This is a genomic window from Paenibacillus glycinis (assembly GCF_009909185.1).
Taxonomy (GTDB): Bacteria; Bacillota; Bacilli; order Paenibacillales; family Paenibacillaceae; genus Paenibacillus_Z; species Paenibacillus_Z glycinis.
The window spans coordinates 172,629-230,299 of the sequence record NZ_JAAAMV010000017.1 but is presented as its reverse complement, the minus strand read 5'-3'; the positions used below and the strand labels follow the sequence as shown (position 1 = coordinate 230,299).

The window sequence follows — 57,671 nt, the reverse complement described above, 5'->3', positions numbered from 1 at the left end:
CAGCACGTAACCGCCGCAGACGACGACGGATTCGACTTGAACCCAAAGTTGATGCCAGTTGCCCGTGTCGATCAAGCCGCCTTCGCCGACGTTCAGTTTCTTGGCCAGCGCGTCGGTTGCGAAGATGCCGTTGGCGATCGTGCCCCATACGCCTGCCGCGCCGTGAACGGAAAGCGCGAAGATCGGATCGTCGACTTTGATTTTCTCGAAGAATTTAGCGCTGAAGAAGACCAGTACGCCGGCGAGCAAACCGATGACGACCGCCGCCCACGGCTCTACGAATGCGCAAGTCGCCGTGATGGCAACGAGACCGGCAAGCGCGCCGTTCAATGTCGTCGTGATATCCGCTTTGCCGTTAACCAGCCAAGAAATCAAGAGTGCCGCTACTGCGCCGCCGGCTGCGCCGAGCTGCGTGTTGAACGCGACATAACCGAAGAATCCGTCGCCTACGCCGAGCGCGCTGCCCGCGTTGAAGCCGAACCAGCCGACCCACAGAATCAGAACCGATAAAGCGCCGAATACTTGGTTGTGACCGAGAATTTCATTGGCGGAGCCGTCTTTATTGAAGCGTCCGATACGCGGTTTCAAGAGCACCGTTGCCGCGAAGGCCGCGATGGCTCCCGTCAAATGGACGACCGTCGAACCCGCGTAGTCCTGCGCGCCTTTCGTGAACAACCAACCGTCCGCGCTCCAGATCCAGTGCGAGATAACCGGATAGATAACGGCCGTGAACAAAACCGTGAAGACCAGGTAAGCGGAAAGCTTGGCGCGTTCCGCGAAGCCGCCCCATGCGATGGAAAGCGATACGGCCGCGAACGCCAGTTGGAACGTGAAGAAAATTGCCGGCGGAAGACCTACGCCGTCTCCGGCTGCTTTGTCAGGCGAGAAGAAGAAATCGCCGGAACCGATGATGTTGCTGATGCCCGTGCCGGTATTGTCGGCGCCGAACGCGAACGCATAACCGACGGCCCAGTAAATCAAGGTACAAAGACCCAGCGTGAAGACCGTTTTGCCGGCAATGTGACCGGCGTTCTTCATTCTTGTCGAACCGGATTCGAGAAGGATAAATCCGCCTTGCATGAGGATGACGAGGATTGCCGCTACGAGAACCCAAATCGAGTTGAGCCCCATGTTGAGCGTAGCCGCGGACGGGTCATCCGCGAACGCCATTGCCGGAAATAACAACGATAGAGCACCTAACGATAGAACTAATTTTTTGACCACTGCGACCACTCCCTAATGTAATGTTTCATGACATGATAGGAAAGACTTAATGTCATTATAGTCAGAAGTGCCTGATTTGACAATATAGTTTTTTCATTTTGCAGAAAAAAATCTAACGTTCGTGCCTAAATTAGAAGGGAATGTTAAGTTTTTTCACAATTAGGAGGGCGAAACGCTAATTTTCTCGCTTCATTCTTCGCGTTTCTAGCCAATGGGACAACGCCCGGTTCTAGCGATTTATAATTCGCGCACTCGAAAATTGAGCTCATCCTCACTCGTTATGTCAGGTTTTCCGTAGTGGAAGAATTGTCAAAGCATAACGTTTGACTGTACGGTTAAGGATTTGTATCATAGTTAGTAGAAGATATTGCGTACATACCCGTTTTATAATGAAAGAGGTGATTTCAATGTCCGAACATTTGTTATACCGGATCGGCGAACTCTCTAAGCTGGCCGGGGTAAGCCCGCGCACGATCGATTTTTATACCTCCATGGGCCTGATTGAACCGGAACGGCGTTCAGCCAAAAATTATCGCTTATACAGCGATGAAACCTTATCGCGTCTCAAACGTATCGTACAGTTGAAGAAGGAAAAATATTCGCTGGATGAAATCAAATCGAGCTTGTCCGGCTGGGGCAAAGTATCTTCCGAAGAGGAAGTCTCCAGCCAGCTGATCGAGCTGCAAATTCATCTGGAACAGCTGCAGCGGGAAGTGACGGCGATCGAACCTGTAATCAGCCAGTTAAAGCCAGGGCAGGCTAAACAGGTCTTCAAGCGGCTTATTCCCCAAACCGCCGCTTGCGTCGAAGCTTTGATGCTGCTGCTGAACAAAGGCGGATTCATGTAGCATCCCATTAAAACGGAGGGAACCAGTTATGTTTTTTCACCCCATGGACTTTCTGATCATCATCGCTTTCTTGTTGTCGGTATGGGCGCAGTTTCGGGTCAGAGGAACGTTTAACCGCTGGTCGGAGGTCCAGACCGCGAGCGGCATTACGGGTTATCAGGCGGCGCGGATGATGCTCGACCGGAATGGGCTGCATGATATCCCGGTAGAGCCGGTCCCAGGCACGCTCTCGGACCACTACGACCCCATTCACCGCGTCGTAAGGCTTTCGGAGCATGTCTACTACGAAAATTCGATTTCCGCCGTCTCCGTCGCTTGTCACGAGGTCGGGCATGCCATCCAGCATAAAGTGCACTATCCGATGCTTGCGCTTCGCCACCGTATCTTCCCGGTCGTGAATTTCGCCTCGGGCTTCGCGCCGTTCCTGCTCATTGCAGGCTTCTTGTTCCAGTCGACCGGGTTGATCGGCATCGGCATCCTGTTCTTCTCTTGCGCGGTCGCATTCCAGCTCGTCACCCTGCCGGTTGAATTCAATGCCAGCAACCGGGCGCGCGATCTCATGGTTGCCGAAGGCTTCATCACCAACGATGAAGAGCGCGGCGTCGCGAAAGTGCTGAATGCCGCGGCGCTCACGTACGTAGCGGCGGCGCTGATCTCGCTGCTGGAGCTGATCAAGTACATCATGATCTTCACCCAATCGCGGGATTAACGGTTTACGAAATCGTCAAAGGCGGGCAGCCGAGCTGCCCGCCTTTTTTTTGCATTCGCGCGAACATGATGCGGAATCAACAAAAAAGTCCGGCACCTTCACGGGTGCCGGACTTCAACGCGTACCATCTTGTCGATAATTAGGTCCTGAAACGGCTCAACGTTTCCCGAAGACCTGTCGATACGGTTTCCAGCTTATCGGACAAGCGAACCAGCCCTTCGCTGATGTTCGTTTGCTCGTTGCTGAGCGATGCGACTTCCTCGGAGGTCGCGGAAGATTCTTCGGCGACGGCGCTGACGTTGCTCATCGCTTCGGACAGCACGACCTGCGAGCTTTCCAGCATGCCGATGGAATTCGTCACCGTCCCGAGACGTCCAACGAAATCGCCCATCTGGCCTTGGACCGTCAGGAATATTTGATTCGCTTCCTTGACGGCTTGGATCTGCTCCTGGAAGATTGGATACGCGTCGGACAGCACGCCGACCGTCTCGTCGATCTCCCGTTGAATCGTTTCGGTAATTTGACCGACCACGTCGATGGATTGACGGGATTGATCGGCCAGCTTGCGGATCTCGTCCGCGACGACCATGAAGCCTTTGCCCGCCGTTCCTGCGCGCGCCGCCTCGATCGTGGCATTCAGGGACAAAATATTCGTTTGCTTCGTCATGTTGTTCAACACGTCCAAAATTTTACGGATGGAGCGCGTCGATTCCTTCAACCTGTCGACTTTCTCGACCATCGAACGCGTCATTTCTTCCGTCATGCCCGTCTTTTCGATGAGGCTGTTCATGTAGACCGTACCTTGGCGGCTTGCTTGCTCCACTTCGGATGCGGCTGCGCCCATTTCTTGGTTGGCAACCGTTACCTGCTGCATCTGGTGACCGATTTCCGTCGTCAGATCGCTGCCTTTCTCCGCTTCGACGGCCAAGCTGGTCGCCCCATTGGCGATTTCTTCGGTGGCAACGGCAATTTCTTTGGCGGAGATGGCGGTCTTCTTGGACGCGTCCGACAATTCCCCCGCCGTCGCCAGCACGTCTTGAGCCGATTGGTTCGTCTGGTTAACGAGCACGGTGATCTGGGTCATCATCTGGTTGAAGCTTTGCGCCAGCTGCCCGATCTCGTCTTTCTTGCTGATCGTGGATCGAACCGTCAGATTCCCGCGTTCGCCCTCGTTCATGAGATTCCGCAGGTTCACGAGCGGAATGGCCACCATGCGAATGACGAGCAGGCCGATCCCGATGGCGAGCAGCGCCGCAATCCCGGCAATGATATACGTGGCGTTACGGATTTGCTTCGCGTCCTTGATGAGTTCTTCGACAGGCACGGTACCCAAGAGTTCCCAGCCGGTGCTTTCGAATTTGTTATACATGGCCAACACTTCGTCGCCGTCGGAATCGGTCGTCGTCATCGATCCGCTTTCCGAGGCTTTGCCGTCGGCCGGCAGCGAAATTGGCGAAGCCTTGCCGAGTTGATCCTCTTTGCCGCTGAAGACGACGTTGTTGGCACCGTCTTGAATGATGATCTCGCTGCCCTCGCCAAGCTTCAAGTCCTGCAATTGATCGGCGATTTCCTTCAATCGAATTTCGACGATCAGGATAAAGTAACCTTCGTTGCTGACCGTGTTTTTCATGACCCGTCCCATCGCGAACGTCGGATCGGCCGCGCTTGTGCCGTAGCCGTTGACTTTGGAAGGCAGCCATACCAGCTTCCCTGCGCCATCGGTAATCGTCTTCATCCAGTCGGATTTCTGGGCATCCGCGGTCGTGATGTTGGTACTCCCCATCGTAACGGCCGTTGCGTCGCCGGAGATCGGAATAATGGCCGCCCCTACGATCGTTTGATTGCCCAGGATGTAGGATTGCACGGCGTCGCTGATCTTCTTCATGACATCGAACTTGTCGTAATCGTCCGTGGCAGTTTTATATTGCTGCAAGTAATCCTGCACATACTTATCCAAGAGAATCTGCATGGATAACGATTCGTAATTCTTGAACATCAAGTCCAATTTGCCGTTCGATTGCTTGATTGCGACGGAACTCGATTCCGCGACTTTGTCCTTGATGATCGTCTTCGAGGTCGAATAGGAGAAGAGCCCCACGACCAGCACGCACACCAAGATCGCGCAGAAGATAATCAAGAACAGCATGAGTCCCACGGATTTGATCGGATTCGAAAACTTCACGTTTTTGAGACCGTTTACGGAAGTCGAAACCAACGACTTCACGTTCCCGTTCAAGCTGTTTTCATTGGCTTGCTTGTTGGCTTTGTCCTTCTTCGCCTTGCTGCTCATTGCTTGACACCACCTGGCCATGTGATAGATTTCCAATTTTGGATGAGTGCAATTCGGTATGTGTCGCGTGCTTATGATTCAGAGCGTTGATCCGCCCGTCTCATCATAACCAAAAGCAAGTTTCACAATATGTTGCAATACCCAATTTATCGGTACGAGGAAATCGTTTTGTTAGCCGGATTGGAAAAAAAATTCACAAAAAAAACATCCCGTCGAAGGTCGACAAGGATGTTCATAGGTCTATGGCATCAACGAATGCGTTTGCGCATCATGTCCATCGGCTTAACCGGCGATTCCGTCCGGATCACGATGTGCTGCAGCGGATGTCTGGCGGCATCGAGCGCATTGCCGTCCGTATCGGTGATTTCGCCGACGGTTTGTTTGAAGAACGTGCCGTTCGGTCCGAAAAACTCCACCTGTTGGCCCGGCTTGAAATGGTTGCGCTGCTGAACGACGGCCGTTCCGGATGCTTCGTCGTAGGAGATGACCACGCCGGCGAAATCGTACGGCGCCGCTTTTTCCTCCGGCTCGTAAATGTGATCCTCGGCGCCCGGCGTATCATAGAAAAAGCCCGTGTTCAGCGGCCGGTTGGCGGCCTTCTGAATATCGTCGAGCCATTCCTGCTTCAACTCGTAACGCTCCGGGTCCGCCATGTACGAATCGATGGCCTGGCGGTACGCGTTGACGACGGTCGCGACGTAATGCAGGCTCTTCATCCGCCCTTCGATCTTGAAGCTGTCGACGCCGACGTCGATCAAATCCGGGATATGCTCGAGCATGCCCAGATCCTTGGAGCCCATCGTGAATTTATCGGCGTCCATGCCGACCATCGCGATATCGTCCTCGTAAATGTCGTACTTCCATCTGCAGGATTGGCAGCAGCCGCCGCGATTGGAATCCCGGTCGGTAAAGTGGTTCGACAGCACGCAGCGTCCCGAAAACGAAGAACACATGGCGCCGTGAATGAACGCCTCGATTTCGATATCGACATTGGCTTTGATCTCCGCGATTTCTTCGAGGCTCGCTTCGCGCGCCAGCACGACGCGCGGCAAGCCTTCTTCCTTCCAAAACTGGACGGCCTGCCAATTCATCGTCGATTGCTGCGTGCTTAAATGCACCTCAAGCTTCGGAGCGACCCGCTGCGCCGTTTCCACGATAATCGGATCCGCCGCGATAATGGCGGCGATACCCGCAAGCTCCAGCTCGCGCAGGTAGTCTTCCAGGCCCGCAATATCTTCGTTGTGCGCGTAGATATTCGTAGCGACGAATACCTTCGCTCCGTATTGTTTGGCGAACTCCACGCCTTCCTTCATCTCTTCGAAGCTGAAATTATCCGCGTTGGAACGAAGGCCGTATTTTTGACCGCCGATATAAACGGCATCCGCGCCGTAGTGAACGGCGAATTTCAGTTTCTCCAAATTGCCGGCCGGGGCCAGCAATTCCGGTTTGGCCAACCGGTGTCTTTTCCCCTTCAAACGAGGGGCTGTTTGCGTTGTCACCATCCTCACCTCCAAGAACTTACAAGGGTGACCTTAATACACTTGTTCTTTATAGAAAAATCCATACGACAGCTCTCGCGACGGATTCTGCAGCGAAACGATGGCATCGAGCCATTCGTCCTGGAACGCATAGCCTTGCGGGTCCATGACGTAGGCATCGATCGCCGCGCGGTAGGCGCGCACGACGGTTTCGTTGTACGTTATCGATTTTAACAGGCCTTCGATTCGAAAGCTATCGATATTCGCTTCCATCAGCTCGTGCAGATTCTCGACCATGCACAGATCGTCGGAGCTCATGATATGGGTTCCGTTGGCATCCTCATAGATCGGAAAACGCTCGTCTGGCCGTTCCGCTTCGATCAAATACAAACCGTCCTCGCGCCGGCCGTGCACCGGAACGTTCTCCACGGATCCGTCTTTGTTCTGATGCTCGAAATAATTGTGAACGAGCGGGCGCTTGGAATGATAGATATTCGTCATCCCGTGAACCTGAACCTGAACGGCCATATCCGTATTGGCTTTCACGGCAATGACCTGATCCAGGTTCAATTCCCGCGCGAGCACGACTCTGGAGGCGCCGCGGCGCCCCCAATAGTTCGCGGTCGCGAAATTCGTCGACGTCATCTCGGCATTCCAGTGCAGCTTCATCCCCGGCGCGGCAGATCGCGCCGCCATGAGCACCGCCGGGTCGCCGAACACGATCGCGTCGACGCCGGCTTGGGCCAACGCGCGTATATAGTCCGGAAGCGTATCGACCGTCCGGTTATCCATCACATTGTTGACCGCCGCATAAACCGAAGTTCCGCGCGCATGCGCCAGCTTGGCGGCTTCCGCGATTCCCGCGATGTCAAAATCGCCGGGAAGCCGCATTCCGTAGCGCGATTCGCCGATCACGAACGCATCCGCCCCCGCTTCGATCAACCGTTCCATATCGGCAAGAGAAGCTGCGTCGATGAGCAGCTCCGGCTTTGTTGCCATTTGCAAGTCCTCCTATTGCTTCGCTGTTTCATTGCTTTTCGCGATGTTCTGATTGTGCTGCTTGAGCGTTTCCGCGAACAGATGCTCGTGGCTGCCGTCCTTCTTCGTCACGTAGTAGAAATAATCCGTCTTTTTCGGGAAAAGCGCCGCTTCGATCGATTTCACGCTCGGCGAAGCGATCGGCCCCGGCGGAAGCCCCTTGACCTTGTACGTATTATACGGACTGTCCACCTGCAAATCGGATTCCATCAGGCGATCCTTTTGCTTGTCCAGCAAGTACTGAACGGTCGCGTCGATTTGCAGCGGCATGCCTTCCTTGAGGCGATTATAGATAATGCCCGCCACGATCGGCCGTTCCTCGTCCACGACGACCTCGCGCTCGACCAGCGAGGCGACCGTCATGATCCCGTTGAAGTCGACGCCGTTCGCGGCCAGCTGATCTTCCCAATTCTCGGGCAGGCCGTCCAGCTTTCGGTCGAGCTCCTGAAGCATCCGATCGATAATGGCGTCCGGCTTGCTGCCTTTGACCATCTCATAGGTATCGGGGAACAGATAGCCTTCCAACCGATGACGGAGCTTGGCGCCTTTCGGGATATTCTTGGACGCGTCCGTATCCGGCCACACCTGGTCCTTATCGGCCAGCGCAAGAAAAGCAGCTTTATCGACATAACCGGCTTTGCTCAGCGTGTCGGCGATCTGCTCGACCGTGAAGCCTTCCGGAATCGTGAAGCGGATCGTTTCTTGCTTCACCGTCTCGCCCGCGTTCAGCTTCGCGATAATCGATTGCTTGTCCATTCCGGGTCTAAGCTCGTATACGCCGGCTTGGAATCGCGGTCCTTCGTGCTTGTAGCGCAGGTAGTATTTGAATAGAAACGCGTTTCGAATAATGCCTTGCTCTTCGAGCGCTTCCGCGAAATTGAACGGCGAGGTCCCCGCCTTCAGCTCGACTTGCACGACATCCCCGGGGGATGTGGCGCGCAGGCCGTTCCATACGTACAAATACGAGCCGCCCGCAATAATAATGATTAAGCTTAAAATCGTAGTAATGACCCAGAACGTTATGCGTCCTCTTCCCGGACCCGCGGGACGCAAGTCGTCGTTAGCCGAAAATCCGCTTTCCGGCAGGTGCTCTGATGGACTCAAGCGACGATCCCCCGTTTCTACTGTATGCGCGGAAAAAGGGCGGCAGCGCCGCCCCATCCGTACCTCTCTATTCCCTTGCGGGCATCAATGCCGTCAAGGCAGTTCGTCGCCTTCGAACAGCAGATCATCGTAGGCTTCCGAGACGGCTTCCCATTCCTCGTCGTCTTCGATCGACTCCAGCTCGGGGTCGGAGCCGTCCGTCAAAGCGATGCGGAAGAAGGCGATTTCATCCTCCTGCTGCATGCCTTGCGATTGAAGACCCGCATAAGCGCGGTCTCCCAACTGGAACTCGGCGACGATCCGGAACGGTTCCGTCTCGCCTTCTTCGCCGATCAGATCGACTTCCGAGCCGTAAATAGGATTCAAGATGGAAATCCGTTTGACTTCAGACAATTTACAGATCTCCCTTCAGCCAATGCTGACGTTAGTCATTTTCGTCGATTTCCGCAAGAAGCGTGTTAAAGGTTTCTTCGACCATATTCCACTCTTCCTCGTCTTCGATCGTATACAGCTTCAAGTCGTCGCCGTCTTCCTCGTAGCGGAACGCGTAGACTTCGTCCGCGTCTTCGTCCTGCTCGTCCTCGGAATCGACGTTCAGCGGAACGACCATCATATATTTCTGATCGGAGCCGTCAACCTCAAACTTCATGACTACCTCGAATTCTTCTTCGTTGCCTTCTTCATCTGGAATGTAGATGATTTCCGGCTCTTCGTACTGCATGTTGTCCTTTGTCATCGTTACCCTCACCTTTTCGTTTTAGAATCGAGATAATTTTGCAAAATGAGCGTTGCCGCCATTTTGTCCACCACTAACTTTCGCTTCTTACGGCTGACATCCGCTTCGATGAGCGTGCGCTCCGCGGCAACGGTCGTCAGCCGTTCGTCCCAAAGGTGTACGGGTACATTTAGCTTTTGCTGCAAATGTTGTGCGAATGCGATGCAAATTTCGCCACGCGGCCCGATGGTGCCATTCATGTTTTTCGGTAAACCGACTACGATCTCAGATACTTCATGTTCCTGCACGAGCTTCGCGATCGCTTCGTCTTCGCCGTTATCGCGGCGTTTCTCGACGACCCCGATTCCCTGCGCGGTCCATCCGAATGCATCGCTGACGGCAACGCCGATTCTGCGGTCGCCGTAATCCAAACCCATAAGACGCATGCGGGAGGAGCCTCATTTCCGTCTTCAAGAATTATTTGCTGTGCTGACTTAAGTAAGAACGTACCAGCTCTTCGATCAATTCGTCACGTTCTTTCCTGCGGATCAAGCTTCGGGCATTATTATGCCGCGGAATGTATGCAGGATCTCCGGACAACAAATAACCGACAATTTGATTGATGGGATTGTAATCCTTCTCAAGCAGCGCGTCGTAGACGGAAAGCATAATCTCTCTCGAGGAAGCTTCCCCTTCCGCCTTCACGTCGAATTTCATTGTCTTGTCCATTGAATTCATCGCCAGCACCTCGCTTTCCAAAGCCGCTTGACAGCCGTTTTATACCTGTATCATATCACATTTGACTGCGCAAGAACCAGTTCTTCGGCAATTTGAAGCGCCGCCGCCAATTTGGAAGGATCCTTGCCGCCCGCCTGCGCCATGTCCGGACGGCCGCCGCCGCCGCCGCCGCAAGCCGCCGCCGCTTCTTTTACGATCTTGCCGGCATTGAAGCCCTGCTTCACGAGATCCGGGGAAACGGCCGCGATGAGGTTGACTTTGTCCTCCGCGACGGCGCCCAGCACGATAACGGAGCTCGTTAATTTCGTTTTCAGCTCGTCGACGATGCCGCGCAGCGCGTCCATCGACGGCGCGTTCACTTCAGCCGCGAGCAGCGTGATGCCGCCCACGATTTTCGCCTGCGTTTCCAACGATCCCGCTTCGATATGGCTCAATTTGCTTTGCAGCGACTCGTTGTCGCGCGTCAAATCCTTCACCTGCGCGTGAAGTCCCTCGATACGCTTGGGCACGTCGTTCAGGTTGGTTTTGAGCAGCGCCGCCGCTTGTTTCAATAGATCCAACTGGCCTTCCACGAACTGGTACGCATGGCGTCCCGTCACCGCTTCGATCCGGCGGACGCCGGAACCGATGCCGCTTTCGCTCACGAGCTTGAACACGCCGATTTGCGACGTATTGGCTACATGGCAGCCACCGCACAGCTCCAGGCTGTAATCGCCGACGCGCACGACGCGCACGACGTCGCCGTATTTCTCGCCGAACAGCGCCATCGCGCCCATGGCTTTCGCTTCGGCCAGCGATTTGTTATCGATCTGCACCGCGGTGCCGAGCCAGATCTGTTCGTTGACGCGGCGCTCGATCTCCGTCAGTTCTTCCGGGCTGATACTGCCGAAATGGGAGAAGTCGAACCGCAGGCGATCCGGTTCCACGAGGGAGCCCGCTTGGTTGACATGCTCGCCGAGCACGTCTTTGAGCGCGCGGTGCAGCAAATGCGTCGCCGTATGGTTCTTGATCGTGTCTTCGCGCGTGAGGGTCGTTACCGCCGCTTGCACGACGCCGCCTACCTTCAACGTTCCATGCTCGATAACCGCGTGATGCACCGGCTGACCGTGCGGGGCCTTCGTCACGTTGTCCACGGACAACGCGAAGCCGCCCCCCGCAATCGCTCCGCTGTCGCCGACTTGTCCGCCGCTCTCGGCGTAGAATGGCGTGCGGTCCAGGATGACCAGGACATGGCTGCCTGCTCCCGCCTCTTGCACGAGCGCGTCGCCTTCGACGATCGCGATGACCTTCGCGCCTTCGACCTTCAGATCCTGATAGCCGACGAATTCCGATTTCTCCGTGAAATCCGCGAGCGGTCCGCCCTGCACGTTCATGCCGCCCGTGTCTTGGCGCGCCGCGCGGGCGCGGGTACGCTGTTCTTCCATCGATGCGTCGAAGCCTTCGCGATCGACGGTCATGCCTTGTTCGGCGGCGTAATCTTCCGTCAAGTCGAACGGGAAACCATACGTATCGTACAATTTGAATGCGTCCGGGCCGGTGATGAGCGATTTGCCCTCCGACTTGGCCGTCTTGACCAAATCGCCGAGGAGGGCGAGGCCGTCGGACAGCGTCTCGTGGAACCGCTCTTCTTCCGTGCGGATTACCCGCTCGATGAATTCGCGTTTTTCCACGATCTCGGTATAGTAGGCGCCCATGATGCTGCCGACGACCTGCACGAGCTCGAAGAGGAACGGACGGTCGACGCCGAGCGTCTTGCCGTAACGGACCGCGCGGCGGAGCAGGCGGCGGATGACGTAGCCGCGTCCTTCATTGGAAGGCATGACGCCGTCGCCGACGGAGAAGGCCACGGTCCGGATATGGTCCGCGATGACTTTCAGCGCGACGTCGGTCTCCGGATTCACATGGTACGCGACGCTGGCGATTTCGCAGGTGCGGTCGATGATCGGACGGAACAGATCCGTGTCGAAGTTGGAGTCCACGTTTTGCAGGATCGACGTGAAGCGCTCCAGCCCTGCGCCGGTATCGATGTTTTTGTTCGGCAGCGGTGTGTAACTGCCGTCTTTATTATGATTATATTGCGAAAATACGAGGTTCCATACTTCCAGGAAGCGCTCGTTCTCCCCGCCCGGCCAGCATTCCGGGTCGCTCAAGTCGCCAAACGCGTCGCCGCGGTCGTAGAAGATTTCCGTGCAAGGACCGCACGGGCCTTCGCCGATGTCCCAGAAATTCTCTTCCAGCTTGTAAATTCGCTCCGCCGGCAGTCCGATCTTCTCGTTCCAATAGCGGAACGCTTCCTCGTCTTCCGGATACACGGTAACGGACAGGCGCTCCGGATCGAAGCCGATCCACTGCGGGCTCGTCAGAAACTCCCAGGCCCAGGTGATGACTTCTTCCTTGAAATAATCGCCGATCGAGAAATTGCCCAGCATTTCGAACATCGTATGATGACGGCGGGTCTTGCCGACGTTCTCGATGTCGTTGGTGCGGATGCATTTCTGCGAATTCGCGATCCGCGGGTTGTCCGGGATGACGCGTCCGTCGAAATACGGCTTCAGCGGCGCCATTCCCGCGTTGATCCACAGCAGGGACGGATCGTTATGCGGCACGAGGGAAGCGCTCGGTTCGATCTTATGCCCTTTGCTCTCGAAAAAAGCGAGCCATTTGGAACGGATTTCACTTGCTTTCATACGGTTCAGCCTCCACAGTGTCAAATGAAAATAAAAAAACGCCCCAAAAACAGGGACGAATCGTTCGCGGTACCACCCTGGTTATCGTTCGGCCGACTGCCGTTTCCCGTATCGGAAAGCCGCGATGCCAAACAATCTCCTTCAATGGACGGTAACGGGTCCACCCGGCGAAGTTCGTTCACACTCCGGTACCAGCTTTCGATCATCCTTCGCCCTTAGAATTTTTTCAGCCGACGCGGCATCTCGATCGCGGAATGCTGCATGTCCAACCTCGCGGTCGTACACGCAAACCAATCCGCTTGCGGAAATGCTGCATGTCCAACCTCACGGTCGTACACGCAAACCAATCCGCTTGCGCGAAGAAATTCTTTCTCTGTCTGGCGGTCTATGATTTACTTCGGTGCCATCAACGTTTATAACGATGCAATTAACCTAGATAGAATCAGAATATCAGCAACTCGCATCCCATGTCAAATGGTCTTTCTGCGGACGTAATATGCGAAGATATGCTGCACGATGACCTTGAGCGCGGCGAAGATCGGCACGGCCAGGATCATGCCGACGATGCCCGCGAGCTCCCCGCCGACCAGGAGGGCGAAAATAATCGACAGCGGATGCATGTGGAGCGTTCTGCCGACGACCTGCGGCGAGACCACGTTGCCCTCGAGGATCTGACAGACGGTATTGACGATAACGACCATCAGCATCATTTTCAAGGATACGGTCGACGCCATCACGAGCGCGGGCGCCGCACCGAAAAAAGGTCCGAGGTAGGGAATGATGTTCGTGACCGCGACAACGCTGGCAAGCAGCAGCGGATACGGCATGCCGATGATGAGATACCCGATATACGCGAGCGTGCCCACGATGACGCAGACGAGAAACTGGCCGCGGATGTAGCTGCCGAGCGCATTGTCGATATCCTTGAGCAATCTCACGGCATGCTTGCGGTGAGGCTTCGGCACGTAAGTGAGCAGCGTCCGCTCGAACACCTCGAAATCCTTCAGGATGTAAAATGCCAGGAACGGAATAATGAACCCGATGAACACGACGTTCAGCATCGCCCCGATATTGTTGACGAAGCCGAAGATCGCTTCCGAGCCCCGCTTCTCCAGCTTGTACAGCGATTTGTTGATGCCCGAGCGGATGCTTTCCGGCAGGAACGAGCTGTTGTTCAGATCGTCCACGAGGCTTTGCGCTTTCATCGTGAAATCCGGCATATGGCGGTTCAGCTCCTGCAGCTGCTCGAGAAACATCGGTATGGCGTTCATCAGGATGACGGTCAGCGCCGCGCAAAAAACGGCATAGATCAGCAGCACGGCCATCGTCCGCGGCACTTTCCGCTCATGAAGCATGCTGACGATGGGATTCAGCACGTACGAGATAATCATTGCGATCAGAAACGGCGCCAGCACCGCCCGCAGGAATACGTAGATATGTATAAAGATCGGCTTTAGCAGCAACAGCAGATATAGGGCCGCGAGTCCCATGATGAGATAGACGAGCCATGTAAATATACGGTTGTTCGTGAACCGTTCCACGGCTGCACTCCTCCTTGGATCAGCATGCGTTCCGCGCTTCATTATTCAAAGGCCGCATCCGATATAACTAGTACTACAGTATATGTACAAGTTCCCGGAATCATCCCGCGAACGGCAGAAACCCGCTCGTTTCCTTCGCACGGCGCGGCGCAAAGCTTCGCAGCGGCCTGCATGCGCTCCGGAAAACACAAAAAAGACGACCTCGTTCAAGGCCGTCTTTCCCTCGCAGGAGCGGAACCAGCAAAGCTTAGTTCGCATGCACCTGCGGCATCTCGTCTTCGAAGAACAAGTCGTCCAGCGAGCTGAGCGTACCGTCCTCTTCCACTTGGTAGACCGACATTTTCTCGCCGTTTACCGTCAATTCAATGAAGCAGCCCCAGCAGTAATACTGGTGCGATCCGATTTTTCCGATATCCTTGGAACTGCAGTTTGGGCATTTCATGGCTCATTTCTCCCTAATATCCGTCTCAGAAACCGCGACCGGGAAGAGGTTGTCCTCGCTTCCGGCCGGTACTATAATCACATCATTGCCAAGCATGACTTCATCAGCCTGCAGCGGAGCAGGAAGCCACTTGCGGCCTTCCATGATATCCGCTATGAAACCGTCCGTCAACTCATAGCCTATTATTTGTGTACCCTGTATTTCGCTAAAATAAACATCCGATACGCGGCCAAGTTGTTCGCCATGAGCAGTAATGACAGGTAAATCCTTCAAACGCACGGCGCCGGTCGAAAAGGACCGCTGCACGTCCGTTTGTTTGGTCCGTTTCACGGAATCTTCGTTCATGATGATTACGGCATCTTCCCCGCAAACCAGAACCTCGCTCCACTGTACGGCTTTCATCGAGGTCAAAAACCGCCGTCCAGCGTCCAAAACAATGCCGCCGAGCTGCCAATGCTCGTCGAACCATGCGTCCTTCACATGACCGACGTGCTTGCCGGCGTTCATCTCAATCACAGGCAGACCAATCAGATGCTGTAGTCGCAACACAGTCTGGCAAAGCCTCCTAGGCATTAGTACGAACGCGGCTCATAAAGGTTTCAACTTTTTTTGCCGCAAGTTCGAGTTCCTCCATAGTGTTGCCCAAACCGAAGCTAAACCGTACGGCGGAATCGCGTCTTTCTTGCGAGATTCCCATCGCCTGGAGCACATGCGAGGGCTCAAGCGCGCCAGCCGTGCAGGCAGAACCGCTCGAAGCCGCGATACCGGCCAAATCCAGATTCATCAACAGCGTCTCCGCGCCCACGCCGAGAAAACTCAGGTTCAAAATATGAGGAGCATGTAAGTCCGGGTGGCCGTTAATCGCGACCCGCTCCTCGCCCGCAATGGCTTTCATTCGTTCTATCCATGTAAGACGAAGCTCGTCCAGCAAAAGTTTCCGTTCCCGCGCCGAATTCACACAACGTTCAAACGCCGCGGCGAATCCGACGATGCCGGCGACGTTCTCGGTGCCCGGTCTTCTTTTGCGTTCCTGCAATCCGCCGTGATGCAGCGGCTCGAGAAACGTTCCCTTGCGGACATAAAGGGCGCCAACGCCCTGCGGTCCGTTGATCTTATGGGCGGAGAAGCTCATCAGGTCCACGGAGAGCTCGCGCAAAGCGATCGGCACCGCGCCTAGCGCCTGCACGGCGTCGACATGGAACGCAACGCCTCGAGACCGGGCGAGTTCGCCGATCTCTGCAATCGGCTGAATCGATCCGGTCTCATTGTTGACGAACATGACGCTGATGAGCGCCGTATCTTCCGCGATCGCCTGCTCGACGGCCGCGGCCGACACGACGCCTTGCTCGTTGACGGGCAGTACGGTTACGCGGAATCCTTCTTCGCGCAAATAATCGCAAGTATGCAGCACCGCATGATGTTCGATCGCGGTCGTGATGATATGGGACTTCCCCCGCTTGCGGGCAGCTCGCGCGGCGCCGACGAGCGCAAGATTGTCGCTCTCGGTCCCGCCGCCGGTAAACACGAGCTCCGCTGGCGAGCAACCTAAGCCTTCGGAGACGATGTCTCTGGAACGGTTCAGCAAACTTCTGGCCGCGCGTCCGAAACCGTGCGTGCTGGAAGCATTGCCGGGCGTGCCGGTCCATACGTCCATCATCGCCGCGGCGACATCGGGATGCATCGGCGATGAAGCCGCATGGTCGTAATAAATGCGTGTCATGGTCTCATCATCCTCAGATATAAAACATGTAAGAGTCCTGCCGGATCTCTTCCTTGTACGAGACAAGGTCCGCGAGCGTCGTCGAATCAAGCACTTCGGCGATGCTGTTGCGGATCCTCAGCCACAGGTTGCGCTTGGCCGGATCGTCTTCTTCCGTGAAATCGACGGGCGATATCGGGCCTTCGAGAATCCGGATCACGTCCCCGGACGTAATCTCATGCGGTTCCTTGGACAGGATATAGCCGCCGTAAGCGCCACGAATACTCTTGACCAACCCCGCGTTCCGCAGCGGCGCGATCAGCTGCTCCAAATAGTGCTCCGATAATTGATTGCGCTCCGCGATGCTCTTCAGCGAAGTCGGACCTTCCCCGAATTTGCCGGCGAGCTCCATCATGATGGTCAGGCCGTATCGGCCTTTCGTTGAAATTTTCAAATCGAACACCTCTTCTCCGACGAAACGATCTCTTATTTAAAGGTTCCGGATGGTAATAGATTACAATTCATGGTATTCCCATATCATATCTATGTTAACATAACCGCGCAACAATATGTTGAAAAAACGATGACACTTTCATGAAAACCGACATGAAGTGTGCGGTAAAAGTGTGATACAATAGAATCTTAAGCGCCCTTTTCTGCCTTCCGGCAAAGAATGGGCTTCTATTCAAGGTGGTGGAGCAATCATGGACAATTCCAATACGCGCGTCGTCGTAGGCATGTCGGGCGGCGTCGATTCCTCCGTGACCGCGCTGCTCTTGAAGCAGCAGGGCTACGATGTAATCGGCATTTTCATGAAAAACTGGGACGATACCGACGAGTTCGGCCATTGCACGGCCGAAGACGACGCGGAAGACGTACGGCGCGTCTGCGATCAGATCGGCATCCCTTATTATACGGTCAATTTCGAGAAAGCCTATCATGACAAAGTGTTTGCCTATTTTCTCGACGAGTACCGGAACGGCCGCACGCCGAACCCCGACGTCATGTGCAACCGCGAAATTAAATTCGGGGAATTCCTGCAGAAGGCGCTGGAGCTCGGCGCCGATTACTTGGCAACCGGCCATTATGCCCGCCTCGAGCGGACCGCGGACGGCGAATCGAAGCTGCTGCGCGGCGTCGATGCCGGCAAGGACCAAACGTATTTCCTGCATGCGCTCGGACAAGACCAGCTGGCGAAAGCGATGTTCCCGATCGGCCATCTGCCGAAGCCGGAAGTCAGGCGCATCGCCGCGGAATTCGGTCTGGCAACCGCCAAGAAGAAAGACAGCACCGGCGTCTGCTTCATCGGCGAACGGAATTTCAAACAATTCCTGAGCGGGTATCTGCCGGCCCAGCCCGGCCCGATGGTCGACATCGCGACCGGCGAGACGAAAGGCCGCCACGACGGTCTCATGTACTACACGCTCGGCCAGCGCCAAGGCCTCGGCATCGGGGGCTCCGGCAATGGCGAACCTTGGTTCGTCGCGGATAAGGATTTGAAGGAGAACATCCTTTACGTCGTGCAGGGCGATACGCATCCGAGCCTGTACTCCTCCAGCTTGACGGCAACCGGCATCAATTGGATCGCGCCGGCCAAACCGCAAGGCGAGTTCTCCTGCACGGCGAAGTTCAGATACCGCCAGCCGGATCAAGGGGTCAAGGTTACGTTCCGCGCGGACGGCACGACGGCTGAAGTCGTGTTCGATCAGCAGCAGAAGGCCATCACGCCGGGTCAAGCCGTCGTCTTCTACGATGGCGACGTCTGCCTCGGCGGCGGTACGATCGATATCGTGACGAAGTAACGTTTATAGATGCAAAAAGAGGCGTTCGATGATTCGAACGCCTCTTTTTTATGCGCTGCTACGTTTGCGATTTATCCGGGGAGAGCGCGACTTAGCCCGTCTCGGCTTGAAACTCTTCTTCCTGCACGATGGCGGCTTCTTCTTCCTCGATAGTCCGTTTGCGGATGTGAATCCGCGATATGCGAAGATGATCCGTCTCCTCGATAATGAATTCGAAGCCGACCGGATAGACGATGCGTTGTCCCTTCGAAGGCGGGTTCTCGATCTGCGCGTACATCCAGCCGCCGATCGTATCGTAATCGTCGCTTTCGATCTCCGTTCCGAAGTAGCTGTTCACTTCTTCGATCAGCATCATGCCGTTAATGGAATGTGTGCCATCTTCCTTCGCTTCGATGTCCGCGCGTTCCTCGTCGAATTCGTCCTGGATTTCGCCGACGATTTCTTCCATGATGTCTTCCAACGTGACCAAGCCGGACGTTCCGCCGTATTCGTCGATGAGGATGGCGATTTGCGTCTTCTTCTTCTGCATCAGCTTGAGCAGCGAGCTGATATGCATCGAATCCGGCACCGTCGTCATCGGACGGGTGATGTGACGGATGTCGTGAATCCCCTGATGCGTCACTTTCAACAGGTCTTTTATATGAATAAAGCCGATGATGTTGTCTTTGTCCTTGTCGCATACGGGATAACGGGTATGCATTTCCTTCAGCGCAATCGCCTGGTTTTCCTCGAAAGACAGGTTGGCGTACAGACAAATCATCTCGGTGCGTGGAATCATGATTTCTCTGGCATGGGTTTCGGCAAAATCGAAAATATTGTCGACCAGCGTCAGCTCCGTATTGTCGATTAATCCGGATTTGTGGCTTTCCTTCATCAAAATGCGGATTTCTTCTTCCGTATGGGCCGACTCATGCTCGGCTGCTGGTTCGATGCCGATGCTCTTCAGCATCCGGTTCGCCATGCCGTTCAAGAGATAAATGAACGGGTACATCACTTTGTGAAATACGATCAACGGCACGGCCGTCCACAGCGTCACGGCTTCCGCCTTGCGGATCGCATACGTCTTGGGAGCCAGCTCGCCGAGCACGATATGAAAAATCGTAATGACGGAGAAGGCGATGATAAACGATACCGTCGATATGGCGACGGGGGTGAAGTGGAGCTTCTCAAGCAAGGGCTCGATTAAATGCGAGATGGTAGGTTCCCCTACCCAGCCAAGTCCGAGCGAAGCGAGCGTGATGCCCAATTGGCAAGCCGACAAATAGGCGTCCAAATTGGTCGTCAGCGCGGATGCGAAGCGCGCCCGGCGATTGCCGTCCTGCACGAGCGTATCGATGCGGCTGCTTCTTACTTTGACCATGGCAAACTCGGCGGCAACGAAAAATCCGTTCAAAAAAACGAGCACGAAAATCAATAAGATGCTCCACAATATGGGTAACGGGTCACTACTCAACGATTCCCTGTTTGCCGTTCGCGCCTAAAGCCGCAATCACGACCAACAGGTGCACCTCCTTCAGGGAATTGAAATTTATAAAGTTCCTTTATAATACTACATTAGACGATGACGTCTCTTTACGTCAAATGCCGCCATCCCACCTTCTGGCCCGTATTCGGGTTATACTCATGTTTATTCGGTAAAGGTCGGCCTTTATGCGCTGTTTTCGCGCTCCAGCTACCGTTTATGCGATTTGAGAACAATCCGGTGTTATTTTCGCCGTTCTTGGTTTTGACGAATCTTGTCTTCCATTCCTTGCTGCGTCGCTTGATAAAACTTCTTATGGGCGATCCGCTCGGGCAAATAAGCCTGTTTCACGTAATGGCCGGGGAAATCGTGCGGGTATTGATAGCCCACGTGGCCAAGCTTCTCGGCGCCGCTGTAGTGCGTATCGCGGAGATGAAGCGGCACTTCGGCCGAACCGATGCGCTCGATCGTTTGCATGACGTTGCCGATCGCCACCGCGGCCGCGTTGGACTTGGGACTCTCCACCGCGAACAGGATCGCCTGCGCGATATTGTATTTGGCTTCCGGCCAGCCGATCTTATGGTAAGCGTCCATCGCCGTCACGGCCTGCACCATAGCCTGCGGGTTGGCCAGCCCGATATCTTCGCTGCAGGCCACGATCAAGCGGCGAACGAATGTCATGGGGTCCATGCCGAGTTTCTCGACGGCGTACAGGAACCAAAACAGCGCCGCGTCGCTCGAGCCCCTGACGCTCTTATGGAAAGCGGAAAGCACGTCGTATTGCGTCGATTCGTCGGCGCGGATCGTAGGCTTGCGGATCGATTCCTCGGCGACCTCAAGCGTGACGATCACGGATCCGTCATGCTGGGACGGCGTCGTCACGGCGGCCAGCTCCAGCGCGTTAAGCGCGCGGCGAATGTCGCCTCCCGCCATGGAGGCGATGTGCTGAAGCGCCTCTTCTTCGACTTGGAGCTTCATGAATCCGAGCCCTCGCGCAGGATCGGCAAGCGCGCGGCGCATGGCTTCCAGCGCGTCCTCCCGGGTCAATGCCTCCAATTGGAACAAGGTCGAACGGGATAGCAGCGCGCCGTTCACGTAATGGAACGGATTCTCCGTCGTGGCGCCGATGAACACGATGATGCCCTGTTCGACCGCCGGCAGCAGCGCATCCTGCCTGGAGGCGTTGAAGCGGTGAACCTCGTCGAGAAAAAGAATCGTTTTGCGGCCGTACATCGATTTCGTCATCTTGGCCTGGTCGATCACGGCGCGGACGTCTTTCACCGACGCTTCGACCGCGTTTAATTTCACGAAATCGCCTTGCGTCCGTTTGGATATAATATGCGCAAGCGTCGTCTTGCCGCAGCCGGGCGGACCGTACAGAAGGATGGAGGACACTTGGTCCCCCTCGATCGCCCTGCGGAGCAGCTTGCCCGGGCCCACGACCTCGCGCTGGCCGATGTACTCGTCTATGGTTTGGGGTCGCATCCGATCCGCGAGCAGCTTCGCCCGCGGCTGCTCTTCCTCTTGGCAGTAGGTAAATAAATCCATCCGAATCACGTTCCTTTCCGGACTATCATATCATACAAGCACACACGTTCGCCATGGTCGCCCGAACAAGAAAGAAGCCCTCTCCGCACGGAGAAGGCTTCCCGTATTCGCTCGGTTTAACCGGCAAAGGTTTGGTACAGCAGGTAAATATTCAGTCCGGCGATGACGACGGCCACGAACCAAGCCAGCACTTTCAGCCAGAGCGGATTGGCGAAGCTGCCCATCTTCTTCTTGTCGCTCGTGAATTTCACGAGCGGGATGACCGCGAAGCTCAGCTGCAAGGACAGGATGACCTGGCTCAAGATGAGCAGATCCGCCGTGCCGCTTGCGCCGTACAGCCAGGTGACGATCACCGCGGGAATGACCGCGATCATCCGCGTAATCAACCGCCTCAGCCATGGTTTGAGCCGGATGTTAAGAAAGCCCTCCATGACGATTTGGCCGGCCAGCGTGCCCGTCAGCGTCGAGTTCTGGCCCGATGCCAGCAGCGCCACGCCGAACAGGATGCTCGCCGCCGCCGTTCCCAGCATCGGCGACAGCAGATGGTAAGCTTCCCCGATCTCGGCGACGTCCGTATGTCCCGCGGTATGGAACGTCGAGGCCGCGATGATGAGAATCGCCGCGTTGATGAACAAGGCAAAAAACAATGCGATGGTCGAATCCCAGGTCGCGTATTTGATGGCTTGGCGTTTGCCGAGCTCGGTCTGGTCGTACTGCCTCGTTTGAACGATGGAGGAGTGCAGGTATAAATTATGCGGCATGACCGTCGCGCCCAGGATGCCGATCGCAATGTAAAGCATGGCCGGATTCGAAACGATCTCCGTGCTCGGAATAAAGCCCTTCATGACCTCGCCGACTTGCGGTTGCGACCAGAACATCTCGATCAGGAAACAACCGCCGATGGTCACGATCAGCACGATGACGAGCGACTCGATAAAACGAAAGCCTTTATTTTGCAGCAGCAGGACGAGAAGCACGTCCAATACGGTTAATATTACCCCGGCAACCAGCGGGATGCCGAACAATAGATTAAGGGCGATCGCCGATCCGATGACTTCGGCAAGGTCGCAGGCCGCGATGGCAAGCTCGCAGAGCACCCACAACGACATCGCTACCGGCTTGCTGTAATGATCCTTGCAAGCCTGCGCAAGGTCGCGTCCCGTCACGATGCCGAGCTTGCCGGCGAGCGCTTGGAGCAGAATCGCCATAAGGTTAGAAAGCAGGATGACGGCCAGCAGCGAATAACCGAATTTCGATCCGCCTGCCAGATCCGTCGCCCAGTTGCCGGGATCCATGTAGCCTACGGCGACCAAGTAACCCGGTCCCGCGAAGGCGAGAAATTTTCGAAACCAGGAGCCGTGCTTCGGGATCTTCATCGATCGATATACTTCCGGAAGCGAATTCTGGGTTCGGGATTGCCTCCAGCCGCTCTCTCGGGTAACCGGTGCCGGTTGATTGGTGCTCATTGCCTTTCACCTCTTCGTGATCGTTTTGTATGTTATGTCACTACCTACACATATGCAGGCGGTAAACCATTGTTTCCTGATTTCATTGTACAACACCAAAAAAGTTTCATCAAGGAAACTTTTGTTGACTGGGACAAATTTCGTGGCTTGTAACAAAAAAACAGGTTTATCGGATCGTGATCCGATAAACCTGTTTTGCGCTAGCATCCTAAGCGATTAGAGCTTGTCCGAAGGCCGTTTCAGCTGCTGCCCCAGCTTCTCCGTCATCTCGCCGATGCGCTTGGCGCGCGTGACTTCCTGCTTGGCTTCGTTGATCCAGCGGACGTATTCCTTGCGGTGCGACTGCGCCAACCCCGCGAAGAACGCCTCCGCTTCGGGGGCTGCGGCGAGCGACGCTTTGACGTCGTCCGGGATGACGAGTTCCCTCACCGCCGACGTGCCGGCCGTGCGGCTCGCATCCGCCGCTCGGCTCGCTCTGGCGCCTGCCTGCACGAGGCCGACGGGGCGGAAGCGCATGGCCGACCAGGTATCGTCGACGGAGACCAACGACACGCCCTCCCAGCCTTCTTCCTTGACCGTTTTCCAGCCGCGGTCGCGGTTGATGTCCGTTCTGATTTTGGACGTGCCTTTGGGATAGCAGATCCAAAGCAGCCCTTCCTTCTTCACCGCTTTTAGCGCTTTGGGCGCATGTTCGTTCAAGCTGGCGATGTCCTTGGCGAACAGCATGACGAAGTCATACGTGCCGGCGTCCATCTCGCTGAACGGTTCGGCGCCCTCCGCTCCGAGCGCTTCCTTGTACGAATCGTCCGGCGTTTCCAGCAGGGCGACGCGCATATCGAGCGAAAGCCGGAGTTTGTTCATGAGCTCTACGTTCATTCGGCTTTTCCTCCCGTTTCGAGCAAATCTTTCACGACCGCGCCGACCATGATCAGGCCCGCCACCGGCGGCACGAACGCGTTGCTCGCGGGCGGCTGCTTCGCTTTGCGGATCTCCGGCGCGTTCTCCGGCACGATCCGCTGCGTGACGTCCTCGCGCGGCTTCATCGGCTCTTCGGTCGAGAACACGACCTTCACGCCCCGCTTGATGCCTTCCTTGCGCAGTTTCTGGCGGACGACGCGGGCAACCGGGTCCATCGACGTCTTGGAAATATCCGCCACCTGGAACCGCGAAGGATCCATCTTATTCGCGGCCCCCATGCTGGAGATGACCGGAATGTTCCGCTCCAGGCATTGCTTGATCAAATGAACCTTGTAGATGATCGTGTCCGATGCGTCGACGACGTAATCCAGCTTGTACTCGAACAGCTTCTCGTACGTTTCTTCGGTGTAGAACATGCGAAGCGAGATGGCGTCGCAATCCGGATTGATCAGCTTGATCCGGTCGCGCATCAGATCCGCCTTCGGCTGGCCGACGGTCGTCGTCAGCGCATGAATCTGGCGATTGATGTTCGTGATGTCGACGACGTCCTTATCGATCAGGATCAGGCGGCCGACGCCGGTCCTCGCGAGCGCTTCCGCGGCAATGGCCCCGACGCCGCCGATGCCGAGCACGGCAACCGTGCTCCCTCTCATTATATCCAACCCCTCGGGGCCGATCGCCAGCTCCGTCCGGGAAAATTGATGCAGCATTATTAAACGCACCTCCAAAGGCAATAAATAACGAATCCGGCTTCCGCCCGCCTGGGGGACGGACGAAAGCCGGGGCATGGATTAGTTTTGCGGAGCCGGCGCCGTTCCCGCGGCCGCGGCCTCAGTCTGCTTCGCCGCTTTCTGGATCGTGCGGATATGAAGCTGCTGCAGCTGCGAGATATCGACTTCGGACGGCGCGTCGCTGAGCAAGTCCGTCGCGCTCGCGGTTTTCGGGAACGCGATCGTCTCGCGCAGGTTCGTGCGGCCGGCAAGCAGCATGACGAGACGGTCGAAACCGAACGCGAAGCCGCCGTGCGGAGGCGTGCCGTAATCGAACGCATCGAGCAGGAAGCCGAATTTCTCATGCGCTTCCTCGAGCGAGAAGCCGAGCGCTTTGAACATCATTTCCTGCACGTCGCGTTTGTAGATCCGCATCGAACCGCCGCCCACTTCGTAGCCGTTCAGCACGAGGTCGTACGCTTGCGCGCGGATCTCGCCCGGGTTCGTCTCGAATAGCGCCAGGTCGTCTTCGTTCGGGCGCGTGAACGGATGGTGTTCCGCCACGTAGCGCTTCGCTTCTTCGTCGTAGCCGAGGAGCGGGAAGTCGACGACCCACTCCAATTTGAACTTGGATTCGTCGATCAAGCCAAGCTGCTTGCCGATTTTCAGACGCAGATTGCCGAGCACGTCCGCCACGACTTTCTTCTTGTCCGCGGAGAACAGGAGCAGATCGCCTTCCTCGACGCCGAGACGCGCCGTCATGGCCGCGATTTCCTCCGGCTTGAAGAACTTGACGATCGGGCCGCGCCATTCGCCTTCCTTCACCGTGACCCAAGCGAGGCCTTTGCCGCCGTAGCGCGCCGCGAACGGCTGCAGGTCGTCAAGCTCCTTGCGGCTCCAGCTCGCGCAGCCCTTGGCGTTCAGCGCCTTGACCACGCCGCCGCTTGCCGATACGGACGCGAATACTTTCACGTCGCTCGTCGCCACGATGTCGGTGATGTCTTCCATCTCCATGCCGAAACGAAGATCCGGTTTATCCGAACCGTATTTGTTCATCGCGTCCGCATGCGTGATGCGTTGGAACGGACGCGGGATGTCCACGTTGATCGTTTCCTTGAACAGCATCACGACGAGCTCTTCCATGAGATCAAGCAGTTGATCCTGGGACAGGAACGAGGTCTCGATGTCGACCTGCGTGAATTCCGGCTGACGGTCGGCGCGAAGGTCTTCGTCGCGGAAACAGCGCGCGATTTGGTAATAACGCTCGAGGCCGCTGACCATGAGCAGCTGCTTGAAGATTTGCGGCGATTGCGGCAGGGCGAAGAATTCACCCGGATGCACGCGGCTCGGCACGAGGTAATCGCGCGCGCCCTCCGGCGTGCTTTTGGTCAGAATCGGCGTTTCGACGTCGACGAAGCCTTGCCCGTCGAGATAATCGCGGAATACCTTCGCGGCCTTGGAGCGAAGCAGCAGCGTTTTCTGCATTTCCGGGCGGCGCAGGTCCAGATAGCGGTACTTCAGACGAAGCGACTCGTCGACTTCTACGCCGTCTTCGATCGGGAACGGAGGCGTCTTCGCCGCGTTCATGATTTCGATGTCCGTTACGCGGATCTCGATTTCGCCCGTCGCGATGTTCGCGTTGACGGTATCGGCATCGCGCTCCACCACTTGGCCGCGAACGGCCAGCACGAATTCGTTGCGGGCGCGGTCCGCGATCGCCAGGGCGTCGCCGGAGAAGTCCGGGTTGAAGACGATTTGCACGATACCGGTACGGTCGCGCAGGTCAATGAACAATACGCCGCCAAGGTCGCGGCGGCGCTGTACCCAGCCGTTCAGCGTAACGGTTTGGCCCACGTCCGCTTTCGTCAATGTTCCGCATGCATGCGTTTTGAGCATCATCATGTTTAATGTTCGACTCCTCTTTATTATGATTGGTATGAAGTAACCTAGCTGCCTCGGATCGCGTCCGCAAGCGCGTCAAGCGCCACGAACGTCTGCTCGCCCGTCGCCATGTTTTTCAAGGCGATCTCGCCGCGCTGCAGCTCGTCGTCGCCGAGGATCGCCGTGAAGCGAACCCGCAGCCGGTCGGCGGACTTCATCTGGGCCTTCATCTTGCGTCCTTGATAATCCCGCTCCGCGGCGATGCCGCGCATGCGCAGGCCTTGAAGCAGACGCGTCGTTTCGCGCTCCGCGGCTTCGCCCAAACCGACCAGGTACACCTCGACTTGATGCAGGTTCTCGAGCTCGGCGCCTTGGCTTTCCAAGAGCATCACGGTACGTTCGAGTCCCAGACCCAATCCGACGCCGGGCTGATCGGGACCGCCGATATCGGCCACGAGCCCGTTATACCGGCCTCCGCCGCCGACCGTGTCGATCGCGCCGATGCCTTCCGCCTTGTATTCGAACGCCGTGTGCGTGTAGTAATCCAAGCCTCGCACGAGCCGCGGGTTCACGGTGAACGGAATGTTCATGCCCGTCAAGTGCTGCTTCAGCGACTCGAAGTGCGTACGGCATTCCTCGTCGAGGCTGTCCAAGATGGAAGGCGCCTCCGCGAATCGATGTTGGTCGGTTTTGCAGTCCAGCACGCGAAGCGGGTTGCGGTCCATCCGTGCCTGGCAATCCTTGCAGAGCGTGTCGCGCATCGGCTCGAGGAAGCCGAGCAGCTTCTCCCGGAAAACCGCGCGTACCGCCGGCGTGCCCACCGAGTTGATTTCCACCCGGACGTCCTTCAAGCCCACTTCCGCGTAGAAAGCGTACCCCAGCGCGATGACCTCCGCATCCAAAGCCGGATCGACCGCTCCCAGCGCTTCCACGCCGAATTGATGGAATTGCCTGTAGCGTCCCGCCTGTTGGCGCTCATAGCGGAACATCGGCCCGATGTAATAAAGTTTCGTTAGGTCCGGCTCGCCGTAGAGCTTGTTCTCGACGTAAGCGCGGACGGCGCCCGCCGTGCCTTCCGGACGAAGCGTGAGGCTGCGGTCTCCCCGGTCCGTGAACGTGTACATCTCTTTCTCGACGATATCCGTCGTCTCGCCGACTCCGCGCTTGTACAATTCCGTCATCTCGAACATCGGGGTGCGGATCTCGCGAAAATTGAACCGCCGGCAAATGTCGCGCGCCACGCGCTCGACGAACTGCCATTTCTCCACGGCGCCCGGCAGAAAGTCCTGCGTGCCCGGAGGCTTCTGAAAAGCCATCGTCTATTCCTCCTCGAAGTCATCTAACGGGTCATGCGCCCGCTGCGGAAGCATCTGATTCATTGGCGGCACCGGCCGTGCATGCCGTAATCCGGCCACCAAAAAAGCCCCCGTCCTCCGCCTTGTTCAGGCAAAAGGGACGAGAGCTTGTCATATACAAGGCTATCGTGGTACCACCCACATTCCGAAACGCGCAGCTTGAATCGCCGTCGTTTCGCTTTATCCGGTTAACGCCCGGCTACGCAATACAGCTACTGAGCAAGGTGAAGCTGTGCCTGCAAGTTCGCCGCATGTCCTCCAGGATGTCAATTTCGTTCAAGCACGCCAAGGATTCTTCCAGCCAAGGAATCCCTCTCTGAGTCGGTGCAAGTAGAACGAAACTTTCCTATCAACGGATCGTTACATTATCTTATATATCATATCATTCCAGTTTCGCCCTGTCAATATACATCCGCTGCAACTAGGATCCTATCCAACGAAGGACAGAAAAAAACCTACAAACGAGTTGTAGGTCCATCAACAATATATTCAAAAAAGGGGGTCGACTTTTATTATAGGCACAGCATGTTAGAGAATCATTGAAAACAGGTTACAGTTTCATTACAAGATATGAAGCGGTTACTTGCAAGAATCGCGATATCGCTGCCATCCGTGCCTTATTGGATGCCAATCTGCCAGTCTAACCGAATTACGGCGCTTTCGACGGAATGACCGACGCTCTGCCCAATTCTCCGCCGGCCTCGATACCGGATTCCTCGCGGGCCAGCATGAGCGCTTCCCGCCGATCGGCAAACAGCAGCCGTTTCGATGTTCGTTGGATGCCTTGTTCTTTTCGCGATTGATGCATGCCGGGTTCGACCTCCACTGGTTCGCGCGCGTTCGTCCGCGCTGCGTTGTCAGCTTCTAGTGTGCCCGCATCGACGCTTTTCAACACGGCACGGCAAAAAAAGCGACTGCTATCGAAAACGCAAAAAAAGACGGCACATGCATGCCGCTTCCCTCTCTAGTCTGCTATGCCTTGCTGTCCACGATCAGCGTAACCGGTCCCCAGTTGGTGAAATTCACGTCCATCATCGCCCCGAACCTGCCGGTTGCCACCGTGAGGCCAGCCGCGCGAAGCGCTTCGTTAAACGCGTCGTACTGCGCCGAAGCTTGCTCCGGGCGCGCCGCCGCCATGAAGTTCGGCCGTCGGCCTTTCCGGCAATCCCCGTACAACGTAAACTGCGAGACGGACAAGATCGCGCCGCCGATCTCGGCGACGGACAAGTTCATTTTCCCGCTCTCGTCCTCGAAGATGCGGAGTCCCGCGACTTTATCGGCCATCCAGCGGATGTCTGTCTCCGTATCCTCATGCGTCATCCCAACCAACAGGACCAAGCCCTTCGCAATCGAGCCGACCGTCTCACCGTCGACCAGCACGGCCGCTTCCTTGCTTCGCTGCACGACTACTTTCATCTTCGGTTGTACTCCCCCGCGCGCTAAATAGAGTTACTGCATGATCCGGTGAACGGAATAAATGTCCTTCACCCGTTTGATGCGCTCGACGACGGCCTGCAAATGCTCGATGTTGCGGATGAGCACCGTCATATGGATCATCACCAGCTTGTTTTTATCCGATCGGCCGGAGACGGCCGAGATGTTCGTTTTGCTCTCCGAGACGGCCTGCAGCACTTCGTTCAAAAGTCCCGAACGGTCATGCCCCGTAATCTCGATGTCGACGCTGTAATTCGCTTCGACCGACGCTTCCCAATCCACTTCGATCATGCGGGCCGCTTCTTCGCCGTCGGCGCTGGACGTCAGGTTGGTGCAGTCCGCGCGGTGAACCGACACGCCGCGGCCCCGCGTAATATAACCGACGATGTCATCCCCCGGAACCGGGTTGCAGCACCGGGCGAAACGAACCAGCAGATTGTCCACGCCTTTGACGGATACGCCGTGCGTAGGACGCGTCTTGCGAAGCGACGGCGAAGACTTCATTTCCTTCATTTCGTTCGTGAGCTCGACCTGGTTCGCCTCTTCGGCTTCCTTGCGCATCTTCTCCGTCAGCTTCGTGCAGATCTGGGCGGCGGTAATGCCTCCGAAACCGACGGCCGACAGCATATCGTCGATATCGTTGAAGGTGAATTTGTACGCGGCTTCCTGCAGCTGCGCATCCGACATGAAGCTGGAAGCCTCCAGACCGAGACGCTTCAGCTCGCGCTCGATGGCGTCGCGCCCCTTGAGGACGTTCTCTTCGCGGCGTTCTTTCTTGAACCATTGCTTGATCTTGCTGCGCGCATGCGACGATTGGGCGATCTTGATCCAATCCTGGCTCGGACCGTAAGAATGCTTCGAGGTCAGGATTTCGACGATGTCGCCGGTCTTCAGCTTGTAGTCGAGCGGGACGATGCGTCCGTTGACCTTCGAGCCGATCGTCCGGTTGCCCACCTCGGTATGCACGCGGTACGCGAAATCGAGCGGGACCGCGCCGGCCGGGAGCTCGAATACTTCGCCTTTCGGCGTGAACACGAATACAAGGTCCGAAAAGAAATCCATCTTGAGCGATTCGACGAATTCCGACGCATCGCTGGCATCGCCTTGCAGCTCGATGATCTCGCGGAACAACGTCATCTTGTCCTCGAACGAGCCGCTCGGCACGACGCCGCCTTCCTTGTAAGCCCAGTGCGCCGCGATTCCGAATTCGGACGTGCGGTGCATCTCCCACGTGCGGATCTGCACTTCCGTGGGCTCGCCGGTCGGACCGATGACGGTCGTGTGGAGCGACTGGTACATGTTCGCTTTCGGCATCGCGATGTAATCCTTGAACCGGCCCGGCATCGGCTTCCACAACGTATGGATGATGCCGAGCGTCGCGTAACAGTCTTTGATATTGTCGACGATGATCCGAATCGCCAGCAGATCGTAAATCTCGTTGAACTGCTTGCTGCGCGCGGTCATTTTCTTGTAAATGCTGTAGATGTGTTTCGGACGGCCGGAAATGTCCCCGTCGATGCCCATATCGTCCAGTTTCTCGCGAATGCGGCCGATGACGTCGTCGATGTATTGCTCCCGCTCCGCGCGCTTCTTCTTCATGAGATTGGCGATCCGGTAATATTGCTGCGGATTCAGGTAGCGAAGGGCGATGTCCTCCATCTCCCATTTGATCGCGGATATCCCGAGCCGGTGCGCGATGGGGCAAAAGATCTCCAGCGTCTCGTACGCGATTCGCCGCTGCGCCTCTTCGGATTGATATTTGAGCGTGCGCATATTATGAAGCCGGTCGGCGAGCTTGATGAGGATGACCCGCATGTCCTGGGCCATGGCGACGAACATTTTGCGGTAGTTCTCGTTCTGCTGCTCTTCCTTGGAACGGAACTGGATCTTCTCCAGCTTGGTCAAGCCGTCCACGACGGCCGCGCACGCCTCCCCGAACCGGGAACGGACTTCCTCCAGCGGGACGGTCGTGTCTTCCACCACGTCATGAAGGAGCGCCGCGATAATCGACAATACGTCCATCTGCATGTTGATAAGAATTTCCGCCACGGCCACCGGGTGGAGGATATACGGCTCGCCCGATTTGCGCACTTGCCCGTGGTGGGCCTGGTCGGCGAATTCGTACGCTTCCGTTATCCGTTTCAAGTCTTGTTCCTTCATATAGGTTGATGCTTTATCAAGTAGCTGCTCTATGCCCATGAATGTCCCTTTCCGGAAAAGCGCGCGTCCGAGAGGCGCCGTATGCTTTCCAAATCATCCGAAAATCATGAAATGGTCCCGCGTGTTTGTTCTGCCCGAGTTTTTCCTATTATTATGCCTGTTTTCAAGCCTTTCCGTCAACCTCCGGTATAGCGAACGCCGGACGACGGAAGCGTCTGCTTCCATGTCCGGCGTCAGGCATTCCGATTTTAGTACGTCACCAGCGAGAAGATATCGATGCCGCCCAGCTTGCTGCGTCCGTCCAAATAGCCGAGCTCGATCAAGAAGGCCGCCCCGACCACTTCCCCGCCAAGCTGCTCGATCAGGTTGATCGTGGTCGCGATCGTGCCGCCGGTCGCGAGCAGATCGTCGGCGATCAACACCTTTTGGCCGGGTTTGATCGCGTCCTTGTGAATCGTCAGCTTGTCCTTGCCGTACTCCAGGTCGTAACTGGCTTCGACGACTTCGCCCGGGAGCTTGCCGGACTTCCGGATCGGCACGAAACCGAGCCCCATCGAGACGGCGAGCGGGGCGCCGATGATGAAGCCCCGCGCTTCCGGACCGGCGATCAGGTCGATTTGCTTGTCTTGGATCGCCTGCTTGATGTCGTTGATTGCCGCCGCGTACACAGCGCCGTTGTTCGTAAGCGTCGTAATGTCTTTGAACCGGATGCCCGGCTGAGGAAAATCCGGGATGACGCGGATATGCTCTTTATAATTCATGAAATACCTACTCCTTCGATATGTTGGTTTTGAATGATGCTCGCTTGCACCGTAAGCCAGTCCGTCAACGGCTTGACCGGAAGAGCCAGAATCTCGTTCGATTCCGCCGTCCGCTGGCCGTCGCGGTAGTGGCGGGAAAGCGACAGCTCCTTCTTGCCCGTAACGGCGCTAAGGACTAGCTTGTCGTCGGCGGTTTCGATAAACTGCAGTTCCTTGAACACGCTCAGCATCAAGGCGATGCTATCCTCCGAACGGCTGAGCTTGCCGGCCAATACGCCCTTGGCCGTCGCTTCCGGCAGCGGACACTCCCGCCGCAATAACTGGTAAAGCTGGCCGAACTGCTCCCGCGTCGGAAACTCGCCCTGCTCCTTGGCGATCTCGTAATGCAGATGAGCGGATTCGAGCCCTTGGCAAGCGGCGATCGCGCTGGACAGCTTCTCTGCGGAAGGCGGTTTGCCGAGCACGACCAAATGGCGACATTGTACACTTTGCCCTATGAGAGCCGTATATGTCAAGAGCCGAAATCTGTCCGGCAGCGACAGCTGCGCGGACGCACCGGCGGCTTCAGCCCAAGCTTCGTTCGGCACGAGCAAGATGCCTTCTCCCTGCGCCAAACCGGGCGACGCGAGCAATCGATCGGCGGTTTTCAGCGAGTCGCACCCGGGCTGGTTCCTGCCGTCGAACAGCTGGATATGCGGGACCCGAAGATCGCTCACCATGAACTGCGCTTTTCGCTGGCCGTTCCATTCGTTGATCGTCAGCTCGCCGACGAGCTCGACGGCCGCCCCGTTCGAGAGCCGATCCGCCAGATGCCCGTAGCCGAATCCCACGGCATCCAGCATTTTTCCTTGACCGGCAAGCGCCAGCTTCAGATGGTTCTTTTCTTTCCCCATCGTTTTGCGCTCCGCCAGGGTAATGCCCGTCAACAGCAGTTTCGGTGCGGCGTTGCCCGCGCCGAACGGCTCCAGCTTCGACAGCTGTTCGCGCACTTTGAGCGTCGCATCCTCCATTTTGCAGGCAAGGTCGATCTTCAGCTTCGGGATCCAGTCGTCTTCCTGCAGCCATTCATCAGCCAGTAGCGACAGCCTCTCTTCGAACAAGGGGAGCTTCTCCCGATCAAGCGTCATGCCCGCCGCCGCCTGATGGCCGCCGTAATGGTCCAGCCATTCCTCGCATTCCGTCAGCGCGGCATGCAAGTCGTAACCGTCGATCGAGCGGGCGGAGCCTTTGCATTTGCCCGTCTCGGCATCGATGCCGAGAATGATCGTCGGCTTGTAGTGCCTCTCGATCATCTTGGAAGCCACGATGCCGACGACGCCCGCGTTCCAGCCTTCTCCCGCGAGCACGATGACGGAAGGATGAGGCTTGCCGGCGGCTTCGGCGGCTTCGCGCTTCTCCGCCCACATCGTCTCGGCCTCCCGCACGATATCTTCGACGATTCCCTGCCGTGCCTTGTTCAGTTCGTCCAGTCGCAGCGCGCCGGCTGCGGCCGCTTCGTCGTTGCTTGCCGTCAGCAGGTCGACCGCGGCATCGGCATGCTCCAGCCGACCGGCCGCGTTGATGCGCGGCGCCATGCCGAACGCGATATGCGACGCCAGCAATGCCGACAGCTCGATGCCGCCGACCTCGGCCAGCGCCCGAAAGCCGGGTTTGTCCGTTTGGCGAAGCTGCTCCAGTCCTAACCGCACGAGCACCCGGTTCTCGTCCGTCAGCGGCATCAGATCCGCGATCGTCCCAAGCGCCACCACGTCGGTCCATTCCACCGGCGGTTCGCCCAGCAGCGCCGTCGCCAGCTTGAACGCGACTCCGACGCCGGCCAAGCCTTTGAACGGGTACTCGCAGTCCTGCTGCTTCGGGTTGACGATGGCATGAGCCGCCGGCAGCTCCTGCGGCGGCTCATGATGGTCGGTGACGACGACGTCCAAGCCGAGCTGGGACGCGTAAGCGATCTCCTCGACCGCGCTGATGCCCGTATCCACGGTCACGATCAAGGTAACCCCGAGCGCAGCCGCCGCGTCGAGCGCCTTCTTGTTCAAGCCATAGCCTTCCAACGTCCGGTGAGGTATGTAATGGTCGAAATTCAGCTCCAGTCGCCGAAACAGGTACGTCATCAGCGTCGTGGAAGAAACGCCGTCCGCATCGTAATCGCCGTAAATCCGGACGCGTTCTCCTCGCTCCTTGGCAAGCGCGATCCGCGCCGCCGCCGCTTCCATGCCTTTCAGCAGAAAGGGGTCGTGCAGGCATTCGAGGCCGCCGTTCAAAAACCGTCGCGCATCCTCGACGCGGTCGTACCCGCGCTGTACGAGCAGCCTTGCGACAAGCGGCGTCAGCGATAAGGAACGGGCCAACGCGCCCGCGCGAGCTTCGCCTTCCACGTCAAGCGAAGCCAGGTTCCAGCGTGTTTTCGATTGCAGCAATGCGCCTCTCACCTCGCTTATCAAAAAAATGAACGCTGCTGCTATTGCAGTAGCGTTGTCGATTGTTCCGGATGGGTATCATGATTGCTTTTATAGGGATAACCAGGATCATAAGGCTCCACATGGACGGTCACTTCCGTCATGTGATTGAACCGTTTCATGATGAATTCTCTGACGCGTTTGGCGATTTCGTTGCCTTCCAGCACCGAAATGCGGGGATTGACGCTGATGACCACGTCCGCCACGGCATAGTGGCCGTGCTCGCGCGCGCGCAGCACCTCTACGCTGATGACGCCCTCCATCCGCAGGACGACGGCCTTCAGCTCCGACAAGTCGGACGGTTCGACCTCCAAGTACCGGCTGCGCATCACGGATGCCGATGCGACGCGATACCCGCTGCTGAAGACGATCACGACGATGATCAGCGAAGCGGCCGGATCGAGATAATACAGGAGGTGCATGCCGAGCGGCCTGCCCAGCATCGATCCCCCCGTTCCCACCAGCGCGGCCAGCGAAGCGTAGAAATCCGCGCCGCGTTCTTTCGAAGAGAAGCCGGCTTCTTTCAGCAAGAAAGCCGCCAGGACGACCGCGGCCGCCGGCCAGCCGGGCGTGTCTTCAACGCCGTCCGCGATCGATTTGATGGCGGAAATTCCGATTTCGAGACCGACGATCATCAGCAATAAGGATGCCAGCACGCCCGTCGCGGCTTCCGAACGGCCCCGGGAAGCCGGGACCGGCGCAATCGGGGAACCGAGCTGCCTGCACCGGCGGACGCCGGTAAGCGAGACGAACGAGGCGGCTGCCTCGGAGGCCGATCGGCAGGCATCGGCGAGCAGCGATTTGCTGCCCGTCATGACGCCGACGCCGCCCTTGACCGCCGCGATACAGACATTGCCGATTAGCCCGGTCCATGCTGCGGATTCCGCTCTGGCATAACGTTGGTTCGCTGTCATGGATGCCTCCTGAAAGTTATAACGTTGGTTCTCTAGCTTACTACGATGCAGCCGAAGACTTGACATTCGTCTTCGGTTTTTGTTTGCTCTTCAACAGCAGCCACAGCGGGCTGGCGATGAAGACCGAGGAATAGACGCCGAAGACGAGCCCGATCAGAATCGCGATCGAGAACAACCGGATCGATTCGCTGCCGAAGACGAGCAGACACACCGTGGCAAAGAGAACGGTCATGACCGTGTTGATGGAACGGGACATTGTCTGCCAAATGCTGGAATCCACGACTCTTGCGATGTCTTCGGTCGTTTTGAGCTTCGCGAAGCGAAGGTTCTCGCGAATCCGGTCGAAGATAACGACCGTATCGTTGATGGAATACCCGATGATCGTCAACACCGCGACGATGAACGGCAGATTGACCTCCAGTCGGAAGATCGAGAACAAGCTGATGACGATGAACGCATCGTGCAGCAACTTGACGATCGCCGCCACCGCGAAGCGCCATTCGAACCGGATGCTGACGTAGATGGCAATCCCGATGCTTGCGATCAATACGGCCTTAAGGGCATTGCCCTGCAGCTCTTTGGCGATTTCGACGTCGACCGTGTTTACTTCCATGGACGCGTCTTTGTCGAATTTTTCGGCGATGCCTTGCTTCAAGGCTTTCTCCTTCGTATCGGTCAGGACGTCGTCGAAGCGAAGCGTAACGCGTTTCGCTCCGAAGGTCATGCCCGGCGTGCCGAAGCCGTTGTCCTTCAGGTAAGTTTCCAATGCCGCCTTCTGGCTGCTGACGTCTTTCTTGAACGAAATGTCGACGTTGGAGCCGGCCTTGAAATCGACGCCGTAATTCAATCCGAACACGCCTAGGGTCACGATGCCGAGCACCGTGATAATGATCGAGAAAATAAAGAAGTAACGGGCTTTCTTGACGAAGCTGAACTTCTTCTCGTCGATGTTATCGAATGCTTTATAGTGCACGTACTTCACTCTCCTTCACACCGAAGTTGGATTTCTTCTTGACAATTCCGCTTCGGACGAGAAGCGTGAGGAGCGCGCGAGAGAAGAACACGTTCGTCAACACGCTCAGGATGATACTGAGGAGCAGGATGACGGCAAATCCTTTAACCGAACCTACCCCGATAAAGAACAGCACTAGCCCGGCGATAGCCGTCGTTACGTGCGAATCGATAATCGTGCGGAAAGAGTGCTTGGAGCCCGATTTCTGCGACGAGAGGATGCTCTTGCCGCTGCGCAGTTCTTCCCGGATCCGTTCCGCCATGATAATGTTGGCGTCGACCGCCATCCCGATGCCGAGAATGAACGCGGCGATACCCGGGAGCGTCAGCGTCGCATGAATGAGATTGAAGCCAAGCAGCAGCAGCCAGATGTAGACGATGATGGAGATGCTGGCGATGATGCCGGGCAGACGATAGAAGAACATCATGAACAGCAAGATGATCACCGTCGCGATGGCGCCAGCTTCGACGGTTTCGTCGAGGGATTTCTTGCCTAGCGTAGCGCCTACGCTTTGGGTGTATTTCTCCGTCAGCTTCAGCGGCAGCGCGCCGAGGTTGATCGTGTCTTTGAGATCATAGGCTTCCGCTCGCGCGAAATTGCCGGTAATGGAAGCGTCCGTGCTGTTGATCTCGCTCGAGACGTTCGGGGCGGACAGCATCCTGTCATCCAGGTAGATGGCAAGCTGATTCGTGCCGGACGTGCTCAGCTTGGCCACTTCGCGGGTAATTTCCGCGAATTTGCTGGCGCTCTTCATCTTGATCGTAATTTCGTATTCGTTGAGGTTCGTCTGACGCACGTCGGCGCCGTTCTGGGTGAAGTCGCTGCCTCGCAGCTCTACTTTGCAGTAGCCGGCATCGGCGGCGCAGCCGCGCGCGCTGCGGAACGTCAGCTCGGCAGGTTTCTTGAGGACGTCCCTTACCTTGGCCTCGTCGGTCACGCCGGCGATTTTGACGCGGATGCGGTTCGCGCCTTCGGTCGTAACCTCCGGCTCTGCGACGCCCGTCGCGTTGGCGCGGGCTTCCAGGCTCTTCGCGGTTTCGGTCAGCGACTCCTTCGTAATCTTGCCTCCGGCCTCGATCGGCTCGGCTTCGTACAAAATCTCAAATCCGCCTTTCAGGTCCAAGCCTAGCTTTACGTCATCCACTACCCACTTGGACAAGCCCCCAACAACGCCGAGCGATACGACGATGATGAGTATGAACGTTAACAGTCGACGATTCATAATTCCTACAGTTCCCCCTTAAATACTCTGTTCAATATTCCTATTATAACGATGCCTCAAAAACGAGTCAAAAAAAAGAGCCCATCCGTTAAAAATGGGTCCCTTTATACGCGCTAAGCGTCATAAAGTTCATAAATTTTGTCACTTTTAACGATAATATGTCATTTACGACCTGATGCTTGGCCGGCTGCCCCGTCTTCGCGTACTTATCGTTGACGCAGTGCCACACTTCCTCGCCGGTTACGTATTCATAGCCGATCAACCGAAATTCCTCCGCCTTGCTGACGCATAAATGCTCGATGGTGGTCGCCCATTCCTCGTCCGTCATCGGTCTTTCCTCTTCATTCTCCATGTCTCGACCTCCTCGCCTCGATGTCTCTCCCGCATTAGGATTCGCTCTATCATGCCCACATTCCTGCTTTCTCGTTCCCCGGTCCAAAAATTGACTGCATGGAAGCGGACATGCCGCGCATAAGCATGAATAGGACATGTTTACGGAGTCGGTGAATGCTGCCTTCCCTGTCCTCCGACAGTGAACGCAAACCAATCGCCGCAGAGGGAGAGGAACGCATTGACCAAGCAAACGTTCATTAAAGGAGCCTTGATCCTGCTTGCCGCAGGAATCGTTAACCGCATCCTCGCCTTCGTGCCGCGAATCGCGCTGCCCCGCATCATCGGAGCCGAAGGCGTCGGGATCTATCAGCTTGGCTATCCCTTTCTTATCGTGCTGCTTACCTTGATCACGGGCGGCATTCCGCTTGCCGTCGCCAAGTGGATCGCCGAGGCGGAAACGCAAGGCGACGGCAGGCGCGTCAAGCAAATATTCCGGGCCGCCATGACGCTGACCATGATGCTTTCGCTCGTGCTCACCGTCCTGTTCGTTTGGCTGACGCCGTGGATCACGGCGAACCTGATGACGGACGCCCGCGTCTTCCAAACCTTTCGGATGATGAGTCCGCTGCTTCTTATAATCGGGATATCCTCCGTGTACCGCGGATATTTCCAAGGCAAGCAAAACATGATCCCGACCGCGCTCTCGCAAACGCTGGAAACGATCATCCGGATTATCTTCGCGTTGTTGTTCGCGCAATGGCTGCTTCCGCTCGGACTGGCATGGGGCGCCGCAGGCGCGATGCTCGGCGTCGTGGTCGGCGAAATCGCCGGATTCGCCGTGCTGCTGCTGCAGTACGCGCATGATCGCAGGAGGCCGGCCATCGTCCCCGCCGCTCCTGTTGATAAGGAGCATTCGACGAGTCCCTCGACAGCCAAAAGTATACCTGCCCGGCCCGACTCCCGGTGGCGCGCTCCCGTCATGCGCCGGTTGATCAGCCTCTCCGTTCCCGTTACAGGCAGCCGCATGATCGGCTCGCTATCGTATTTGCTGGAATCCATCTTCACGGCGAGGGCGCTTCTCGTTGCGGGAATCGCCACGGGCGCCGCGACGGCGCAATACGGCGCGCTCCAGGGCATGATCATTCCGATCTTGCTGCTTCCGACGGCATTGACCTACTCGCTCGCCGTTTCCCTCGTGCCGTCTTTGTCGGAAGCGGCAGCCAAAGGCGACAAAGCGACGATCCATAAGAGGCTGGCTCAATCGATGCGGCTCGCGCTCGTCACCGGCGCGCCGTTCGTCGTCGTCATGTTACTGTTGGCCGATCCGATCTGCCGGGTGCTGTACAACCACGCGGAAATCGCCCCGATGCTGAAATGGATGGCGCCGGTCGGGTTATTCATCTATCTGCAAGCGCCGCTCCAGGCCGCGCTTCAAGCGCTGGATAAGCCCTCCACCGCGCTCATGAACACGTTCATCGGCGCCGTCGTGAAGCTCGTCCTCATCATCCAGCTGGCCTCCATGCCCTCCCTCGGCATTTACGGGGCGCTGATCGCCATCAACGCCAATATCGTGCTCGTCACGGCGCTGCACTGGATCAGCGTCGCCAGATTCGTCGGGTTCCGCATGCAATGGCTCGATTTCCTCAAAGTCGGCGCCGCGATGGTCGTCATGGGCGCCGCTTCCCTTTGGGTCATGAACCTGCAGGCGCTTCCGGCCTTATGGCAAAACCTGCTCACCGCTTGTTTTGCCGGCGCGGTCGTCTATTTGATCCTGATGGTCGCGCTTCGCATCATCGACCGGTACGATGCCGCGCGGATTCCGTTCGTGGGCAGATGGTTCCGGCCATGAAAAAGCACCGGCTTGATGATGCCGATGCTGGACGTTACTTGCGCTTCCCGCTTCTGTGCTTGACATCGATGAACAGCTTGCCCCGATGATCGATCGTGCATAGGAACACCTGCTTGAAATCGACGATGCCATGCTCGCGAAGCTGGGTATTGAGCCAGAAACGGTCCTTCTCGAGCTTTTCCAGATTATGCTTTTGGATCTCCCCGTCCATGATCAGCGGAACCGGCAAATTTTCGAAGCGGTAATTGCGCGGAAAAGCCTTGGGCAAATGCGATTCTTTATTGGTGTCCGGCTTCGTAGCGGCACGCATGCCGTCTCCGCTCGCATCCATGTTCCATGCGTCATGGGCCTCGTCTTGATCTCCCCGACGTTCCTCGTCCGATGAGGACGGAGTCACGGCTTTATCCTTCTGAATGATGGAGAGCTTGCCCGTCGATTCCAGGATCGCGAATTCGACATCCGCGATATTCGTCTTGTTCTCGCGAAATTGCAGCAGTAAATCGTCTAAATTGTACCTTTGCTTGCGCATCGCTTCGCGATTTATTTTGCCCTGCTCGACGATGAAAGTCGGTTCTCCGTCGATCATGGTTCGCATCTTTCGGGACTTGAGCGATATAAGCGCAATCCCGATCTGAATCAATAGCAGCAGGATCATCGGGAATATGCCGTCCATGATCGGACGTTTCGTATCTTCGATTACGAAGACCGCGATTTCCGCGATCATGACGGAGATGACCAGATCGAACACCGACAACTTTCCGATTTCCCTTTTCCCCATCAGCCGCATGATCACGAACACGACCAGATAAATGAGAAGCGTACGGAACAACAGACTCCAATATTCCATAGGGCCGCCCTCCCAACGTAAGGTACACCTATTGTCACCGGATGGGATGCGGGTCATACGAAAGGGGGAGCTTCGAATTTATGGTAACCGCCGCGCCTCCCCTTCTCCCGCAATCCGTTGCTTCCTATGGCTAAACCGTTCCAAACGGCGTTCAACGTGTACTAATCCCGCCGGCTTGGCCATATGTTGTAATAATATGGACAAGACGCGAAATGGAGGGATCGATCCGGATGAAACCGATCAACGCGATGAAAAACGTACCGAAAGCACACATGGCCTCGCCTCTTCTGTCAGGCATATTGTACGCTTCGATTTGGCTTGCCCTGGGGGCGCTGGTCCTGTCGATGCTGCTCAGATGGGGCAGCATGCAGGAAAGCGCGCTCCCGACTTACAGCTTGGCCGTTCACGGTTGCTCCGCCTTGGCCGGCGGATTCGTGTCGGGACGAAGATCGAGGCAGCGCGGCTGGTACTACGGCGGCATGTTGGGCATCGTGTACGGCATCCTGATCCTGTTGGTCAGCTTTCTGGCTAGCAATGCCGGCTTCAGCGGCAAGACGATGACGATGCTGGTCGAAACGCTTCTTTGCGGCTCCCTCGGCGGCATGATCGGCGTCAATACGAAGCGTTCCTAAGCGCTTCGCGCGGAATCCGTTATCGGTCCGGGGAGTTGTAATCATCCCTGAAAAATGTGTTATACTATATCGGACCGTAACGACGCAACACCTTAGGGGGATAAACAGAATCATGATCTTGTTCGACAACATGACGACGGTCGCCATCTACACGGCCCTGGCCGTCATCGTTCTGATGTGGTACGGAGCCGCAGCGAATCCATTTAAAATCGGCGGATTATTCGTTAAAGAGAACCTCTTTAACCGCAAATATAATATCCACTTCGTCTTGCTCATTCTCATACTGTTCTGCAACAAATTCGAGCTTCGAATCGAGAAGCACATGACGAACACGCGCGATTTCGCCGGTTTTTTTCAATCGATCGAAGGCAGCTTCGTCGCCAACTTTCAGCATGCCTTTCAGAGCGACTGGTTGACGCCTATTCTGGCCTTCATGTACGTGGTCGTCTTCCAGGCGCTGCTGATCGCCTCCGTCGGCATCTATACGTACCGGAGCCCAAACAAAACCATGTTCTACGCGACGTGTTACGCGATCATGATCAACTATGCGTTCGCGATTCCGTTCTACCTGTTCTTCCCGGTCAGCGAAGTCTGGTACCACGATCCCAACGTCAGCTTCCTGATGCTGAAGGCGTTCCCGGATTTTGAAAACCAATACCGCGCCTTGTCGGGACTGAACAACTGTTTCCCGAGCCTGCATACGTCCATCTCCGTCACGCTTGCCATCCTGGCCGTGCGGTCGGGCATCAAACGTTGGGCTTGGTTTTGCTGCATCAGCGCGCTCATCATTATCTTCGCGATTTTCTACCTCGGCATCCACTGGCTCATCGACATGTGCGGCGGCCTCGCGCTCGCGACATTCGCCTCCACGATGGGCATCCGGCTGAGCAAAGCGAAATGGTCGCTGCGCGGACGCCGCGGCACGGTGGTTCCGCCGGTCAGCTATTTGCGGGAAGACGCCAAATAATCTACGTTCTTGCACGTTAAGACGACCGCTGCATCGGGGGCATGCTCCCGTGCAGCGGTCGTTTGTCATTGGTAGATAAGCGGCCGCACTTCGTCGATCAGCTGCTGCAGCTGTTTGGAACAAGCGGCATATTGCTGCTTCTCCTTCTCGTCCGCCGACAGAAGGCCGTACATTTCCATATCGGCTTCGCATTTCTTGAGCGCCGCCAGCAGCGAGGCTTGCCCGTTGGGGATTTTCGGCAGCTTCGCCTTATCGTCGAAGAGATCGAAGTACAGCGTACCGGAGTCATCGATCTGCGCCAGGTAGACATCCTCGATCTTCACGTTGGACTTGGCCAACTCTTTCTTCACCCAGTTCTCGTTGTACCCGGAGGAGCGCAGCGGATCGGGAAGAATGTTGCCGTCCATGATCACGACCTGCGGTTCATGCTCGGGCTGTACGCGAAGGCCGAGCGTCTTCGGCGTCAGCGGCTGATTCTCCGACTTCAGCATGACGTTAATGGCCCCGCTTACCTCCATGACGGCAAACTCGACGTCAGCCGGCTTGAAGACGTCCTTCCTTCGCAGGCTCTCCATCAGCTCGTCCGTCGTGATGCGTTCCTTTTTCAGGTTGCCTTCCAATATCTTGCCCTTCTGAATCAGCACCGTCGGCTGTCCGTCGATCCAATCGCGGGCTTTTTTGCTTTTCATCTGAAGCATTTCGATGCCGAGCGATACGGCCGCCCATACCCCCAGCGACAACATGCCCAGATACCAATGATTCTCCGCTTCCAAGGACACGTAGCCCGCCAGGTTCCCGATCGTGATGCCGGTAATGTATTCGAAAACGGACAATTCCGTCACCTGCCGCTTGCCCAGCACCTTCGTCAGCACAAGCAGGAAAAGCACCGCGGCCAGCGTGCGGAGAACGATTTCCAACCACAAATGCATAAACTCGTTTACACCTCGATCCCGTTGTCGTCCCCATAGTATTCACCTTAAAGTTGGAAACTATGAGCCTTTCGAACGGTTCGAAAGGGAACAAAAAAAAGCGGCTGCGCTCGCGCGCTGCCGCCCTTCTCGTTACCCTTTGATATCTTCCGTTTTCTCTTCTTTCGCCATCACGGGCGCGGACGCCGTTACGGCTGCGCTGGAGGAGACGACCGTATTGATCGCGCTGCGATCGAACGTGATCTTGGTGGAATCGTTGACGCGAAGGACGACGATATCGTCGGTCAGCTCCAGGATCGTGCCGTGCATGCCGCCGATCGTGACGATCTTGTCGCCTTTCTTGATGGCGCTCAGCATCGAGTTGCGCTGTTTCGATTTACGCTGCTGCGGACGGATCAGCAAGAAATAAAACACCGCAAACATGAGAATAAACGGAATTAAGGATGCAGCTCCTGACATTTCATTTCACCCCTTTCCTTAAAATCCTTTATCGTTCTCGAATAAGCCGTACTTGGCGAAAAATTGGTTCCGGAAGTCGAGCAGCCGGTCTTCCATGATCGCCTGGCGCACGCCTCTCATCAATTCCAGCAGGAAATGCAGATTGTGGATGGTCGTGAGGCGAATGCCGAACGTTTCGTCCGCTTTGATCAGATGGCGGAGGTATGCTCGCGAATAATGGGTACAGGTATAACAGCTGCATTCGGGATCGAGCGGACCGAAGTCTTCCGCGAACTTGGCATTGCGAATGACGAGTCTGCCGGAGCTGGTCATCGTCGTGCCGTTGCGCGCGATCCGGGTCGGAAGCACGCAGTCGAACATATCGATGCCGCGGATGGCGCCGTCGAGCAGCGCGTCGGGCGATCCGACGCCCATCAGATAGCGAGGCTTGTTCGCCGGCAGCAGCGGAACCGTACATTCCAGCACGTTGTACATGATATCCTTCGGTTCTCCGACGCTTAATCCTCCAATAGCATACCCCGGGAAATCCATGGAAGTCAACTCGGACGCGCTCTGGCGGCGCAGGTCCTCGTACATGCCTCCCTGCACAATCGCGAACAATGCCTGATCGTGCGGACGGGCGTGCGAAGCGAGGCATCGCTCTGCCCAGCGGGTCGTCCGCTCGAGCGATTGCTTCACGTAATCGTACTCGGCGGGATAAGGCGCGCACTCGTCGAACGCCATCATGATGTCCGAGCCGAGGGCGTTTTGAATCTCCATCGCTTTCTCCGGCGACAAGAACATTTTGTCCCCGCTCAGGTGACTGCGGAACTCCACGCCTTCTTCCTTGATCTTGCGCATGTTGCTCAGGCTGAAGACTTGAAAGCCGCCGCTGTCCGTCAGGATCGGCCGGTCCCAGTTCATGAACTTATGGAGACCGCCGGCCTTGCGCACGATCTCGTGGCCGGGGCGAATGAACAGGTGGTACGTGTTGCTCAAAATAATATGCGCATCCAGCGTCTTCAGCTCTTCGGGACTGACCGTCTTGACGGTCGCCTGCGTGCCGACGGGCATGAACGCGGGCGTCTCGATGACTCCGTGCGGCGTGTGCACGCGGCCCAGCCTTGCTCCTGTTTGTTTGCAGGTCTTGATTAATTCGTATGTGATAGCCACTTTGCACTCTGCCTCTTTCTAGGTTCCTAATAAATAAACATCGCATCGCCGAAGCTGAAGAACCGGTATTCCCGTTCGACCGCCTCCCGATACGCCTGCATGATGGCCGAACGACCGGCCAGCGCGCTGACGAGCATGACGAGCGTCGACTTCGGAAGATGAAAATTCGTCAACAACGCATTCACCAGCTTGAACTCGTAGCCCGGGAAAATAAAGATATCGGTCCATCCGCTGCAGGCCCGTATCTCTTCATACGCAAACCGGGCGGCAACGGTTTCAAGCGTTCGCGAAGAAGTTGTGCCGACGGCGATGATTCGGGTGCCTTCGGCCTTGGCGCTTCTCAGCATCGCGGCCGTCTCTTCGCTCAGTTCGTAATATTCCGCGTGCATCGTATGCTCCTCGACCGTATCCACCGACATCGGCCGGAACGTCCCTAGCCCGACATGCAGCGTGATATAACCGATCTTCACGCCCTTGCGCTCCAGCTCTTCCAGGAACGGCTTCGTGAAATGCAGGCCGGCGGTCGGCGCCGCGGCAGAGCCTTCATGCTTCGCGTAGACCGTCTGATACCGCTCGCGATCGTCCAGCCGTTCCTTGATATAAGGCGGGAGGGGCATTTCGCCGAGCCGGTCGAGCAGCTCCGGGAAGATGCCTGCATATTGGAACTCAACGACCCGCGCGCCCATTTCCCCTTCGCTCACGACGACCGCCTGGAGCAAGGGCGCTCCCGTGCCGTCGTCGCCGAAGCTCAGCCTGGCGCCGGCTCTCAGGCGTTTGCCCGGCTTCGCCAGCGTCTCCCAACGGTCGCCCTCCAGCTGCTTGAGGAGCAGCAGCTCCACCTTCGCACCGGTGTCGGACTTGACCCCGAGCAGCCTGGCGGGCATGACCCGGGTATCGTTCAAGATGAGCGTGTCGCCGGCTTGCAGCAGCTCCGCCAGTTTCGTGAACGAGTGATGCCCGATTTCGCCGGTCTCCTTATTCAAGGTGAGCAGTCTCGACGACGTTCGGTCCGCAAGCGGCGTCTGCGCGATCAAGCGTTCCGGCAATTCAAAATCAAATTCATTTACATTCATGCTGCGTCTCATTCCTTAACGATGTTCGCGTCTTTATAATAGTATTGCATAATATATTTGTAGTCATACCCAGTCTCTGCCAGCCCGCGCGCGCCGTATTGCGACAGCCCGACGCCGTGCCCGTTGCCCGAGCCGACGAACCGGAACGAGGGCTCCTGCGTCGCCGCGCGGACATCCCCGCTTCCGTTCAGAATGAAGAAGTTGGCCGCTTTGAGCTCCTGCTTCTGCCCGTCGCCGCCCACAACGTACATCGCGCTGCTGTCTTCCGGCCTCTCGCGCGTGGCCCCGCCCGCGCCGGCGATGGTCATCCTGGCGGTCTCGTCGATCGTAAACAACGTGCTCGGCAACCCGCCGAATACGGAGCGGAACGCGTCCGGCGTTTTGACGCCGAGCGTTTGTCCGTTCGCCGTCATTTCGACCGGACGTCCTGACGGACCTGATTTGCTGATTTCCAGCGTGCGGATCGGTCCGCTGATCGGCTTGCTCAGCTTCCCTTGCGTCAGCTTGAGCAGTTCGGCCGCGGAATAGGTTCCGCGCACCCAGGACATCTCGTTCGACTGCGTCACTTTCTCCAGCTGCACGACGAGCGTCCCGGCGTTCACCGAGCCGACGACCGGCACATTATCCTGGACGAGCGGAATCGGACGCACCTTGGTTCCGTCTCCCTTGACGCGCAGGACGGCTTGTCCGCCCGGGGACTTCTGTCCGGTATCCTCGACCAAATCCTCGCGGATATAACCGACGAGATTGTTCGGCAGCACGACGCGGTACCATTTGTAAAGCCCGGTCTCGGAAGAGGTATCCGGGCTCTTCACGCTCTTCAAATAATCGAAGGGGCTGCCCCAGATCTCCTGCGCGTCCGCCGTGACTCCCCCGGCGCTGGACGAGAACACGGTATTGATCACCTTGCCGTCGTACATCGCCACTTCGCCCGCCGTCGCATCGACGGCCGCGATCGTCGAAGCCTTCTCCGAGCCGATCCCCCCGTACGCCTGGCTGAGCGTCGTATCCACGACGTGCGCGACTTGAAAGCCGAACCCTTGGTAGAGCGCGTACGTGCGCGCCGCTACCGCCTGAGCTTTCAGCGCTTCGGCCGGCCATGAGGAAGGCATCTCCGCGCCGACCACGGCGTATAGGTACTGCTCGAACGGAAGCTCGTTGATGACGGCCATCTTGTTGCCCAGCGCGCTCACCTCGAACGATCCGCGATAGCTTCGGTTGTACCGCTCGGTCAATTTGATGCCGGACTCGGCCGTCGTCTCGAGCCAGAGCTTCGCGCCGGCGGTCGGTACCGCGTACAGCGGCACGGGCGGTTTGGAAGCCGATTCCGTGCTCGAATAATCGTCGCGAATAAGAAAATACGACGATTTGGCATCCGTCTGGCTTAACGTCACGCCTCCGGCTTGCTGGGCTTTCGCCTTCACGTCGGCGAGCGCTGCCGCGTCGCTCTCGGCGCCGACGAGCACCGTATACGCGCCTGCGGCGGTTCCGGACTGCTTCATCGCCGCGTAAGCTTCGACGCCGGCTCCGACCAGCTTTTGCGCCGCGGACTCCGCCTCTATCTCGGACGCAAAGCTCGTGCCCGTCTCCAGATGAAGCGGCCCGATCAGTCCCGCCTTCTTGGACGTGCCCGCGTATCCGGCGATCGTCCCGTCCTTCATCCACTTGTCGCCCGCGGCGCCGGCTTCGGCAGCGGTCGCGTAAGAGCCTTCCGCTACCTGGTACAGCCTGCCGCTTGCCGCTCCGGAGGCCGTCATCATGCCGGCCGCACCGAGCGCTTTGAGCCGCTTCATCACGTTCAGCGCCTTCAGGTAATCCGTCGTTTCCAGCAGCAGCGGCTTATAATCGTCCAAGGTAAACCGGACCGTCTCCCCGCTGCCGGTCTGGAAAAGCGGGACGACGGTGGATGGCTGCCGGACGCCGACCTTCAGCGCCCCGGCCGAGCTGAACGTTGCCGCCGCGGTGTTCAGGCTGTATTTGCTCGTATTCAGGAATATGCCGACCCGGATCGTATCCAGCTGCGGCACCGCCGCGCCTTCGGAAGGATGCGAGGTCCAAACGGATAATGCGATTACTCCCGTCGCGATCGCCGCAGCCGTCCGTTTCGCCTTCGGCATCGCGAGAAGCCTCCGCGGCGATTCCTGATTCCCGTCGTGTTGAACGTTCGCGCCATTCACGGCTTTATCGTCCTCCTAAAAGTTTTGCGAAGCAAAACTGCTTCGTAAGCATCAACTTGGTTTTGCTTCGCAAAACTGCTTCCTAAGCATCAGCTTGGTTTTGCGAAGCAAACTGCTTCGTAAGTTTGACTTCAGTCCCTCTTGCCCAGCGCGCAAACGCCGTCATGACAGCTCTCGTCCGTCTTGCCGAACCACTCGTAGCGCCTGCCTGCAATAAAACGATACATGAAATCGGCCGCGCCGCGAAGTCCCGGTACCCGGTACAGCGGCGCAAGCCATCTAAGTCCTCGAACCGTCCTCAATATACGGACGACTCCGGCAGCCCCGGCATGCAGGGTGCCGTCCATCTCGACGACATGCATTTTCGTCAGTAGCTGTTCTTCGGTTACAGCTGAAAGCTCGGGAATCGTCTCGTACGTTTCCTCGAGGGATTGGACGGGAATGAACCGCAGGATCGCGGTCGACTGCAGCTCCTTCAAACGGCGCACGCTCGCCAAACACAGGTTGCACGTGCCGTCGTAAAGCACGATCAGCTTCTCTCGCCTGTCCTCTTCAGCTTGTTTCCTTCTAGAGCCCATTAGACGAAGCCGCCTCCTTCTTCCTCTGCTTCTCCCGCATCCGCGGATGCGGCGTTTTCTTGAGGTACCGGCAATCCCAAATGGCGGTACGCCAGCGGCGTGACCATCCGGCCGCGCGGCGTCCGCTGCAGGAAACCGATCTGCATCAAATACGGCTCGTAAACGTCCTCGATCGTCTGGCCTTCCTCGCCGATCGTCGCCGCGATCGTGTCCAGACCGACCGGACCGCCGCGATAGATCGTGATCATCGCCCGCAGCATTTTATGATCGATGCTGTCGAGCCCGAGCGGATCGACCTGAATGAGCCCGAGCGCGGACCGCGCCAGCTCGTGGGTCACGATGCCGTCTCCCCGCACCTGGGCGAAATCGCGTACCCGCTTCAGCAGCCGGTTCGCGATCCGCGGCGTACCGCGAGAACGCATGGCGATTTCCTGCGACGCTTCGCCGATTACGCTGACGCCGAGAATCTCCGATGCGCGCGCGACGATGTACGCCAGCTCGTCGACCGTGTAGAACTCCAACCGGCTGACGACGCCGAAACGGTCGCGCAGCGGCGCCGACAGCAAGCCGGCGCGCGTCGTCGCCCCGATGAGCGTGAACGGCGGCAGCTCGAGCCGGACGGAACGCGCGCTCGGCCCTTTGCCGATCATGATATCGAGCGCGAAATCTTCCATCGCCGGGTACAGCACTTCCTCCACCGTCCGATGCAGGCGGTGAATCTCGTCGATGAACAGGACGTCGCCTTCCTGCAGGTTCGTCAGCAGCGCCGCCAAATCGCCCGGCCGCTCGATGGCCGGACCGCTCGTCGTCCGCAAATTGACGCCAAGCTCGTTGGCGATGATGTTGGACAACGTCGTCTTGCCGAGCCCCGGCGGACCGTAAAGCAGCACGTGGTCGAGCGCCTCTTTGCGCAGCTTCGCCGCCTCGATGAACACTTTCAAATTATCCTTCACTTGCGACTGACCGATATATTCGGACAAATAGCGGGGACGCAAACTAAGCTCCACCGCCTGCTCTTCCATCATGAGGTTGGCGGAAATTATCCTCTCGTCCATTCGCGCTCGCCCCTCTCCACTAACCTTTGAACAATTGCTGCAGCGCCCGCTTCATGAGCGCGTCCACCGACTCGCCGGACGGAACGTCGCCCTTCATCGCCTGCCACGCGCGGTCGAGCTCGGCCGCGGTATAGCCGAGCGTCATCAGCGCTTCGCGCGCTTCGCGCCAGGATTGGCCGCCCTCCGCTTCCGCGGCGCCCGATCCGGCATCGTCCAAAGCGATGCCTGCAGCCGCAAAGCTGAAGCCCCCCGGGATCGCGTCCAGCTTATCCTTCAAGTCCAACACCATGCGCTGCGCGGTCTTCCTTCCGATGCCGGGCAGCTTTGTCAGGAACGTCAAATTCTCCTGCTGGATCGCCGCCGCGATCGTCTCCGGCTTGCCGCCCGCGAGGATGCCGAGCGCCACGCGCGGACCGATGCCGGACACGTCCAGCAGCTTGCGGAACATCGCCTGTTCGTCGCGGTTCGCGAAGCCGTATAGCAGCGCCGCGTCCTCCCGAACGTGATGATGCGTATAAATCGTGACGGGCTCCTCGCTCTTGGCGAACGCGTACGGATTCGGCGTAAAGATCTGATAGCCGATGTCGCGCACGTCCACCACCACGAATTCCGTGTCCAGATGCACGACCCGGCCTTTCACGTAATCAATCATGAGCGGTTCACCTCGTTTATTTTGTTCGTCAGAACCGATGAATGCGCATGACAAATGGCTACCGCAAGCGCGTCCGCGACGTCGTCCGGCTTCGGAATGGCGCTCAGCTTCAGGAACATCCGCACCATCTCCTGCACCTGCCGTTTCTCCGCCTTGCCATAGCCGACGATCGCCTGCTTCACCTGAAGCGGCGTATATTCCGCGACCGGAAGCCCGCGCTGCGCCGCGGCCAATATGATAACGCCCCGGGCTTGACCGACCGAGAAGGCCGTCGTGACGTTGCGATTGAAAAACAGCTTCTCCACGGCCACCGTATCCGGTTTGTAACGGTCCATCAGCGAGCAGGCGGACTCGTACACCTGCTTCAGGCGTTCTTCCTGCGGCGTCTTCGCTTCCGTCGTGATGCAGCCGTATTGCACGGGAACGAGCTTGCTCCCGATTTTGTCGATGAATCCGAAGCCTACGATGGCGATTCCCGGATCAATGCCTAGTACCCGCAAAGCTTCTTCTCTCCCCACGCCAAACGAATAACTTGCCAGTATTGCGAAAAACGGCTTCCTCCCATTATATCAAATGATGGGGCGAATGAGAACACGCGTTTTGTCCCGGCTTGATTGACGGAGCAACGACGAAAAAACGGCTGCCTCGGGCAGCCGTTCGCTTCTATCGGGGTATGTCGGTTTGCGCTCAAAACGTTCGCTTCATGACCTTCTCGGTCCGGTCCACCGCATAGTCGCTGTAGGTGGATATCACGCTGTTGAACGCGTCCTTGTCCGTTACGCGGATGCCTTTGACGAGCTCGTCGATCCGTTCCCGCGGCAGGCTGCTCTCCATGTAATTCACGTCCAGCTGGAAGAAGGTCCGCAGCACCTTTTCTTTCTTCGGCGCGCCGTCGAACAGCGACAGGCGGCCCAGCTTGTCCAAGCCGAAATACGCGTTGCGTTTGCACGATTCGGACAAATCGTCGATCCGCTGCTCCATGACGACCGCGCCCTGCTCGTCCAGCATGGCCGTCCATTCCGGATGCAGCTTCATCATTCGCAGCGCGTCCGCGGAGCTCAAGCTGCCGATCGTCTCCGATTCCACGCCGCAGATATACACCCGCCGAAGCTTGACCGTGACTTTGGCATGCATATCGGAAAGCGTCGCGATGACGCTGCGGCTTGTCTCTTCCCGCTCCTGCCGGGGAGCCGCCGGGCCATTCTTGCCCGCGGCGGCCGAGCCGACGCCGCCGAAGGTCGGCGACAATAGGCCTGCGGCAAGCAAAAAGCAAGCCAGCTGCCACATCGGACGACGGCCGCGCCGCAGTTTTTGCTTCACTTTGCGCCACACGTTGAATGTCATCATATGAGTTCCCCCATTTGCCTTTTTTGTTAGTTTGTCACTCCAACTGGCGAAATATGCATGTCCGCGAAGCGTATAATAAATGCCCCGCGAGGCATCGGGAAGCGATGCACGCGGGGCGTACGCGTCAGTATCGTTAACGGTTAATCCAAGGCAGGCTGTCGCGGCGTTTCGGTCTCACGGTGCGTGTTTGGCGAACGGCGGCTTTCTTGGCCGGCTTTCGGGCTGCCGCCGATTTGCTGACCTTTACGGGCTCCAGCGCTTCTTCGGCTTCGAAGTCGTCTTCTTCGCGTTTATCCTGGCAGCCGCAGTTGCAAGGCTTCTTGCCGGACGTGCTCACAGGCGACACTTGGCCGTTACCCATATATCCATAGCCGAACTGCGGACCGATGTTGGCCGGCGAGACCATAGTGGGATTATATCCGTAGCCGCCCATCGGGCCCATATTCGCCGGCGAGACCAGCGACGGATTATACCCGTAGCCGCCCATCGGGCCCATGCTCTCCGGCGAGACCATCGACGGATTATACCCGTAGCCGCCCATCGGGCCCATGCTCTCCGGCGAGACCATCGACGGATTATATCCGTAACCGCCCATCGGGCCCATGCTCTCCGGCGAGACCATCGACGGATTGTAGCCATAGCCGCCCATCGGGCCCATGCTCTCCGGCGAGACCATCGACGGATTGTACCCGTAGCCGCCCATTGGACCCATGCTCTCCGGCGAGACCATTGACGGGTTGTAGCCATAGCCGCCCATTGGGCCTGTGCTTTCCGGCGAGACCATCGACGTATTGTACCCGTAGCCGCCCATTGGACCCATGCTCTCCGGCGAGACCATCGACGGGTTGTAGCCGTAGCCGCCCATCGGGCCTGTGCTTTCCGGCGATACGGCATTGGAACCGTAGCCTTGATCGCTGGCAGGACTCACCATCGGTGATCCCCAGCCATAATTCGGCGCTCCCCACGGCAGGCCGGGGGACGTTTCGGCAGGGCTGACGGCCGTCGGCATCTCATTCCCATAACCGCCCGTCATCGCTGGCGATACCGCCGTCGGCATACCGTAACCGCCAGTCATTGCCGGCGATACGGCCGTCGGCATTTCATAGCCGTAACCGCCCGTCATCGCTGGCGAAACGGCCGTCGGCATGCCGTAGCCGCCCGTCATCGCCGGCGACACCGCTGTCGGCATGCCATAGCCGTAGCCGCCCGTCATTGCCGGCGATACCGCTGTCGGCATTTCATAGCCGTAACCGCCTGTCATCGCCGGCGATACGGCCGTCGGCATTTCATAGCCGTAGCCACCCGTCATCGCCGGGGACACGGCCGTCGGCATTTCATAGCCGTAGCCACCCGTCATCGCCGGGGACACGGCCGTCGGTTGGCTGTAGCCGTAGCCGCTGTGGACTGGGCTTGTCGGCATATCGTGCAGCGACATGACCTCGGTTGCGGGAATGCCGTACTGTTTGAACAAATCGACGTTTTGCTCGTAGGTCGGATGCATCGGATATTTCTTCTCTGCGATCGGAATTTCCGTCGGCACCGGCATCGGAGCCGGCGTCGGCTCTGGCATCGGAACCGGCGTAGGTATCGGAGCGGTGTTTTTCGGTCCCGTCGGCTTTTTGCCCGTCGGAATCTTGCCGGTCGGGATTTTGCCCATAAGCCCCTGCACGCCCTGCATGACCGATGACGGATGGAGCGGGTGATGACCCGTCCCCGATTTGTGGCCGTGATGCTGTTCATTCATTTCCGGCATCGCGCCCGGCATGCTCGGTTTAGGTATGTTTACGACTTCCCCCGTCAGCAGCACGTTCGGATTTTTGAGCTGCGGATTCGCTTTGATCATATCCCCGAGCGGAACGCCCCAAGCCTTGGACAGCTTCCAGAGCGTGTCGCCCTGCTGCACGACGTGCTGGTGCATGACCTCCATGTCGTCGCCTTGCATCGCGGGCACTTTGATCTTCATGCCGATGTCGATCTCGTCCGGATTGGTGATGGATGGGTTAAGCTTTAAAATTTCTTCCAGCGATACATTGTACTTTTGCGCGATCATGTACAAGGTGTCGCCTTTTTTTACGATATGAATTTTCACCCGACAAAAACCTCCTGTCACGTTTTACGTCTTGGGCAGACGCGGCAAACGCCCGTTAATCAATCCCTACATCCTATGCGGGAGGTGGGCGAGTGTCACCCTTCTTCATAAAAAAAAATTGAAGCTCTCCCCGGCGTTCGCGCCAAGAAAAGCTTCAATCGTGTTCATGACCTGCCTATTCGTACACTTTCACGCCGTCGACGTCGACCGTTTTGCGGAACTCCGCCAGCAAATGCGTCGTGATCGGGCCGGCCTTGCCCTCGCCGATCGTACGTCCGTCCACCTCGCGCACCGCGATGACCTCGGCCGCCGTGCCCGTAAAGAACACTTCGTCCGCCACGTAAACGTCATGAAGCGTGAACGGCTCTTCCTTCAGCGCGTAGCCCAGCTTCGCGCACAGCTCGATGATCGTCGCGCGCGTGATGCCCTCCAAGGCGCCCACATAGCATGGCGGCGTATAAACGACACCGCGCTTGATGATGAAGATATTATCGCTGGAGCCCTCGGCCACGTAGCCTTGGGCGTTCAGCATGATCGCCTCGCCGACGCCGGCCAGGTTGGCTTGAATCTTGACCAGGATGTTGTTCAGGTAGTTCAGCGACTTGATCTTCGGATTGAGCGCATCCGGGATATTGCGGCGCTGCGAGACCGACACGGATACGAGGCCGTCGCGGTACGCTTCTTCCGAATAGATCGCGAGCTGCTCCGCGATGATGATGACCCATGCCGCCGGGCAGCGCAGCGGATCAAGGCCCAGGTTGCCGGGACCGCGAGAAACGACGAGCCGGATATAGCCGTCGCGCAGCTCGTTGCGCCGGATCGTTTCGACCAGCGCCTGCTCCATTTCGCCGTAGGAAAGCGGAATGTTCAGCATGATCGATTTCGCCGAGTCGTACAGCCGGTTGAGATGCTCCTTGCACTTGAAAATGTTGCCGTTGTAGATGCGGATGCCTTCGAAAATTCCGTCCCCGTACAGGAAGCCATGATCGAAAACCGATACCTTCGCATCCTCTTTGGTCACGTAATCCCCGTTGAGATAAATCACTTGTTCAGCCATGATCGTACCTGCACCTCCGAAAATGAGTTAACGAGATTCGTATGTGAAGCTTGGATAGCTGCCCAGCACGCGCACCTGGCATCCGATCGCTTCGATCTCGGCGATCGCGGACGGCAGCAGCACGGTTTCCATCGCCATCTCGACATCGATCAGAAAATAATAATTGCCGAGCTTCTTCTTCGTCGGCCGCGACTCGATGCGCGAGAGATTGATCCGGCGCCACGAGAACGCGGACAGCACTTGATGCAGGGCCCCCGGATAATCCTCCGGAAGCGTGATCAGGACGCTCGTCTTATGCTTCTCCGACGTTCGCAGATTGAACGGCTCCCGGCCGACGAGCAGGAAGCGCGTGTAATTGTTGTCATGGTCGGTGACGGCCGGTTCGAGTATGGCGAGATCGTTGTCCGCCGCCGCGGATACTTGGCCGATGGCCGCCCAGCCGCGCCCGGGATTGTCGCGGACGATGCGCACCGCCTCGGACGTGCTGCCGACATGTTCAAGCTCCGCGTGCGGAAGGCGGCGCTTCAGATACTGCGTGCACTGCGCCATCGCGACGGGGTGGCTCATGACCTTCACGATACGCCCGTAAGCGAGTTCTCCGCTTTCTTCCGTCAGCTCGGAAGAAGCCCCGATGAGGTTCTGAATCGAGGGATAGACCCACTCCGCCCGGATCGGCAAATTCACTTCGTCGACTAGCCAATCGGTATGTAAGCTTACGGAACCGTCGATCGTATTCTCGATCGGAATGACGGCATAATCCGTCTTTCCCTCGGCCGTGGACAGGAAGACGTCCGCGATCATGCGGTGATATTCGTACCGAATGTCGACGCCGAAGCCGTTCAGCATATGCCTGGCCGCTTCGTCGGACGTGGAGCCCTTGGTCAAACAAGCTGCGCTTATCATGCCCTTACTTCTCCTTTGATTCGTTCCATGAACGTTACTGTCTTGCCTGCGTCGAAGATAGCCAGCTCCGGACCGTTCAAGGCAGGCGCGAGCCACATCGTTTGCGCCTCGATGCCATAGGCGCGTAAGGTATCCAGCAGGAACGACTCCAGCTCCGCCTTCCTGTCGCTGCTCCGGTCCACCAGGGCCAGCAGCGTCGGCCCTGCCCCGCTCAGCGCGATGCCGAGCGCGCCGCGGCTAGTCGCCTGCTCCAGGATCTCGGACATGCCCGGTACCAGAGGCGCGCGGTAAGGCTGATGCAGCTTATCCCGCATGGCGAACGGAATCAGCTCCAAATTGCCGCTCGCGAGCGCCGCCACTAGAAGCGAGCTGCACGCTACATTGTAAACGGCGTCTTTCATGTCAAGCTTCGCGGGCAGCGCGTGGCGCGCCTTCTCCGTGGACAGCTGGAACGACGGAATCGCAACCAACACTTCCAAATTCTCGTGCGGCGCGATGCGCACCTTCTCGGCGCGCGTCCCGTCCCATGCCGAGACGACGATGCCGCCGAAGAGCGACGCGCCTACGTTATCGGGATGGCCCTCCAGCTCGGAGGCCATTTGGAACAACTTGTCCTCGCCGAGCGGGCTGCCTGCCAGCGCGTTCGCCGCCACGAGCGCCGCGACGATCGCGGACGCGCTGCTGCCGAGTCCGCGGGTAAGCGGGATCTCGCTGTACATGGCGATGCGAAGCTCCGGCATCTCCAGGCCGGCTTCCTCGAATACGAGCTTGGCGACCTTGTACGTCAGGTTCGTCTTGTCGGTCGGTATGCCTTCCAATCCTTCGCCGTATAGCTCGATAACGGTGTCTCCGCCGGGGACGGCTTCCATCTCGATCCACGCGTAAAGCGACAGCGCCATGCCCAGCGTATCGAAGCCCGGACCGAGATTCGCCGTGCTGGCCGGAACTTTAACCAATACCTGGCCGTTTATCATACTCCCGCACCCTCCAGATGACGGATGGCGTTTCTAACCGATGCCGTGCGTCATAGGTTCTTCATCCGTAGCTTCATTTACTTGCGCTTCCCTGCCATGCTTATGCCGGCTTTATCCTTCGACGCGGTAGACGCTCTTGATCGTTTTCACGACGTCCATCGCTTCGAGCGATTTGAGGACCCGTTTGGCCGCCGCTTTGTTCGCGTCATGCGTGATGATGATGATTTCCGCTTCCGGATTGCTCGGATTCGGCTGCTGCAGCACGGATTCCAGGCTCACCTCGTGCTCGGCGAACGCCTGCGTGATGCGCGCCAGCACGCCCGCGCGATCCGCCACGTGCAGCAGCATGAAATATTTCGACGCGATCTGCTCGTCGGTTTTGAGCTTCTTCTCCTTGTACGCGATCAGCTCCTGCTTGCCGTTCACGCCGAGCTTTAGGTTCTTCACCACCGCCACCAAATCGGCGACGACGGAGGTTGCCGTCGGCAATTCTCCCGCTCCCGGTCCGTAGAACATCGTCTCGCCCACGGCTTCGCCGTAGACGTACACCGCGTTATACACGCCGTTCACTGCGGCGATCGGATGCGACAGCTTCACCATCGTCGGCTGCACGCTGACGCTGATGTAATCGTCCTGGCGTTCCGCGATGCCGAGCAGCTTCACTTCGTAGCCGAGCCGCTTCGCGTACAGGATATCCTCGCGGGTAATCGCCGAGATGCCTTTGACGTCGACGTCCTCGAGCGCCACGTTCGCGCGGAAGCCGAGCGTCGCCAGAATCGTCATTTTACGCGCCGCATCCAATCCTTCCACGTCGGAAGTCGGATCGGCTTCGGCGTAGCCGAGCTCCTGGGCTTCCTTCAGCACGTCCCCATAGGCAGCGCCTTCCTTGCTCATCTTCGTCAAGATATAATTCGTCGTCCCGTTCACGATGCCCATAATCTTGGTAATGCGGTCGGACGAGAAGCCTTCGATCAGCGTGCGGAT

At 57.5% G+C, this 57,671-nt stretch carries 53 protein-coding genes (2 of these 53 cut by a window edge); 6 read left to right on the top strand and 47 right to left on the bottom strand.

The features are described 5' to 3' along the window. Positions 1 to 1,224: the 5' portion of an ammonium transporter gene (locus GT019_RS19065; protein ID WP_328803994.1), read on the bottom strand. It extends 147 nt beyond the left edge of the window; only the first 1,224 of its 1,371 coding nucleotides appear in the window; the start codon lies at positions 1,222 to 1,224; the stop codon falls past the left edge of the window. A 407-nt stretch (positions 1,225 to 1,631) separates the two neighbouring features. Here GT019_RS19065 and GT019_RS19060 point away from each other — a divergent pair, with 407 nt between their 5' ends. Further along, the gene (locus tag GT019_RS19060) at positions 1,632 to 2,072 is read left to right on the top strand and encodes a MerR family transcriptional regulator (protein ID WP_235948642.1); all 441 of its coding nucleotides are present in this window, start codon (positions 1,632 to 1,634) and stop codon (positions 2,070 to 2,072) included. Between the two features lie 28 nt (positions 2,073 to 2,100). After that, positions 2,101 to 2,781: a zinc metallopeptidase gene (locus GT019_RS19055; RefSeq protein WP_161744763.1), complete on the top strand. Its 681-nt coding sequence runs from the start codon at positions 2,101 to 2,103 to the stop codon at positions 2,779 to 2,781. Between the two features lie 139 nt (positions 2,782 to 2,920). On the opposite strand, the gene GT019_RS19050 is transcribed toward GT019_RS19055, so the two are convergent. The 14 genes from GT019_RS19050 to cymR form a co-directional block, all read right to left on the bottom strand. Further along, entirely contained in the window at positions 2,921 to 5,071 is a 2,151-nt protein-coding gene (locus tag GT019_RS19050) for a methyl-accepting chemotaxis protein (RefSeq protein WP_235948639.1), read from the bottom strand. A 248-nt stretch (positions 5,072 to 5,319) separates the two neighbouring features. After that, on the bottom strand, positions 5,320 to 6,573 hold the full coding sequence (locus tag GT019_RS19045; protein ID WP_201755460.1) for a peptidase U32 family protein: 1,254 nt from the start codon (positions 6,571 to 6,573) through the stop codon (positions 5,320 to 5,322). Positions 6,574 to 6,603: 30 nt separating this feature from the next. Continuing rightward, entirely contained in the window at positions 6,604 to 7,548 is a 945-nt protein-coding gene (locus GT019_RS19040) for a peptidase U32 family protein (RefSeq protein ID WP_161744761.1), read from the bottom strand. A gap of 12 nt (positions 7,549 to 7,560) precedes the next feature. Next, a complete protein-coding gene (gene mltG / locus GT019_RS19035; protein WP_235948621.1) occupies positions 7,561 to 8,691 on the bottom strand; it encodes an endolytic transglycosylase MltG in 1,131 nt (376 codons plus the stop codon). 93 nt (positions 8,692 to 8,784) lie between these two features. Next, positions 8,785 to 9,084, bottom strand: a complete 300-nt coding sequence (locus tag GT019_RS19030) for a DUF1292 domain-containing protein (RefSeq protein WP_201755459.1) — start codon at positions 9,082 to 9,084, stop codon at positions 8,785 to 8,787. A 31-nt stretch (positions 9,085 to 9,115) separates the two neighbouring features. Continuing rightward, positions 9,116 to 9,427 (bottom strand): DUF1292 domain-containing protein, encoded by a 312-nt coding sequence (locus GT019_RS19025; protein ID WP_161744759.1) that lies wholly within the window; start codon positions 9,425 to 9,427, stop codon positions 9,116 to 9,118. 8 nt (positions 9,428 to 9,435) lie between these two features. After that, entirely contained in the window at positions 9,436 to 9,852 is a 417-nt protein-coding gene (ruvX, locus tag GT019_RS19020) for a Holliday junction resolvase RuvX (RefSeq protein WP_161744758.1), read from the bottom strand. 31 nt (positions 9,853 to 9,883) lie between these two features. Continuing rightward, positions 9,884 to 10,144, bottom strand: coding sequence for an IreB family regulatory phosphoprotein (locus GT019_RS19015; RefSeq protein ID WP_090642134.1), 261 nt, complete (start codon positions 10,142 to 10,144; stop codon positions 9,884 to 9,886). Positions 10,145 to 10,194: 50 nt separating this feature from the next. Continuing rightward, positions 10,195 to 12,831, bottom strand: a complete 2,637-nt coding sequence (alaS, locus tag GT019_RS19010; protein ID WP_161744757.1) for an alanine--tRNA ligase — start codon at positions 12,829 to 12,831, stop codon at positions 10,195 to 10,197. Positions 12,832 to 13,301: 470 nt separating this feature from the next. Beyond that, entirely contained in the window at positions 13,302 to 14,372 is a 1,071-nt protein-coding gene (locus GT019_RS19005; protein ID WP_161744756.1) for an AI-2E family transporter, read from the bottom strand. A gap of 247 nt (positions 14,373 to 14,619) precedes the next feature. Beyond that, positions 14,620 to 14,814: a hypothetical protein gene (locus tag GT019_RS19000; protein WP_090641631.1), complete on the bottom strand. Its 195-nt coding sequence runs from the start codon at positions 14,812 to 14,814 to the stop codon at positions 14,620 to 14,622. A 3-nt stretch (positions 14,815 to 14,817) separates the two neighbouring features. After that, on the bottom strand, positions 14,818 to 15,363 hold the full coding sequence (locus GT019_RS18995; RefSeq protein WP_161744755.1) for a PRC-barrel domain-containing protein: 546 nt from the start codon (positions 15,361 to 15,363) through the stop codon (positions 14,818 to 14,820). A 16-nt stretch (positions 15,364 to 15,379) separates the two neighbouring features. Beyond that, positions 15,380 to 16,534: a cysteine desulfurase family protein gene (locus GT019_RS18990; protein WP_161744754.1), complete on the bottom strand. Its 1,155-nt coding sequence runs from the start codon at positions 16,532 to 16,534 to the stop codon at positions 15,380 to 15,382. A 13-nt stretch (positions 16,535 to 16,547) separates the two neighbouring features. Continuing rightward, entirely contained in the window at positions 16,548 to 16,967 is a 420-nt protein-coding gene (gene cymR, locus GT019_RS18985; RefSeq protein ID WP_161744753.1) for a cysteine metabolism transcriptional regulator CymR, read from the bottom strand. A 250-nt stretch (positions 16,968 to 17,217) separates the two neighbouring features. On the opposite strand from cymR, the gene mnmA reads away from it, so the two are divergent. Then, positions 17,218 to 18,315: a tRNA 2-thiouridine(34) synthase MnmA gene (gene mnmA, locus GT019_RS18980; RefSeq protein WP_161744752.1), complete on the top strand. Its 1,098-nt coding sequence runs from the start codon at positions 17,218 to 17,220 to the stop codon at positions 18,313 to 18,315. 91 nt (positions 18,316 to 18,406) lie between these two features. Here the strand turns inward: mnmA and GT019_RS18975 are convergent, their stop codons facing one another. From GT019_RS18975 to GT019_RS18905, 16 genes are all read right to left on the bottom strand, one after another. After that, positions 18,407 to 19,768 carry a hemolysin family protein gene (locus GT019_RS18975; protein WP_161744751.1) on the bottom strand — a complete coding sequence of 454 codons (1,362 nt, stop codon included), beginning with the start codon at positions 19,766 to 19,768 and terminating at the stop codon, positions 18,407 to 18,409. A 252-nt stretch (positions 19,769 to 20,020) separates the two neighbouring features. Then, positions 20,021 to 21,325: a replication-associated recombination protein A gene (locus tag GT019_RS18970; protein ID WP_161744750.1), complete on the bottom strand. Its 1,305-nt coding sequence runs from the start codon at positions 21,323 to 21,325 to the stop codon at positions 20,021 to 20,023. Between the two features lie 116 nt (positions 21,326 to 21,441). Further along, positions 21,442 to 22,791 (bottom strand): Nramp family divalent metal transporter, encoded by a 1,350-nt coding sequence (locus GT019_RS18965; RefSeq protein ID WP_161744749.1) that lies wholly within the window; start codon positions 22,789 to 22,791, stop codon positions 21,442 to 21,444. 216 nt (positions 22,792 to 23,007) lie between these two features. After that, positions 23,008 to 23,667 (bottom strand): YdeI/OmpD-associated family protein, encoded by a 660-nt coding sequence (locus tag GT019_RS18960; protein ID WP_161744748.1) that lies wholly within the window; start codon positions 23,665 to 23,667, stop codon positions 23,008 to 23,010. After that, entirely contained in the window at positions 23,664 to 24,419 is a 756-nt protein-coding gene (locus tag GT019_RS18955; protein ID WP_161744747.1) for a tRNA threonylcarbamoyladenosine dehydratase, read from the bottom strand. Before GT019_RS18955 ends, GT019_RS18960 begins: the two co-directional genes overlap by 4 nt. 81 nt (positions 24,420 to 24,500) lie before the next feature. Further along, positions 24,501 to 26,318, bottom strand: coding sequence for an aspartate--tRNA ligase (gene aspS, locus GT019_RS18950; protein ID WP_161744819.1), 1,818 nt, complete (start codon positions 26,316 to 26,318; stop codon positions 24,501 to 24,503). Positions 26,319 to 26,365: 47 nt separating this feature from the next. Continuing rightward, entirely contained in the window at positions 26,366 to 27,616 is a 1,251-nt protein-coding gene (hisS, locus tag GT019_RS18945; RefSeq protein ID WP_161744746.1) for a histidine--tRNA ligase, read from the bottom strand. A 688-nt stretch (positions 27,617 to 28,304) separates the two neighbouring features. Beyond that, positions 28,305 to 28,463 carry a hypothetical protein gene (locus GT019_RS31605; RefSeq protein ID WP_201755456.1) on the bottom strand — a complete coding sequence of 53 codons (159 nt, stop codon included), beginning with the start codon at positions 28,461 to 28,463 and terminating at the stop codon, positions 28,305 to 28,307. 164 nt (positions 28,464 to 28,627) lie between these two features. Beyond that, the gene (gene dtd / locus GT019_RS18940; protein ID WP_161744745.1) at positions 28,628 to 29,071 is read right to left on the bottom strand and encodes a D-aminoacyl-tRNA deacylase; all 444 of its coding nucleotides are present in this window, start codon (positions 29,069 to 29,071) and stop codon (positions 28,628 to 28,630) included. A gap of 33 nt (positions 29,072 to 29,104) precedes the next feature. Continuing rightward, positions 29,105 to 31,288, bottom strand: a complete 2,184-nt coding sequence (locus GT019_RS18935) for a RelA/SpoT family protein (protein WP_161744744.1) — start codon at positions 31,286 to 31,288, stop codon at positions 29,105 to 29,107. A gap of 209 nt (positions 31,289 to 31,497) precedes the next feature. Continuing rightward, positions 31,498 to 32,010 (bottom strand): adenine phosphoribosyltransferase, encoded by a 513-nt coding sequence (locus GT019_RS18930; protein ID WP_161744743.1) that lies wholly within the window; start codon positions 32,008 to 32,010, stop codon positions 31,498 to 31,500. Further along, a complete protein-coding gene (gene recJ / locus GT019_RS18925; RefSeq protein ID WP_161744742.1) occupies positions 32,007 to 34,427 on the bottom strand; it encodes a single-stranded-DNA-specific exonuclease RecJ in 2,421 nt (806 codons plus the stop codon). Before recJ ends, GT019_RS18930 begins: the two co-directional genes overlap by 4 nt. A 41-nt stretch (positions 34,428 to 34,468) precedes the next feature. After that, positions 34,469 to 35,380 carry a cation diffusion facilitator family transporter gene (locus GT019_RS18920; RefSeq protein WP_161744741.1) on the bottom strand — a complete coding sequence of 304 codons (912 nt, stop codon included), beginning with the start codon at positions 35,378 to 35,380 and terminating at the stop codon, positions 34,469 to 34,471. Between the two features lie 40 nt (positions 35,381 to 35,420). Beyond that, positions 35,421 to 36,353, bottom strand: a complete 933-nt coding sequence (gene secF, locus GT019_RS18915; RefSeq protein WP_328803991.1) for a protein translocase subunit SecF — start codon at positions 36,351 to 36,353, stop codon at positions 35,421 to 35,423. Beyond that, positions 36,343 to 37,614, bottom strand: coding sequence for a protein translocase subunit SecD (secD, locus tag GT019_RS18910; RefSeq protein WP_161744740.1), 1,272 nt, complete (start codon positions 37,612 to 37,614; stop codon positions 36,343 to 36,345). The genes secF and secD overlap by 11 nt, the downstream gene beginning before the upstream one ends. An 88-nt stretch (positions 37,615 to 37,702) precedes the next feature. Next, positions 37,703 to 37,966 carry a post-transcriptional regulator gene (locus GT019_RS18905; protein WP_161744739.1) on the bottom strand — a complete coding sequence of 88 codons (264 nt, stop codon included), beginning with the start codon at positions 37,964 to 37,966 and terminating at the stop codon, positions 37,703 to 37,705. Positions 37,967 to 38,185: 219 nt separating this feature from the next. Between GT019_RS18905 and spoVB the strand changes: the two genes are divergently transcribed. Then, positions 38,186 to 39,796 (top strand): stage V sporulation protein B, encoded by a 1,611-nt coding sequence (gene spoVB, locus GT019_RS18900; protein WP_161744738.1) that lies wholly within the window; start codon positions 38,186 to 38,188, stop codon positions 39,794 to 39,796. A 34-nt stretch (positions 39,797 to 39,830) separates the two neighbouring features. Here the strand turns inward: spoVB and GT019_RS18895 are convergent, their stop codons facing one another. Further along, on the bottom strand, positions 39,831 to 40,643 hold the full coding sequence (locus GT019_RS18895; RefSeq protein ID WP_161744737.1) for a YetF domain-containing protein: 813 nt from the start codon (positions 40,641 to 40,643) through the stop codon (positions 39,831 to 39,833). A 230-nt stretch (positions 40,644 to 40,873) separates the two neighbouring features. Here GT019_RS18895 and GT019_RS18890 point away from each other — a divergent pair, with 230 nt between their 5' ends. Then, the gene (locus GT019_RS18890; RefSeq protein ID WP_201755455.1) at positions 40,874 to 41,275 is read left to right on the top strand and encodes a TIGR04086 family membrane protein; all 402 of its coding nucleotides are present in this window, start codon (positions 40,874 to 40,876) and stop codon (positions 41,273 to 41,275) included. A gap of 112 nt (positions 41,276 to 41,387) precedes the next feature. Further along, a complete protein-coding gene (locus GT019_RS18885; RefSeq protein WP_161744736.1) occupies positions 41,388 to 42,242 on the top strand; it encodes a phosphatase PAP2 family protein in 855 nt (284 codons plus the stop codon). Positions 42,243 to 42,307: 65 nt separating this feature from the next. Here the strand turns inward: GT019_RS18885 and GT019_RS18880 are convergent, their stop codons facing one another. From GT019_RS18880 to GT019_RS18810, 15 genes are all read right to left on the bottom strand, one after another. Continuing rightward, entirely contained in the window at positions 42,308 to 43,171 is an 864-nt protein-coding gene (locus GT019_RS18880; RefSeq protein WP_161744735.1) for a DUF421 domain-containing protein, read from the bottom strand. 132 nt (positions 43,172 to 43,303) lie between these two features. After that, entirely contained in the window at positions 43,304 to 43,630 is a 327-nt protein-coding gene (gene yajC / locus GT019_RS18875) for a preprotein translocase subunit YajC (protein WP_161744734.1), read from the bottom strand. Positions 43,631 to 43,648: 18 nt separating this feature from the next. After that, positions 43,649 to 44,782, bottom strand: a complete 1,134-nt coding sequence (tgt, locus tag GT019_RS18870; protein WP_161744733.1) for a tRNA guanosine(34) transglycosylase Tgt — start codon at positions 44,780 to 44,782, stop codon at positions 43,649 to 43,651. A gap of 26 nt (positions 44,783 to 44,808) precedes the next feature. Further along, positions 44,809 to 45,855: a tRNA preQ1(34) S-adenosylmethionine ribosyltransferase-isomerase QueA gene (gene queA / locus GT019_RS18865; protein ID WP_161744732.1), complete on the bottom strand. Its 1,047-nt coding sequence runs from the start codon at positions 45,853 to 45,855 to the stop codon at positions 44,809 to 44,811. Between the two features lie 8 nt (positions 45,856 to 45,863). Next, positions 45,864 to 47,972: a SpoIID/LytB domain-containing protein gene (locus GT019_RS18860; protein ID WP_161744731.1), complete on the bottom strand. Its 2,109-nt coding sequence runs from the start codon at positions 47,970 to 47,972 to the stop codon at positions 45,864 to 45,866. A gap of 191 nt (positions 47,973 to 48,163) precedes the next feature. Continuing rightward, complete coding sequence (locus tag GT019_RS18855) at positions 48,164 to 48,610, bottom strand: thiol-disulfide oxidoreductase DCC family protein (protein WP_161744730.1); 447 nt, start codon at positions 48,608 to 48,610, stop codon at positions 48,164 to 48,166. After that, a complete protein-coding gene (gene ruvB, locus GT019_RS18850; RefSeq protein ID WP_161744729.1) occupies positions 48,610 to 49,665 on the bottom strand; it encodes a Holliday junction branch migration DNA helicase RuvB in 1,056 nt (351 codons plus the stop codon). The genes GT019_RS18855 and ruvB overlap by 1 nt, the downstream gene beginning before the upstream one ends. Positions 49,666 to 49,684: 19 nt before the next feature. Then, positions 49,685 to 50,317 (bottom strand): Holliday junction branch migration protein RuvA, encoded by a 633-nt coding sequence (gene ruvA / locus GT019_RS18845; RefSeq protein WP_161744728.1) that lies wholly within the window; start codon positions 50,315 to 50,317, stop codon positions 49,685 to 49,687. Beyond that, on the bottom strand, positions 50,314 to 50,817 hold the full coding sequence (ruvC, locus tag GT019_RS18840; RefSeq protein WP_161744727.1) for a crossover junction endodeoxyribonuclease RuvC: 504 nt from the start codon (positions 50,815 to 50,817) through the stop codon (positions 50,314 to 50,316). The genes ruvA and ruvC overlap by 4 nt, the downstream gene beginning before the upstream one ends. Before the next feature lie 187 nt (positions 50,818 to 51,004). Beyond that, the gene (locus tag GT019_RS18835; protein ID WP_161744726.1) at positions 51,005 to 51,664 is read right to left on the bottom strand and encodes a BofC C-terminal domain-containing protein; all 660 of its coding nucleotides are present in this window, start codon (positions 51,662 to 51,664) and stop codon (positions 51,005 to 51,007) included. Positions 51,665 to 51,797: 133 nt separating this feature from the next. Continuing rightward, positions 51,798 to 53,753, bottom strand: coding sequence for a LysM peptidoglycan-binding domain-containing protein (locus tag GT019_RS18830; RefSeq protein ID WP_161744725.1), 1,956 nt, complete (start codon positions 53,751 to 53,753; stop codon positions 51,798 to 51,800). 175 nt (positions 53,754 to 53,928) lie between these two features. Continuing rightward, positions 53,929 to 54,810: a branched-chain-amino-acid transaminase gene (gene ilvE, locus GT019_RS18825; protein ID WP_161744724.1), complete on the bottom strand. Its 882-nt coding sequence runs from the start codon at positions 54,808 to 54,810 to the stop codon at positions 53,929 to 53,931. Positions 54,811 to 54,837: 27 nt separating this feature from the next. Beyond that, a complete protein-coding gene (gene pheA, locus GT019_RS18820; protein ID WP_161744723.1) occupies positions 54,838 to 55,713 on the bottom strand; it encodes a prephenate dehydratase in 876 nt (291 codons plus the stop codon). Then, on the bottom strand, positions 55,710 to 56,687 hold the full coding sequence (gene thrB / locus GT019_RS18815) for a homoserine kinase (protein ID WP_161744722.1): 978 nt from the start codon (positions 56,685 to 56,687) through the stop codon (positions 55,710 to 55,712). Before thrB ends, pheA begins: the two co-directional genes overlap by 4 nt. Positions 56,688 to 56,798: 111 nt before the next feature. Further along, a protein-coding gene (locus tag GT019_RS18810; RefSeq protein WP_161744721.1) for a homoserine dehydrogenase crosses the window boundary here: on the bottom strand, positions 56,799 to 57,671 show its 3' portion. It continues 414 nt past the right edge of the window; 873 of the gene's 1,287 nt are visible here — the last part of the coding sequence; its start codon lies off the right edge, out of view; its stop codon occupies positions 56,799 to 56,801.

What these genes read in the sequence shown, in the direction of transcription:
- GT019_RS18920 (WP_161744741.1), bottom strand. Translation starts at nt 35,380, where the DNA reads ATGACAGCGAACCAACGTTATGCCAGAGCGGAATCCGCAGCATGGACC.
- dtd (WP_161744745.1), bottom strand. Translation starts at nt 29,071, where the DNA reads ATGAAAGTAGTCGTGCAGCGAAGCAAGGAAGCGGCCGTGCTGGTCGAC.
- hisS (WP_161744746.1), bottom strand. Translation starts at nt 27,616, where the DNA reads ATGGCTTTTCAGAAGCCTCCGGGCACGCAGGACTTTCTGCCGGGCGCC.
- GT019_RS19060 (WP_235948642.1), top strand. Translation starts at nt 1,632, where the DNA reads ATGTCCGAACATTTGTTATACCGGATCGGCGAACTCTCTAAGCTGGCC.
- GT019_RS19045 (WP_201755460.1), bottom strand. Translation starts at nt 6,573, where the DNA reads ATGGTGACAACGCAAACAGCCCCTCGTTTGAAGGGGAAAAGACACCGG.
- secD (WP_161744740.1), bottom strand. Translation starts at nt 37,614, where the DNA reads ATGAATCGTCGACTGTTAACGTTCATACTCATCATCGTCGTATCGCTC.
- GT019_RS18970 (WP_161744750.1), bottom strand. Translation starts at nt 21,325, where the DNA reads ATGGATTTATTTACCTACTGCCAAGAGGAAGAGCAGCCGCGGGCGAAG.
- ruvA (WP_161744728.1), bottom strand. Translation starts at nt 50,317, where the DNA reads ATGATTGATTACGTGAAAGGCCGGGTCGTGCATCTGGACACGGAATTC.
- ilvE (WP_161744724.1), bottom strand. Translation starts at nt 54,810, where the DNA reads ATGGCTGAACAAGTGATTTATCTCAACGGGGATTACGTGACCAAAGAG.
- GT019_RS18880 (WP_161744735.1), bottom strand. Translation starts at nt 43,171, where the DNA reads ATGCATTTGTGGTTGGAAATCGTTCTCCGCACGCTGGCCGCGGTGCTT.
- GT019_RS18890 (WP_201755455.1), top strand. Translation starts at nt 40,874, where the DNA reads ATGAAACCGATCAACGCGATGAAAAACGTACCGAAAGCACACATGGCC.
- pheA (WP_161744723.1), bottom strand. Translation starts at nt 55,713, where the DNA reads ATGATAAGCGCAGCTTGTTTGACCAAGGGCTCCACGTCCGACGAAGCG.
- GT019_RS18885 (WP_161744736.1), top strand. Translation starts at nt 41,388, where the DNA reads ATGATCTTGTTCGACAACATGACGACGGTCGCCATCTACACGGCCCTG.
- GT019_RS19000 (WP_090641631.1), bottom strand. Translation starts at nt 14,814, where the DNA reads ATGAAATGCCCAAACTGCAGTTCCAAGGATATCGGAAAAATCGGATCG.
- GT019_RS18905 (WP_161744739.1), bottom strand. Translation starts at nt 37,966, where the DNA reads ATGGAGAATGAAGAGGAAAGACCGATGACGGACGAGGAATGGGCGACC.
- alaS (WP_161744757.1), bottom strand. Translation starts at nt 12,831, where the DNA reads ATGAAAGCAAGTGAAATCCGTTCCAAATGGCTCGCTTTTTTCGAGAGC.
- GT019_RS18860 (WP_161744731.1), bottom strand. Translation starts at nt 47,972, where the DNA reads ATGCCGAAGGCGAAACGGACGGCTGCGGCGATCGCGACGGGAGTAATC.
- yajC (WP_161744734.1), bottom strand. Translation starts at nt 43,630, where the DNA reads ATGTCAGGAGCTGCATCCTTAATTCCGTTTATTCTCATGTTTGCGGTG.
- mnmA (WP_161744752.1), top strand. Translation starts at nt 17,218, where the DNA reads ATGGACAATTCCAATACGCGCGTCGTCGTAGGCATGTCGGGCGGCGTC.
- queA (WP_161744732.1), bottom strand. Translation starts at nt 45,855, where the DNA reads ATGAATGTAAATGAATTTGATTTTGAATTGCCGGAACGCTTGATCGCG.
- GT019_RS18930 (WP_161744743.1), bottom strand. Translation starts at nt 32,010, where the DNA reads ATGAATTATAAAGAGCATATCCGCGTCATCCCGGATTTTCCTCAGCCG.
- ruvB (WP_161744729.1), bottom strand. Translation starts at nt 49,665, where the DNA reads ATGGACGAGAGGATAATTTCCGCCAACCTCATGATGGAAGAGCAGGCG.
- GT019_RS18990 (WP_161744754.1), bottom strand. Translation starts at nt 16,534, where the DNA reads ATGACACGCATTTATTACGACCATGCGGCTTCATCGCCGATGCATCCC.
- ruvX (WP_161744758.1), bottom strand. Translation starts at nt 9,852, where the DNA reads ATGCGTCTTATGGGTTTGGATTACGGCGACCGCAGAATCGGCGTTGCC.
- GT019_RS18935 (WP_161744744.1), bottom strand. Translation starts at nt 31,288, where the DNA reads ATGGGCATAGAGCAGCTACTTGATAAAGCATCAACCTATATGAAGGAA.
- thrB (WP_161744722.1), bottom strand. Translation starts at nt 56,687, where the DNA reads ATGATAAACGGCCAGGTATTGGTTAAAGTTCCGGCCAGCACGGCGAAT.
- GT019_RS31605 (WP_201755456.1), bottom strand. Translation starts at nt 28,463, where the DNA reads ATGCATCAATCGCGAAAAGAACAAGGCATCCAACGAACATCGAAACGG.
- GT019_RS18965 (WP_161744749.1), bottom strand. Translation starts at nt 22,791, where the DNA reads ATGAGCACCAATCAACCGGCACCGGTTACCCGAGAGAGCGGCTGGAGG.
- GT019_RS19015 (WP_090642134.1), bottom strand. Translation starts at nt 10,144, where the DNA reads ATGAATTCAATGGACAAGACAATGAAATTCGACGTGAAGGCGGAAGGG.
- GT019_RS18855 (WP_161744730.1), bottom strand. Translation starts at nt 48,610, where the DNA reads ATGGGCTCTAGAAGGAAACAAGCTGAAGAGGACAGGCGAGAGAAGCTG.
- GT019_RS18895 (WP_161744737.1), bottom strand. Translation starts at nt 40,643, where the DNA reads ATGGAATATTGGAGTCTGTTGTTCCGTACGCTTCTCATTTATCTGGTC.
- GT019_RS19025 (WP_161744759.1), bottom strand. Translation starts at nt 9,427, where the DNA reads ATGACAAAGGACAACATGCAGTACGAAGAGCCGGAAATCATCTACATT.
- GT019_RS18955 (WP_161744747.1), bottom strand. Translation starts at nt 24,419, where the DNA reads ATGCTGCATCAATTTTCCCGGACGGAGCTGGCGATCGGCCCCGAGGGG.
- GT019_RS18960 (WP_161744748.1), bottom strand. Translation starts at nt 23,667, where the DNA reads ATGAACGTAGAGCTCATGAACAAACTCCGGCTTTCGCTCGATATGCGC.
- GT019_RS19050 (WP_235948639.1), bottom strand. Translation starts at nt 5,071, where the DNA reads ATGAGCAGCAAGGCGAAGAAGGACAAAGCCAACAAGCAAGCCAATGAA.
- GT019_RS19040 (WP_161744761.1), bottom strand. Translation starts at nt 7,548, where the DNA reads ATGGCAACAAAGCCGGAGCTGCTCATCGACGCAGCTTCTCTTGCCGAT.
- GT019_RS19055 (WP_161744763.1), top strand. Translation starts at nt 2,101, where the DNA reads ATGTTTTTTCACCCCATGGACTTTCTGATCATCATCGCTTTCTTGTTG.
- aspS (WP_161744819.1), bottom strand. Translation starts at nt 26,318, where the DNA reads ATGATGCTCAAAACGCATGCATGCGGAACATTGACGAAAGCGGACGTG.
- GT019_RS18835 (WP_161744726.1), bottom strand. Translation starts at nt 51,664, where the DNA reads ATGATGACATTCAACGTGTGGCGCAAAGTGAAGCAAAAACTGCGGCGC.